This window comes from Nitrosomonas sp. PY1, from assembly GCF_022836435.1.
Lineage (GTDB): Bacteria > Pseudomonadota > Gammaproteobacteria > Burkholderiales > Nitrosomonadaceae > Nitrosomonas.
Window position 1 is genome coordinate 230,687 of sequence record NZ_BQXC01000001.1, and the last position, 57,671, is coordinate 288,357.

A 57,671-nucleotide genomic window follows, 5' to 3' on the forward strand; every position below is an offset into this window, starting at 1 on the left:
TGCTTTCGTTGCAGGTTGCTGGATTGAGTCTGGTGGAAGGTATCGAGACTTTATTAGAGAAAGAGCAGGATTCGAGTAATCGCAAAGTCATTCAAAATATTCTGGCTAAACTCTATGAAGGCGTGACTTTTTCGCAAGCGTTGGGAGAATATCCGCAGTTCTTTCCACCATTGTATATTGCGACAGTTCGCGCCAGCGAAAAAACTGGCGATCTTGCTGAGGCATTAACGCGGTTTATTACCTATCAAACACAGATGGATTTCGTTCGTAAGAAGTTGGTGGGTGCGTCAATTTATCCTATTTTACTGTTATTAGTCGGTTTTCTGGTTTCGATCTTTCTCATGGTATTTGTCGTACCAAAATTCAGTGCGATTTATGATGATATGAACAGTGATTTACCTTGGCTATCATTGTTATTGATCAAATGGGGGCAGTTTGTTCATGAATACGGGTGGGAATTGACCATTGTTTCGGCTGTTGTGATGATTCTGGCAATATATATTGTTAGTAGGCCTGCTTTTAGGGCTAGCGTGTTGCAGTTGCTGTGGCGCATACCCGCAATCGGTGAACATATGCGTGTATATCAATTGGCGCGCTTTTATAAAACTTTGGGAATGCTGTTACGAGGCGGTATTCCAATTACGCAAGCATTGAATATGGTTAGTGGATTGTTACAGACGCATTTTCGTCCCAAGGTGGAGGCAGCCGCAAGGCATATTCGTGAGGGTAAGACGATTTCAACGGCGATGGAAATGGAAGGACTGACGACTGCTGTAGGGAACCGTATGTTGCGAGTCGGTGAGAGGACCGGTTTGATGGGCGATATGATGGAACGTATCGGCAATTTTCATGATGAAGAGATTGCACGTTGGGTGGAATGGACTACTAAACTAATCGAACCACTATTGATGGCATTTATCGGTATTGTTATTGGCGGAATTATCATTTTGATGTACATGCCGATTTTTGAATTGGCGGGTAGTATTAATTGAACGAATCCACAGTTACTTTAGATATCGGTCGATTGGCCGATGCTCGCCAAAGAGCCATGAATCAAGGTGTGTCGGTGATACAGGTGCTGGAGGATGTGGATGGTTACGCACCTGAGGCATTGATTCAGCAGCTCGGTCAATTGTTACATATCGATGTGTTGGATATGAATGCTATCCATATGCTGACGCCTGCATTTGATGTGTTGCCATTTTCAGAAGCGATCATGCATGAGTGTGTGTTGTTTCGTCATGAGCAACGTTATTTGTTCGCGATTAGTAATCCATTTTCAAATAAGATAAGAGCGTGGGCGGAAGAACGTTTTAGTGTGCCAATTGCATGGCGCTTGGTGCATCCTGCTGATTTGGCGGCTTTTTTCGCACAACAAGAAAAAACCATGCGTGCGATGGATCAGGTACTGCCATCAAATGAACTAAATAAAATTCAAAGCGGCATCGAAGATTTATCATTGAAAAGTATTAATGAAGGCACCAGTCAAGTAGTTAGGCTGGTGCATTCGACACTTTATGATGCGCATAAATCCCAGGCTAGCGATATCCACTTGGAAATGACAATAGGGGCACTATCAATTAAATATCGGATTGACGGTGTGTTAACTTCGGTTGGCGTGATACAAGGCGCAGACTTGGCGGAACAAGTGATATCTCGTATCAAGGTGATGTCAGAATTGGATATTGCGGAACGTCGCGTGCCGCAAGATGGTCGTTTTAAAATTTCCATTCAGGGGCGTGAAATTGATTTTCGTGTCTCGATCATGCCGAGTATCTTTGGTGAAGATGCCGTGTTGCGTATTTTGGATCGACAAGCGCTATCCGATCATATTGAAGGTTTGACTTTGAATCAGTTGGGCTTTAGTCAAACGGCGATAACCAGCATTCGACGTTTAAGTTCGGAACCGTACGGTATGTTACTTGTTACCGGTCCGACAGGAAGTGGTAAGACAACTTCTCTTTATGCAGCTATTTCCGAAGTTAACAAAGGCAACGATAAGATCATCACCATTGAAGATCCGATTGAGTATCAACTCGCTGGCGTATTGCAAATCCCAGTAAATGAAAAAAAAGGATTAACGTTTGCGCGCGGCTTACGTTCTATATTGCGTCATGACCCGGATAAAATTATGGTGGGTGAGATTCGGGATGCTGAAACTGCGCAAATCGCCATTCAAGCGGCACTAACAGGGCATTTGGTATTTACTACCGTACATGCAAATAATGTATTTGATGTAATAGGGCGATTCTCGCATATGGGCGTGGATCCTTATAGTTTTGTATCGGCTTTGAACGGTATCGTGGCACAACGATTAGTGCGGTTGTTGTGTTCGCATTGTTCCAGCGATGAATATCCAGACGATGATCTGATTACCGAGTCTGGCATTGCGCTTGCAGAAGCAGATCAGTATCGATTTCGTAACGGTAAAGGATGCGGGCATTGTCGCGGTAGTGGATATCGAGGCAGGAATGCAATTGCAGAAATTTTACTGTTAAACGATGAGATTCGCGAATTGATCGTAGCACAAGAACCGATCCGACGTATTAAGGAAGCTGCGCGCAACAATGGTACACACTTTCTCCGTGAGGCGGCTTTGGATATGGTGAAGCAGGGAATGACCAGTTTAGAGGAGGCCAATCGTGTCACAATTGTGGCGTGATCAAATTTATGTTTTTTTGGCACCTGAACGACTTGATTGGGTCCATTATCGGCGTGGCTTCAAGCCGCAGCAGCTCAGTAAAGACACCGTATTTTGTGAACAGATGCAAAATGGTTCTTCATGGCAGAATGCGCTGAAATTAATGGAGAGTCATTTGACAGATGTTACGAGCGCCGAACTTACGGTGATACTATCCAATCATTTCGTACGTTTTGTAACCTTGCAACCGCAAGCAGAAATTACTACGCCCGAAGAAGTCAAGTCGTATGCCGCATTTCGTATGCGCGAAATTTATGCCGAACGTTCTGACTCCTGGGATTTGAGTGTCAGTGATTGGAACCCTACGACAGGTGCTATTTGTGCTGCCATTAATCGTGATTTGATGCATCAGTTGCAAGAAATAACCAAGCGATCTAAAGTCAAACTGAAATCGGTCGAGCCTTATTTGGCGGCGGTATATGATCACTGGCAAAAGCAGTTTGATAATCGGAAGAGTTATTTTGTTGTCGTAGAGTCGGGGCGGTTTTGTAGTGCGATAGTGATCAATGGTGTTTGGCAAAGTATTCGTAATCAGCGCGTATTGTTTCAAGATACTCAAGAGCTTGCGAGAGAACTTGTAACTGCCTTGGATCAAGAAGCAGTATTGCTTGGAAATAAAGAAGTCACGGAAACCGTCTATATATTTGCGCCAGAATATCCACAATTGGCGCTGCCATTCAACTGTGGTTGGTCGATGGTAACGTTATCCAATGCACAAAACCCAGCGCCGAGCCATTTTCCATCATCGCCTGCTGGCATATCGGGAATAAATCAATGTCTCGCCTGAAATTAAAGTTTCCTTATCAGGAGCAAGCAATTCCACAGGTTGATATTGCTATTCTATTGTTTGGGTTAATGTTACTCGTGATCGTCATCTTTCAGTATCGCCAGATCACTGAAGAAATTAATTATTGGAATAACCGGGTGGATCGCTTGGAAAAGCAGCAGCAACAAAAAGCCACGCCACGTACAAGATCTACTTCACGGGTGAGGGAATTCAGTCAAGAAATTCGCAAGGAAATCGGTCAAGCCAATGGTATTTTGGATCAAATCAATCTGCCGTGGGATGTGCTTTTTGATGGTATCGAACATGCTTCGACGAAAGATATAGCGCTATTGTCATTACAACCCAATGTGGCGAACCGTGCGTTGCGCATTAACGGTGAAGCCAAAGATATGGCGAAATTATTAGATTTCGTTGAAGCGCTTGAACAAGAAGAAATTTTCCAGAATGTGCATTTGATTAATTACAAAATCAAGCAAGATAATCCCAATAAGCCAATCATTTTTCTTTTATCTACAGAATGGATCGTAATTTCTTAAATTGGAATATCAGTACGATTCAAGTACATTTGGATCGCATGTTACCGCAACTTCGATGGAAGTTCGGTTGTTTAGGCACCATTGGGAAAATTGGCTTAGGGCTGATTGCGGCCGCAATCATTTATTTGATTTCAGCGGTATTGCCACATGATTCCGAGTTGACGAAGTTAAAAACACGTGCGGATGTTTTGCAAACGCAGCTTGCATCGAATCAATCAGCAGACGCATCTGAGGCTGGTGTTAAAATGACCGGAGGGCAGGCACTGCAAGTATTTTACGATTTTTTTCCAAACATTGATTCTTCCCCATTTTGGATTCGTGAATTGACGCGCATCGCTAAAGAAAAGAATATCGAATTAAGTAGTAGTGAGTATCGCCTAATTAACGAAGCGGACGCACGTTTGGCTCGCTATGAGATGATTTTGCCGGTGCGTGGTAAGTATAAGCAGGTACGCGCGTTTATTGCGGCGGCATTGGAAGCTGTACCAGCAATGGCGGTTTCTGCTATAGCGATCAGGCGTGAAAACGTTACATCCGATATTCTCGAAGTGCGACTCGAAGCCAATCTTTATTTAAATAAATAGCCTATGGATTCTTCTGAAAAAAAACGCAAATTATTGATAGGTGCCGCGCTCGTGGCTACCTTACTTGCCGTAGTCATGGTGGAAGAAGATGAAACGGAAGATGCCGTGAGTACTGTAGAACCAACCCAGATACCAAGAACATCCAATGAGAGGTCCGCTAAAAAACAAGAAAATACTTCGGGAACATTGGATGTGAGTAAATTAGGTCAAAGAAAATTCAACCCCAAAGCGGGTGAATTATTTATTACGACCAATTGGACTCCTAAGCCCCCGCCTATTGACCCGGAAGAACAAGCTGCAAGAGAAGAGGCGAAAAAGGCATTTACCCCACCACCACCGACAGCGCCTCCCGTACCTTTCAAATATGCCGGAAAAGCAATTTCAGACAATCAAACATGGGTTTTCTTGTCGCAAGCGAAAGAAAACCATATTGCTAAAATCGGTGGCAAAGTCACCGAGCAATATCGCCTGGATGCCATCACGGATGACAGTGTCAGTTTGACTTATTTACCGCTTAACATCAAGCAAACGCTTACGATCAATAATAAACTAGCAGGAAAAATGTGATGAAAATTTGGAAATTTATTGTTATCACACTTTTGGTTATGATTGTGGCGGGTTGCGCGATTAATAACAAAACATTTCTGAATAGGAATGAAAATTTTTCCGAAGGTCAAAAATTGATCGAGCAAGGTCAGTATGAAATAGGTTTGGAAAAAATCCATCAAGCGCTGCGCGAACAACCGGACGAAAAAGAAATACGCGCCGTTTTGATAAGATTGTCTGACGAAATTGCAAATAAACTGCTGTTTGTCGCAGAAAATTATCGGTTTTCTGGGGATCTTGTGAATGCTGAAAAAGGATATCAACGTATCCTAAATATGTTTCCTGCAAACGAGCGTGCCAAAGATGGATTGGAAGCGATTAAGACTGAGCGTCGGCATATAGCTCTCGTAGAAACCGCTAAAGAGCACTTAGCCCGAAATGATGTGGCTCAGGCTGAGACGATAGTGCGAGCAGTATTGCAGGAAAATTCACAACAAACGCATGCGCGTCAACTGATCGGGCAAATAAACTCAATGATGGTTCGCCCAGAAGTAACGGATTTAGCATTGGAATCAGCATTTAAGAAAAATATTTCGATGGAATTTAAAGATACCGATATGCGCTCGGTATTTGAAATCATGTCGCGTACTGCAGGAATCAATTTCGTTTTCGATAAAGACATTCGGCAAGAAACCAAAGTTTCTATTTTTGTACGTAAAAATACGGTTGAAGATATTTTAAAGTTATTGTTAATTACTAATCAATTGGCTTATAAGGCTCTAAATAGCAATACGTTATTGATTTACCCTAACACACCGGCAAAACTGAAAGACTATCAGGAGTTAGTAGTAAAAAGTTTCCAGGTGGCTTATACCGATGTAAAACAAATGGTTGCAATGGTTCGAGGGATTGTTAAAGCGAAAGATATTTATGTCAACGAGCAACTGAACTTGTTTATCATGCGCGATACTTTAGAGGCGATTCGTTTGACTGAGCGCCTTGTGAGTTTGAACGATATCGCTGAACCGGAAGTGATATTGGATGTCGCCATACTAGAAATTTCTCGCAACAATAATTTTCTTTTGGGACCTAATTTTCCTCAACAGATCACTGCTGCCGCGGCTGCTACAACCGCTGCAACTGCTGGTACTGGTGCCGGCACTCTTGCGGGCCCAGTGTTATTAAGCCAAATTGGATTTCATGGGCTTAGGTCTTTTGCGATCAATGACAAAGCGACGATTGATTTTAAACAAAGCTTATCGACAGGCGATATATTGGCTAATCCGAGAATCCGTGTTTCCAATCGTGAAAAAGCTAAAATCCATGTTGGTGAGAAACGGCCGTTTTTTACTGCCAATGTACAGCCGGGTATCAACTCGATTGTGACTTCGACACCAACTTTTATCGATTTGGGAGTGAAATTGGATGTCGAGCCACGCATTGGTTTGAATAATGAAGTGACCATGAAAGTGACACTGGAGGTTAGTAATTATATAACTGATATTAAAGGTCCGGGTGAAGCGGTTGCACCATTGGTTGGCACACGCAATGCTGAAACTTTGCTAACGTTAAAGGATGGCGAAACCCAAGTTTTAGCCGGGCTTGTGGAAAATCGGCAAATAAGAGCAATAGATGGCATTGCGGGATTATTTAACATTCCTGGATTAGATCGATTGACTTCTAACCAGAAGGTAGATCGCGTAAAAAATGAAGTCGTTTTGTTGATTACGCCACATATAGTGCGGACACTTCCACGGCCCACCAATATGGAAAACGAATATCACTTTGGTACTGCCAGTGAAGCAGGTAAATTACCGGTAGCGATTAAAAAAACCAATCCTCAGTCTCTGGCAATCGCGCCGGCAGGTGCAGGAGGTGGTAGTATGAGGAGTGCTGCAGTAAATCCATTTGCCGCGGCGGAGCAATCGGCTGATGAAAATCCATTTGCGAGCGCCGCATCATCCATGCCACCAACATTGACGCTGCAAGGGCCTGCAACGGTCGGATTAGATAAAGAATTTTCGGTGAATGTTCGCATGGTTGGTGCAAAAGCAACCGTCAACTCGGATATGCAGCTCAGTTATGATTCGAATACGCTGGAATTATTGGATGGCGGACCTAAATCCGGTTCGCGCGTGCTTAAGCTCGGCCAGGATCAAGTGTTGGGTATGGCGACGCAATTGCGTTTTAAAGTAATTGCATCTAATCCTGGCACGACGGAAGTCAGTGTGCAGAGTGCTACCGGAGAGGATATTCAGACTGGCGACTCGGTTGAAGTGACGCTGCCAACTCCAGTGATGATAACGATCAAATAGTTTAGCGCTTATGATTTTTCCCCACATGTCATTGCTTGGGCGAAGGCAGTATGGTTTTACTTTAATAGAACTGATGATCGTGGTGGCTATCATGGCGATATTGGCGACAGCATCGCTGCCATTTCGAGAACTGGTGATACAACGGGAAAAAGAAATCGAACTGCGCGCTGCATTGCGGCAAATACGTAATGCAATTGACGCTTATAAGCAAGCGAGCGATGATGGACGTGTCACGAAAAAAGCGGATCAATCGGGATATCCGCCACGCTTGGAAGAGTTGGTAATGGGAGTGCCGGATGCCAAAAGCCCAGAGAAAAAAAATATCTATTTTTTGCGGCGTTTGCCTCGTGATCCGATGTTTGTTGAGATGGATATTTCCGGCACCGGTGTGGCAACTCCGGCAGCTGATACTTGGGGAAAGCGTAGCTATGAAAGTCCAGCCGATAGCCCTAAGGAAGGTGACGATGTTTTTGATGTTTATTCGCTTTCAGAAGCTAAAGGGTTGAATGGCATTCCTTATAAAGAATGGTGATCAAAGTGGGAAAGTGCTATCGATACAATGGATTCACTCTGATTGAGTTGTTGGTAGTGATGGCTATTATTGCCACACTATTGAGTTTGGTTGCGCCGCGTTATTTTAATTCATTAGAGAAAGCCAAAGAAGCTGTCTTGCGTCAGGATCTTGTCATGATGCGCAATGCCATTGATCAGTTTTATTCCGATTTCGGTAAATATCCATTGGATTTAGAAGAGATGGTGGACAAAAAGTATTTGCGGAGCATACCGATAGATCCTTTTACCGAAAGCAAAGAAACTTGGATCGTTTTGCCGCCACCTAATCTTATGGACTCGGGGGTGTACAATGTTCACAGCGGTTACCGGGAACGTGCTTTGGACGGTACTTTTTACGAGGAGTGGTGAAGAGATTCTGACTTATGGTTAACTCGATGCAGCGAGGATTCGTTTATCTTTGGGCGCTTTATACCGTTGCACTTGCTGGTCTATCGATGGCTGCAGCAGCACATGTCTGGCAAGCAAAATCGCTGCGGGAGAAAGAAGCGGAGCTGATGTTTATCGGCGAACAATTTCGCCTTGCGATTAAGTCGTATCAAAGTACGGGTACCAAGCAATACCCACAAAAGCTGGAAGATTTAGTGGAAGATAAGCGTAGCGCGAATGTCGTTCGTCATCTGCGTAAAATCTATGTGGATCCGATAACTAACACGAGCGAATGGGGAATTGTTGAGGAAGAGCCACCCAATACTAATCAAAGTGCTACGGCTACCAATAATTCTACTGCTGCCGGAAACAAGACGACGACAGGTACAGCACAAACAGGAAGCTCGAGTGGTTTGGGCGGTGGAGGTTTAGGAAGTTCTTCTTCGCCCACTAATAATCCTGCAAGCGCAAATAATAATACATTGACATTGGGTGGAGCCGCTGCTGCGACCTCGGGGAGTACGACTGCTGTGTCTGGCACGGCTTCCACTAACCCTGCATCGAATACGAATAATGCCGCAACTGGAAAGAATATCGGTTCAAGCCTTGGAAAGAGCTTGGAAAAGAGAGTGACTGGCGTTTATAGTTTATCAGAAAAGAAACCTATCAAAAAAAGTCAGTTTCCAGAGCAATACAAAAAATTCTCCGAAGCGAAAACGTATCAAGATTGGCAGTTTGTTTATAAACCTGGAAGCTCAACGGGGGCGGCTACTAGCCCAGCGAAATCGAATACGGGCACTGGTACATCAGCCTCACCTTTTGCACCGCAAGGAGGAACAGGAACATCTTCTAAATCTTCAGCTTCACCTTTTGGTCAATCATCCGCAAATAAAGAATCAGATTCAGCGAGCGGAGCGGTTTCGCCATTCGGAAAGTAGTTGCGCTTCACTGCTTCTGGTTTCTTGCCAAAACGTTAACTATCTTAACTGTAGGTAGTCTGCATCAGTGATTCTAGACCATTCTTTTGCTTTATCTAAAAAAGCTTTTTGACTGTTGATAATTTTACCTGCTAAGGGTGATTTTATGGCTATTTCATTCAATAATTCGTCATTTGCTTGTTTAAATACTCGCAACACATCATCGGGAAAGGTGCGAATCTTAATATCGTTTTTTTTCTTCATTTCTTGCCATGCTATCGTATTACGGAAGAATGATTCCGATAACATGTCAAAAGATGCTTCTTTTGCAGCTACTGTGATAATGATCTTGATGTCTTCTGGCAAAGTGTCGAAGCTGCTCTTATTAATGAGAATATGTAATTCTGCGCCAGGCTCATGCCAGCCAGTATAGTAAAAGGGGGCTATTTTATGGAAGCCTAGTTTTTCATCATTCGCAGGCCCTGCCCATTCAACCGCATCAATCGTGCCTCTTTCCAATGAGGTATACAATTCGCCAGGGGGAATACTGACAGGCTTCATACCTACCTTGCTAACGACTTCGCCAGCAAGGCCTGGAATGCGCATTTTTAGACCTTTTAAGTCTGAAATCGAATGAATTTCTTTTTTGAACCACCCACCCATTTGCAGATGAGTATTTCCAGCAGGGAATGCTACGATATTGTGACGTGCATAGACTTCGTCCAGTAGTTCCAAACCCCCGCCATAATAATACCAAGCATTCATTTCAGTGGGAGTCATGCCAAATGGTGTGGTGGTAAAGAATGTGGTTGCTGGGTCTTTGCCTTTATAGTAGTACGATGCTGTATGCCCCATTTCGTATGCACCGGAGCGTACCATATCAAAAATTCCTAATGGTGCTTTGTGTTTGCCGGGTGAATCGACAGTGATTCGCATGCGTCCTGCAGACATTTTTTCAACATTGCCGGCAAAGCGGTGCACGTTGTTGTGAAACATCGGTGTTCCGTCCGGCCAAGACATTGCTAAGCGCCAATGGAATGTTTGAGCTGATACAGTTGATGAAATGAGCGTTACACAAAAAAACACTACGGATAAAAGTAAATTTGAGGTAAAACTCATGACATCAGTGACTCTACCGCTGGTTATGGGTTACTAAGCACGGAACAATCGAGCAAATTACTATGATGATTAAATGATCGCGTGTTCTTTCTCAAATATTAGTACTACTTTGTCATTTTCATCAATATCTACATTGACTTTGCCACCATTTGCTAAGCGGCCAAATAAAAGTTCATCGGCCAATGCACTGCGAATAACATCTTGAATGAGCCTTTCCATCGGGCGTGCGCCCATTAATGGATCAAAACCATATTTAGCAAGATATTTACGCAAAGGCTCACTGAAAGTCGCTTCAACTTTCTTTTCATGCAACTGTGTTTCAAGTTGAATCAGAAACTTATCGACCACGCATAAGATAGTTTCTTCGCTGAGAGGTGCAAATGAGACAATTGCATCAATCCGATTACGGAATTCAGGCGTAAAAAGTTTCTTGATGTCTATCAATTCATCGCCAATTGATTTTGATTGGGTAAATCCGATGGTGTTTTTTGTTAAGGCTTCTGCACCGGCATTTGTTGTCATGATAATGATGACATTACGAAAATCCGATTTTCGCCCATTATTGTCCGTTAACGTTCCATAATCCATGACTTGCAATAAAATATTGAAGATATCGGTATGCGCTTTTTCAATTTCGTCTAAAAGCAATACAGAATGAGGGTGCTTGTTTATAGCTTCGGTTAGTAATCCACCTTGGTCGTAGCCTACATAACCAGGTGGAGCGCCAATTAGCCGTGATACGGCGTGTCGCTCCATATACTCTGACATGTCGAAACGATGCAAGTGGATACCTAGAGCATATGATAGTTGCCGAGCTACTTCGGTTTTGCCGACACCTGTTGGGCCTGAAAATAAGAATGAGCCGACTGGTTTTTGTGGATTTCCCAGTCCACTCCTCGACATTTTGATTGCCGAAGCAAGCGAATTGATCGCGCTATCTTGTCCGAATACAATTGCTTTCATATCGCGCTCCAATGTTTTTAATTTATTGCGATCATTGGTAGAGATATTTTGTGGTGGAATGCGTGCGATCTTGGCAACTACATTCTCAATTTCAGTTTTTCCGATAATCCGGCGTTGCCGGGATTTTGGTAATATTCGTTGAACAGCACCGGCTTCATCTAATACGTCAATTGCTTTGTCCGGCAAATGCCGATCATTGATATAGCGAGCCGAGAGTTCAGCTGCTGATACCAATGCACTGTATGTATATTTTATCTTATGATGTTGTTCGTATCGTGACTTGAGTCCACGTAGAATGGCTACTGTTTCGTCAACGCTTGGTTCATGAATTTCAACCTGTTGAAAGCGTCGCGATAGAGCGCGATCTTTCTCGAAAATCCCGCGATACTCATTATAAGTAGTGGCCCCGATACAGCGTAATTGCCCTGAGTTTAGGATGGGTTTTAAGAGATTAGATGCGTCCAATACTCCGCCTGATGCTGCTCCAGCGCCAATTAAAGTATGTATTTCATCAATAAATAAGATAGCAAAAGGATTATCAGTTAGCTGTTTTAACAATGTTTTTAATCGTTGTTCAAAATCACCACGATATTTTGTGCCAGCAAGCAGAGCTCCCATATCCAGCGCATAAATTTGATGCTTTAAGAGCAAGTCCGGAACATTTTCTTCAACAATGCGTTTTGCCAAACCTTCTGCAATGGCAGTTTTTCCGACCCCTGCTTCTCCGACTAATAATGGGTTATTTTTACGACGACGGCATAATGTTTGTATGACGCGCTCAATCTCCTTTTCTCGTCCGACTAGCGGATCTATTTTATTCAATAGTGCTTGATAATTCAGATTGATGGTGTAGTTTTCGAGTAATCCAGAAGAATTGGAATCTTGCTCGCTATCTGCTTCATTTGCAGCTTTTGCATTGTTTTCTTGTGGTACTTTGCGGATATTATGTGAAATGTAATTGACTACATCTAAGCGCGTTATTCCCCTTTGTTCCAGAAAATAAACGGCATGTGAGTCTTTTTCGCCGAAAATAGATACTAAAACATTGGCACCGGTAACCTCTTTTTTGCCGGATGACTGAACATGGAGTATGGCTCTTTGAATGACGCGTTGAAAACCCAGTGTGGGTTGCGTATCTACATCATCATTACCACTAATGATGGGAGTGTGACGCGCAATATGGTCTGTCAATGCAGCACGAAGATCAGCGATATCTACCAAACAAGCATTTAATACCTCGACAGCACTTGTGTTGTCTAACATTGCCAGCAGTAGATGTTCAACAGTGATAAATTCATATCTCTTCTGTCTGGATTCTACAAATGCCATATGCAAACTAACTTCTAAATCAGGGGCGATCATATTAATTTTTCTCCATTACACACTTTAGTGGATGCTGGTTTTTTCTGGCAAAATCAATTACCTGCTTAACCTTGGTGCTTGCAATATCGCTGGTATAAACACCACATACACCTACTCCTTCGGTATGTACTTTTAACATTACACGAATTGCCTGTTCTTGATTCATTGAAAAGAATCGTGTTAACACTTCAATAACAAATTCCATCGGGGTGTAGTCATCATTTAATAATAATATTTTATAGAGTGGAGGAATTTTTTCTTTAGATTTTTCCTGCTGCTGTTTAAGTCTTAGTGTGGCAGTTTCCAGTTTCTGTTCTGTCATAAATATAAAATAAATAATATTTTTTTATTATTTTGCTAAACAAATTAGTATAAAGTACATTGTTATCTTCATATTTGAAGATTACGAGAAAATTTTTAAATAGCTTTTTAGTAAAGATAGACGTAATATTTTTAACAAATACACTGTAATCGCTTGACTTTAACGCTGAATTTGCGTAAAACTGCACGTGGCGTTTGGCTTCGAGTTCTCTGCGGTACTGACATCAACCGTTATAGTCTTGAAATTCAAATAGTATTAGGGTTTCCGGCCCAGTTTTTTATAGGAAGTAGAAATGGCAACAGGTACAGTAAAATGGTTTAATGATTCTAAAGGTTTTGGTTTTATTACTCCTGATGATGGTAGCGAGGATTTATTCGCGCACTTTTCAGCAATCAATATGTCTGGGTTTAAAACTCTCAAGGAAGGCCAGAAAGTTAGTTTTGACGTTACACAAGGGCCAAAAGGAAAACAAGCCTCTAATATCCAATCCGTTTAACTACTTGTTCAAATATGAAAACTGGCGTCGGCTGAATTTAAGTTTTTTATTTTAGGGTTAACGCAGAAGTCATAAAGATTTGTAGGAAATTAACCTCTTGTTCAAAGAACAAGAGGTTTTTTATGCGATTGTGCAATAGCGATAAATAAAGGTATTTCAAAATATGCCTATGTTTTATCTCATTTGATCAATTATTTCGTCACCGAATGCAGAGCTGGAAACTTCTCGAGAATTTTCCATGTGTCTCGCAAAGTCATAAGTTACAACTTTGTTTTGAATAGCCTTCTCCATTGCCTTGGTTAAGGTATCCGCAGCTTCTATCCATCCTATATGTCGCAGCATCATTTCTGCAGATAGAATGATTGAGCCGGGATTGACCTGATTTTTACCTGCATATTTAGGAGCCGTGCCATGAGTTGCCTCAAATATGGCGATTGAATCGCTTAAGTTAGCTCCAGGTGCGATTCCTATTCCTCCGACTTGAGCTGCCAAAGCATCAGAAATGTAATCTCCATTCAAATTGAGCGTGGCGATAACGTCAGATTCCTCTGGTCTTAGCAGAACTTGTTGCAAGAAAGCATCAGCAATTACATCCTTGATGATAATTTCACCGTATTTCTTGGGTAATTTCATCCATGGACCACCATCCAGTAATTCTGCACCAAATTCCTTAGCAGCTAGGTCATACCCCCATTTTTTAAAGCCACCCTCGGTAAACTTCATAATATTTCCCTTGTGAACCAAAGTAACGGACCGTCTTTGATTATCGATAGCATATTGAATAGCCCTTCGAACAAGTCGTTCTGTACCCTCTTTTGAGACAGGCTTGATGCCAATAGCTGAAGTTTCCGGGAATCGTATCTTGGTTACTTTCATTTCATTAATCAAAAAATCGATAATTTTATGAGAGGATGATGTTTCAGCTTCCCATTCAATGCCAGCATAGATGTCTTCAGAATTTTCCCGGAAAATTACCATATTAGTTTTTTCGGGGTGTTTGAGTGGGCTGGGAACGCCATTGAAATAACGCACTGGCCGTAAGCAAACATATAGATCTAATTGTTGTCGCAGCGCGACATTAATCGAGCGGATACCTCCGCCAATCGGAGTTGTTAATGGGCCTTTTATAGATACTACAAATTCTTTTGCTGCAGTTAGAGTTTCTTCAGGTAACCACGCATCAGATCCATAGATTTTTGTGGCTTTCTCTCCGGCGTAGATTTCCATCCATGCGATTTTACGCTGCCCAGAATAGGCCTGATCTACGGCTGCATCAACCACCTTTCGCATGACAGGTGTAATATCTACACCAATACCGTCGCCCTCGATAAATGAAATAATAGGATTGTTGGGTACATTGAGTGTACCGTCAGTATTGACTTGGATTTTTTTACCATTAGCGGGTATTTTTATATGTTGGTACATTTTTGAAATCCTATGGAAATTATGGTGATACTTAAACTAATATGCTGATAACTAGACACCTAGTAGGATAAATTGCTTTATTTATACATTATTATATTTTGTATGAACAGAGAATTGTTTCATTATCTATCTCAATCAGTTCAAATTTATTCGTTTACTTCTTCGTAAGAATGACGTAAATATTCTTGATGTGCAACTCAATTGCTGTTTTTTATAATTCGATGAACTTACAGATTCTTATACCGAATCTTTTTTGGCCGGATAGCTCTCAACCTGAGATTTATGGTGATTTATCACTTTCTGGGTTGGAGAAAATACTATCAAAAAGTGAGAAAAGTATTTATCCATCAGAGACCTTAGAAGCGTGGCTTTGTAAATCATTTCATGTCGATAAGCAGAAATGTGATTGGCCTATTGCGCCTATTATGGTGCAAAACGATAGCATGAATTCTATTTTGCCAAATTCGGATTTCTGGATGCGTGCAGATCCTGTTCATTTACGCATTGAACAGAATCATATTATGTTGGCCGATAGTCAGATTTTTAAAATCTCAAAAGAGGAATCGCAGCAATTTGTGCAAACTATTAACCGCTGCCTCAATAATGAGAGAGTTCTTATACTACCATTGCAATCTGATCGTTGGTATCTGCGTTGTTCCGAAGCGCCAGAGCTTGAAACGTTTCTCTTAAGTGACGTAACTTGTAGAAATATCAATGACCACTTGCCAATTGGCAATCAGAGCGTTGTTTGGCATAAGATTTTTAATGAGATTCAAATGATATTGCATGATCACCCAATGAATCAGGCACGAGAATCTAGGGGGGAATTGGCGATCAATAGCGTTTGGTTTTGGGGGGGAGGGGTTATGCCTGAAGCCAGAATTGAATCTATCTTCAGTCATGCTTGGGGTAATCATGAATTTCTTAGAGCGCTAGCATTCTACAGTAACGCAGCGTGGAAAGAAGTGCCTATGAATGGCGAAGATTTTTTACAAAATATTACAGCAGGTGACCACTTAATTATATTGGATGCTTTGTATGGTAAAGCTCAGTATAGAGATGCTTATGGATGGCGCGAAAGTTTGAAAAAAATGGAAATAGACTGGTTCACGCCACTGTATAGTGCACTGGAAGCAAAGAAGATTAATCAGCTTATTTTGACAACTTTGGATTCTACTGTAACTAGAAGTTTCTTTATTACAACAAGTGATTTGTGGAAATTTTGGCGCAAGATAAAACCAATGGCTTCTTTATCAGCATCGGCGTAGCACCTAAAATAAGTGAAATAACAGCAGAAAGGCGCTTTAAATGAGCTCCTGATATTTAAAAGAGGAACTCATAATACCAGTATTCGGAATGTAAAAATAATGAGGGGTATCCATGCAAAAGTTTTCTTTAATCCAAAATATTAAGTCTTATCTATTCGCAAGTACGGTTTTTTTACTTGCGTGCGGATTAATGGTTATTACTCATTTTTTCAATGGAATTGAGCAACATTGGTCGATGATTCTGTTGGGGTGCTTAATTTTGTTACAGGCGATTGTAATTTATCAAATCGCCGAAAGGGAAAAAAGCATTAGTAGTTTTTCTGAGCAATTATTAGTTACCAAGGAAAGATTAACTAACGAAATGAAGCATCGCTTGTGGGCCGAAAAAACAGTATCGGAAGGTAAAATAAAATCTCTTTACATTGATGAAAATTTTCCTGTTATGTTGGCTTACTTCAATGCCGAATTGAGATGTCGTTATCACAACAGAATTTTTCGTCGCTGGTTTGGATTGAGATCGGATCAGATTGACGGTAAGCTTCTGACCGAATTTTCAAATGAGGGCTTTTTTCTCGATATTCGTAATTGCGCTAAAGAGATTTTTACAGGAAAGACTATTCATTATGAACGTACTCTTAAATCAACTAAGGGATTTCCTTATATCTTTACTGAGCAATTTGTCCCTCATCTCGATAGCAAAGGAAAAGTAGTCGGGTTTTATACGATACATACGCCTTTTGCACAGGAAAAAAGTCGTATTTCATTGAAGAAGGGTGAGCAAACCGCTCATAAAACAGAGCCTGACCGTGTTTCTCAGGTAACGGTTAATGATACGCAAAAAAAGCAATCACCGGTGCTGCGGCCTGCTTCGGATACAACAATCGCTACTCGCGTTGCTCAAGCTATTAAAGAAGGAGAGTTTAATCTTTTCTTTCAGGATATTAAATCGATCAAAGCGAGCGATGTATTGCCAATGCACCATGAAATTTTGATTCGTATGGGTGAGGAAGAAAACAGTCAAATGCCGCCAGGTTCGTTTCTTCCTTTTGTTGAACAATTTAAGCTCATGCCACAGCTCGACCGATGGGTGGTTAATCATATTATTAAATGGTTATCTAATAGCGCCGCTGCAAATCATGTTTTTTGTTTAAATATTGCAAAGGATACTTTTAACGACGGAAGTTTTCCGGGGTTTGTGCAGATTCAACTGCAAAAAATGAATGTGCCGGCATCAAGCCTTTGTTTTGAAATAGAAGCCATCGATGTGCAAGACCAAAAACCACAAGTTATCGCTTTCACAAAGAAAGTAAGTCAAATAGGATGCCTCATAACGTTATGTAGTTTCACCCAAGATTCAGATTTAGTTAAATTACTAGGTGACATGAAAGTGAATTATATTAAAATTGATGGCAGCTTAGTATGCAACATATTGCGCGATGAGGAGGATTTCAAGGAGGTGCTTGCTATTAATAAATTAGCGCACGAGCGTGGAATTAAAACAATTGCTGAGCTGGTTGAAACAGATGATATCGTAGCTAAATTAAATGAGATTGGAGTGGATTATATGCAAGGATTTGGTGTGGCTAAGGTACAACCTTTCGAAGAGCTTAACCCTTTATAGTTTTTTGATTTGGCGCGCATTTTTGTGAAGATTGAAATAGACTGGCTTTTTAATCGTGCTCACAGCACGATTAAATAAAATCTAAATAGAGTCAATGCTATTTCTTAGCTAAAATGACTGAGTAACAAATGTGCTACAGAATTGAATTTAACTCAGGTATTTTGAATAAAAACATAAAGGCTACGCTCTGGCTACTCGGCAAGAACTTTCGGATTTTCTAGTTGAAATAGAACGGCGAGCATATAAACAAGCTTTATTTGCGGTTCAGGATGAACATGCGGCATTAGATATTGTGCAAGATTCAATGACTAAGCTTGTAATAAAATATTCTGATAAGCCTTCAGCAGAATTTCCATTCCTATTTCATAAAATACTGCAGAATACTATTCGAGATTACTATCGGAGACAAAAAACCAGATCCTTATGGACAACGCTGTTTTCATCATTCATTCCAGAAGATACGGATGCAAATCAGGATGATTTTGATATTCTAGACAGTTTATTACCAGATATAAAAGATGATTGGAGGGAGCCTGAAACACGCTTGGAGAAGCTGCAGCTAATTGAAATTATCGAAGATGCGATAAAAACTCTTCCGGCACGTCAACGCGAAGCATTTATATTGCGTTATTGGGAAGAGATGAATCTGGTTGAAACTGCAGAGATAATGAATTGTTCGCAGGGTAGTGTTAAAACACATTGTTCACGCGCTATTCATGCGTTAGCTAAGAAACTCAAAGAAAAGGGAGTGAAATTATGAGCCAGGAAGAGCAGGATCTACTAGGCAATAGAATTGCTAATGTACTTGATATGGCCGCTATAGAGCATATCGAGCATAATACTCTGATTTTGTTGCAAACTAAACGTATGGAAGCTTTGGAGAGCTATCAACTAGCTTCAGGAATAGTTAACTCTGGAAATAGCGCTTCCGCTTATGGTGGACATGGAAATCATTTTGGCGTAGGTAAATTTCTGTTATTACTGGCTTTGTTGTTGACGTTTACGAGTATGGCTTATACTCAGTTTGCAGATCATAGTTTTAAATTTAGTTCATTGAATAAATTGATACTTACTAATGATTTACCGATAGATGCCTATATTGATAGTGAATTTGATGAGTGGCTGGATGGAGAATGATTTATCGCTAAGATTTATTATTTTACGGTAGGTAAATCTACAGCAGCTGATACGCTTCAGTAAAAGCTATTACTCTGTGATGCAAGCTTCCTTTATTAGTAGATCGAGTTTTCTAATTGTAATTATTCTACGAATTCTTTTAAAACTTAATGATATGAGTGTGATTTTTTTATAAAGACAGTTTTCTCTGCTCTGATTGCACTCAATGTATTCCGTGTGACCCTTGAATTATTTACCTGCTTATTGGGATGACGATTTATCGTCACAGTTGGTCAATGGCGAAGTTGTACTTGTGTCGATCAAAATTGAGCTTGATACACGATTACAATTCGTAGAAGGTGTTGTTGCGGTGACTAGTCAGCGCTTGATAGCAAAAATGCATGGCGATGAAGTATGGCAAAGCTGGTATTTTCAAGATGACCTAAGATTAGTACAGCGCGATTATGCCGGTATCGGTTTTTTAGAGCTGCTTGATACGTATAAACGGATTGCATATTGGCGATATCGTGTCGGAGAGGGTGCTATCAACGAGTTGATCGAATGTTTCGCACAGCAACAAAAACTTAATGCACAAAATAACGCTGATTCGTTTTTATATTCGATTACGCAGGAGCCAGCACCTTATCGAGATTCAATGCAAGAATCGGGGGGGGCAATTGCTAAGGAACCAATTGAAAAAAAACCATCAACGTGGGTTTTGTTGAGGCTTTGGCGTTTTGCTAAGCCTTATAAAGGACGCTTATTGATTGGGTTTTTGCTGACATTATGTAGCACTGCAGCTACCTTAGTTCCGCCGTACCTCACGATGCCTTTGATGGACAATGTATTGATACCCTATCAGAACGGCGAACCGATTAATACCGAGTTGGCAACTTTTTATTTATCCGGGTTACTTGTGGCAGCAATCGTCGCCTGGATTCTAGGTTGGGCAAGGACCTATATGTTAGCGAGAGTTTCTGAACGTATCGGTGCCGATTTGCGCACTACTACCTATGAACACTTGCTAAGCCTCTCGCATAATTATTTTGGTGGTAAGCGCACTGGAGATTTAATGGCAAGGATTGGTGCCGAGACTGATCGAATCAATCTTTTTCTTTCGCTTCATTTGTTGGATTTCGCTACTGACGTCATCATGATTGCCATGACTGCAATCATTTTATTTTCGATCAGTCCTTGGTTGGCGTTGGTGACTTTGACTCCATTGCCAATCATTGCGTGGCTCATTCATTTAGTTCGAGACAGATTGCGGATTGGCTTCGAAAAAGTGGATCGTATTTGGGCAGAAGTGAATAATGTGCTTGCTGATACTATTCCAGGCATTCGTGTGGTTAAAGCGTTTGCGCAAGAGAAGAGAGAATCAGAAAGATTTCGTGCTGCTAATCTAAGAAATTTGCAAATTAATGACCGGGTTAACAAGGTTTGGTCGCTTTTTACCCCTACAGTGACATTATTAACCGAAATCGGTCTGTTGATTGTTTGGGTTTTTGGTATTTGGCAGATATCGCACGATGAAATTACTGTGGGCGTGCTCACCGCATTTCTGGCATATATCGGACGTTTTTATCTTCGACTCGACTCTATGAGTCGGATTGTATCCATTACACAAAAAGCCGCAGCTGGTACTAAGCGTATTTTTGATATCTTAGATCATCAATCTAGTATTCCGGAATCGAAGAATCCTGTTCCCTTTAAGACAACGCAAGGCCGAATTGAGCTGCGAAATGTTGGTTTCCGCTATGGCACACGTAGTGTTATCGATAATGTCAGCTTGACGATTGAATCTGGAGAAATGGTTGGTTTGGTAGGGCATAGTGGCTCAGGAAAAAGTACTTTGGTTAATCTGATTTGTCGATTTCATGATGTTACAGAAGGCGCTATCTTGATTGATGGTCATGATTTGCGTTCATTGTCAATTGCGGATTACCGTGGACATATCGGCTTGGTGCTGCAAGAGCCGTTTTTGTTTTATGGAACTATTGCAGATAACATTGCCTATGGAAAACCCACGGCTACATGGTCAGAGATTGTTGCGGCGGCGCGTGCGGCGTATGCACATGAATTCATTTTAAAATTGCCGCATGGTTATGATTCCATCGTCGGAGAGCGTGGACAAGCATTATCAGGTGGGGAGCGCCAGCGCATATCGATTGCTCGTGCGCTATTGATCAATCCTCGCATATTAATTCTTGATGAAGCAACTTCTTCGGTTGATACCACTACAGAGAAAGAAATTCAAAAAGCGCTTGAGAATCTAGTGCAAGGTCGCACTACAATTGCCATTGCGCATCGACTGTCAACGCTAAGCAAAGCTAATCGGTTGGTTGTGCTTGACGGCGGAAAAACTGTCGAAATTGGTAGTCATGCTGAATTAATGGCGCGCGAGGGATTTTATTATCGCTTGTATCAAGCGCAGGCGCGTAATGTTGATACTGAGGATACAGCGACTATCATTTCCACCAGTACGGAGCATAGCTTACCGGGGGAGTACAGATGATTCAGGTGCTTGATTATCATTTAAGTCGTAATCCCTATGGGAAAATAGTTTTAACGACTGTATCGAACTCAATTGAAAAAGAAGTTGTTCCGGTTCGTGCGTTTCCTATTTCTAGTCCGTTACAAGGTATTGCATTGGTAGATATACAAGGTTATGAGTTAGCATGGATAGAAAATTTGGCAGAATTACCACAAAATTTTCGTGAATTAATTGAAAATGAGCTCGCGAGCCGAGAATTCATTCCTGAAATTAAGCGCATCGTAAAACTTTCCAGTTTTATTACACCAACTACTTGGTCTGTTGAAACTGATCGCGGTAACACTGATTTCGTTCTCAAAGGCGAGGAAGATATTCGTCGTTTAAGCGCATCATCTTTAATGATTGCCGATCAATATGGGATTCATTTTTTGATTAGAGATCGAACAACGCTTGATCGCCATAGCCGGAAATTATTAGATCATTTTTTATAAATTATTTGCGGACATTATTTTTGGGGCGGGTATTAAAATTGCGTGATTGTATTAAAGTTTGCGCGATATCAAAGATTTTTCACCAGATGGGTGGTTGCTATGAAATTCAATCACTCTTTAAGTTTAATATTGATTTTTCCATCTGATACTTGAATATTCTCAACCCCATCCGAAAATGACTTCCAGAATCCCGGATCAACACCAAATTCATCCACTAAATTAACATTCTTTAATCCTCCTAGCCATGCATTGGGTATGGGAACACCCATGATACTGACCCCTTTGAGGATAATGATTGGTTTTTCTTGCTCATAAGCCATACCGATACCAGCATTCAAGCGAAGTGTTTTGCCACCCAGCACTGGAAAATCTTCTTCTAGTGGAATTAGTAGTTTTGCGCTAACTAGGTTGTTTGCCAGATCGATGGCTAGTTTTTGTGCAAGATCTGTATTTTTTGCCAGTAACCCATTAAGCTCGCGTTCTGTGAAGGTAATTTCACGCACTGCATTTTTTTCCGTGTAAGCCTCAGGTTTTAGAAAGCCGTCTTCAATATTTGCATCATAACCAATCGCCTGTAACTTAACTTGAAGATTTTTTTCTTCCTTAGCATTGAGTTCAACAGGTGTAAACGATGTGGTAAACACATATGTTTTAAGTACCCAATAAGTACCTGCAATCGTAATAAAGATTGTTGAAATAACGATGAGAAGCACTTGTGACCATTCCATTTTTGATGATTTTTTCTCAGTATATTCAGATGATTGCATGCTTGTAGTTTATTGCTCAAATAAGGCATTGTCCGGTTATGGACAATTAGTTAAAAAAATAGTTTTTGTAATTCTTTTCCGGGATCTTCTGCACGCATAAATGCTTCACCTACCAAAAATACATTGACGTGATGATCGCGCATTAAAGCAACATCGGCCACCGTATGTATACCACTTTCCGTTACTACGATTCGATTGGAAGGTATCCGATCCAATAGCTGTAACGTAGAATCTAGTGTCGTAGCAAAAGTTCGTAAATTGCGATTATTAATTCCGATCAAAGGCGTTGTTAGTTGCAAGGCCATTTCTAGTTCCATTGCATCGTGTACCTCGACTAACACCGCCATGTTCAGCGAATGGGCCAGTTTTTCTAATTGCAGCATACGCTGCACAGCCTTATTGCTCGGATGACTTGAGGTTTCACCGGATTCCATCATGAAAGCACTGACGATCAATAAAATGCAATCGGCTTGCATCGCACGTGCCTCCAGCACTTGATATTCATCCAGCAGGAAATCTTTGCGTAATACAGGAAGCTCACAAGCAGCACGTGCTTGTAGCAAATAATCTGGGCTACCCAAGAAGAATTGCTGATCAGTCAATACTGATAAACAAGCTGCGCCGTGTTGCGCATAACTGGCAGCAATTTCAGCGGGGATAAAGTCGTTGGTTTCGTTCGGTGAACCAAGGCCGCGTAATATGCCTTTGCTAGGACTGGCTTTTTTAATTTCAGCAATCACAGCAGATTGACCAGCAGTAATTTTATTGCGAATAGCCGCGGTGAAGTTTCGAGGGGAGGGAGCTGATTGCGCTTCTTGCAGCAATAAATTTTCTGGCTTGATTATTTTTGAAGCACTTATTTCTTGTTTTTTAACAGTCAGGATTTTTTTTAAAATATCGGACATGGTTTTATTGCGTCGTATTTTTCTGGCTTAATGCCACAAGTTCATGCAGTTTTTTTAGTGCTGCACCACTTTCAATGGTCTTTTGTGCTGTTGTGATACCGGCGGCTAGATTGTCAACGATACCCGCCACATAAATGGCAGCCCCGGCATTTAAAATAACAACATCACGCGCGGCACCGCTCTTATTTTTCAGAACTGATAGCAACATCGCCTTCGCATGCTCGGCATCGTTAACTTGAATGTCCTGAATGGGAGTTGACTGAAAACCAAAATCTTCCGGCTGAATCGTATAGCTTTGAATGGTATCGTTTTTCAGTTCCCCTATATGGGTTTTGCCAGTGATCGTAATTTCGTCCAATCCATCGCTGCCATGTACGATCAATACGTGCTGGCTATTCAGTCGTTGCAAAACATGCGCCAGTGTTTCGACCAAATCAGCGCTAAATACTCCCAATACCTGCTTCTTAGCATCCGCTGGATTGGCTAGTGGCCCTAGAATATTAAATAGTGTTTTTACACCGAGTTCTCGACGTACCGGTGCAGCGTGTTTCATTGCGCTATGATAGTTCGGTGCAAACATAAACCCGACGCCGATTTCTTGAATGCTCGATGCAATTTGTTGCGGTGTTTGATTCAAATTAACACCGAGCGCTTCTAATACATCCGCACTTCCAGATTTACTTGAAACCGAGCGTCCACCGTGTTTGGCCACACTCGCTCCTGCCGCTGCCGCGACCAATGCCGCAGCAGTTGAAATATTAAAGGTATGCGCAGAATCGCCTCCTGTTCCACAAGTATCAACCAGGTAATTTTTATTACGCACTTCGACATGAGTGGCGTATTCACGCATTACTTGAGTGGCAGCCGTAATCTCTTCAATTGTTTCTTTTTTTGTGCGTAATCCTGACAAAATGGCTGCCATTAGTACAGGAGAAATCTCTCCACGCATAATCTGTCGCATCAGTGCGACCATATCGTCGTAGGGTATTTCTTGATGCGTAATAATGCGTTGTAAAGCAACTTGAGGGGACATTGTGTGATTTTTAGTGCAAATAAGGCTTATTGATTCAGAAAATTTTGCAACATTTGATGTCCATACTCACTGAGAATAGACTCAGGATGAAATTGAATACCTTCTATGGCCAATGTTTTATGACGAACGCCCATAATTTCACCGTCCTCAGTCCATGCCGTTACTTCGAGACAATCTGGCAATGAAGTACGTTCAATAACAAGGGAATGATAGCGTGTGGCAATAAATGGACAAGGTAGATTACGGAAAACACCGGTGCCATGATGATAAATGGGGGAAGTTTTGCCGTGCATAAGTTGCTTGGCATGAACAATACGACCGCCAAATGCTTGACCGATACTTTGATGGCCCAAGCAAACGCCTAAAATAGGAATCTCTCGACTAAATTGATCAATGGTCGCAAGCGATATGCCAGCTTCTTTCGGCGTACATGGCCCTGGTGAAATAACGATTCGATCCGGACTGAGCTCGGTAATTGCATTCAAAGAAATTTGATCGTTTCTGAACACGACGATCTTTTCACCCAATTCAGCAAAATACTGCACCAAATTGTATGTGAAAGAATCATAGTTATCAATGACCAACAGCATTTTTATCCTTTATGTACCTATTATTACTTGCCAGGCATTTATCTTTATCGTATGCATTACAAAAGAACCTTAAACAAGCAAAATTCTACCAGTTCATAAGCAAACATGTTGTTATTATTACACTGAGATTTTTAGATTACTGTTGTTCTTGCTGAATAATTAATTATCATCAGGGTTAGGGTTGTTACGAGAATAGATTTGATATTGCGCTATGTATTCAGTAAAATGCATAGCTTTTCGCAATTTTGAACCTTGCCTCACTATTACAATACAAGTGAAATGTCAATACTGTAGTTGGAGGCGCTACTATAAGGAATCTATGAGACACTACGAAATCGTTTTTATTGTTCATCCCGATCAAAGTGAACAAGTCCCTGCAATGATCGAGCGTTATCGCGGTATTATTACTGCAAAAGACGGCAAAATTCATCGCGTTGAAGATTGGGGGCGGCGGCAATTGGCTTATCTGATCCAAAAAGTCCACAAAGCGCATTATGTTTTGATGAATATTGAGTGCAACCAAGAAGCACTCAGTGATCTGGAGAATGCTTTTAAGTTCAGCGATGCTGTGTTGCGCCATCTTACCATTCGTGTTAATGGACCCATTACCGAGCCATCCGTGATGGTGCTACGTCAAGGCGATAAATCGATTGCTTCTGATACAAATACGACGGAACTTGAAGGTGGTACTAACTTAGTGGATGAAGAGGGTGACGCTAACGTTGCAGCATAACTTCAGATTATTATTTTACACAATTGGATTGCAATCAAACCGTTATTAGTGGGAAAATTGTGAAATCTGGCGTTTTACGCTATACACCCGCTGGCACTGCTGTGATCGAATTTACGATTTGTCATTCTTCCAAACAAATGGAAGCCGAAATACCTAGGAAAGTATTTTTGGAGTTACTTGTCGTTGTTCTTGGGCAGCTTGCCTTGACTGTATCTGAATTTAATGTGGGTGCTTCAGTCAAACTGAAAGGTTTTCTCAACAAAAAAAACCATGCTAATCCACAACTGGTTTTACATGCAAAGAGTGTAATTCTCATTTAAATACGCATAGTTTAATAGGATTTTAATATGACACGTTTCACGAGACGTAAAGACAGCAAAGACAAAGAAAGAGAAAAAAAAGCCAATCGCCCTTTATTTAAACGCAAGAAATTCTGCCGCTTTACAGCAGAAGGAATCAAGAAAGTTGATTATAAAGATATTGAGATTCTTAAAGACTTTATCAGTGAAAATGGAAAAATCATTCCAGCACGGATTACCGGTACACGGGCTTTTTATCAGCGACAACTCAGTACCGCGATAGAATATGCACGCTTTTTAGCTTTATTGCCTTACACTGATCAGCACTGAGGAAAACAATCGCTATGCAAATCATATTAATGGAAAAAGTAGTTAATCTGGGTCAGCTGGGTGACATTGTCAATGTTAAAAATGGCTATGCACGCAATTATCTTATTCCTCAAGGGAAAGCTAAGCGTGCAACTGAACAAGCCAAGGCTGAATTCGAGGCCAGGCGTGCTGAACTGGAAAAAATACAGGCGAAATCGCTTGCATCCGCACAGACACTAGCTGAAAAATTAGACGGGCTATTAGTGCAAATCTCGCAGAAAGCCGGCCACGATGGAAAGTTATTCGGCTCGGTTACCAATATTAACATCACCGAAGCGCTTGTTGCACAAGGCTTCGATATTCAAAAATCCATGTTGCGTATGCCGAATGGTCCTTTGAAAACAGTGGGAGATCATACGTTGTCAATTGCGTTACATACCGATGTCACTGCGCATATCACCGTTTCCGTATTGGGTGATACTGCAACTTAAAAAATAGAATCTTTCAAAAGACCTAAAAAGGACTATGTACGATGTAGTCCTTTTTTATTTGTCTTGCAGCAATGATAGAATGACTGACCGTATCTTCAAATACCATTATGGCACACGCACCTGTTAGTTTAAGTCAAGACCTGCTGCTAGAAACGTATAAGACGCCGCCACATTCATTAGAGAGCGAGCAGTCTGTATTGGGTGGACTGTTACTGGATAATCATGCATGGGAGAAGGTTGCGGATATCATTACCGATAATGATTTTTATCGACAAGACCATCGGCTTATCTATCACCATATTTGCAAATTGATAGAGCAGAACAAACCTGCTGATGTTATTACCGTAGCCGAATCACTCGAAACTTCTGCTGAATTGCAAACGATTGGTGGACTCGCTTATATCGGATCCATTGTACAAAATACTCCTTCGGCTGCAAATATCAAACGTTACGCAGAAATTGTTCGTGAACGCTCAATTATGCGCAGTCTAGCCAAGGTTTGTGTGGAAATAGCCGATTCTACCTATAACCCTGCAGGTCGTTCCGCTGCTAATTTATTGGATGAAGCTGAAGCAAGGGTATTTGAAATTGCAGAAGAAGGCGCACGCGGCAAGGAAGGTTTTGTCGATATTCAACCATTACTTAAGGAGGTTGTTGAGAGAATCGAGTTACTGTACAGCCAGGACAATCCGAGTAATATCACCGGTATTGCCTCTGGATTCTATGATCTGGACCAAAAAACATCAGGATTCCAACCGGGGGATTTGATCATTGTTGCAGGACGTCCTTCAATGGGAAAAACGGCTTTTTCCTTAAATATCGCGGAAAATGTTGCGCTCGAACTTAAAAAACCGGTAGCAGTATTCAGTATGGAAATGGGTGGTACGCAACTTGCCATGCGTTTATTGGGGTCAGTCGGCAAACTCGATCAACATAAAGTGCGTACGGGGCGTTTGGATGATCAAGATTGGCCTCGCTTAACGCATGCATTAGGCAAGCTAAACGATGCGCCTATTTTTATCGACGAAAGTGCAGCGCTCAATGCACTCGAATTACGGGCAAGAGCCCGTAGACTTTACCGTCAGCACGGCGAACTGGGATTGATTGTGGTGGATTACTTACAATTGATGTCATCAACCGGTCCAGGAGAAAATCGTGCCACCGAGATTTCTGAAATATCACGGGCATTAAAAGCTCTGGCAAAAGAATTAAAAGTCCCTTTGATCGCGCTATCGCAGCTGAATCGAAGTCTCGAGCAGCGTCCCAATAAGCGTCCGGTGATGTCGGACTTAAGAGAGTCTGGGGCCATTGAACAAGATGCCGATGTGATTCTCTTCATTTATCGTGACGAAGTTTATAACCCGGATTCGCCTGATAAAGGGATTGCTGAAATCATTATTGGAAAACAAAGAAACGGTCCGATCGGAAAGGTAGATTTGACATTCTTAGGTGAATACACGCGCTTTGAAAATTTTGCCCGGCCTGAATATTATTAACCTAGATAATAACTCACAGCAAAAAGAAAGTCGCCAAACTCAGAAAAATAAAAAAGCCACCGCTATCTGTGACTGCAGTGATCATGACGCTCGATCCTAATGCAGGATCGCGACCAAATTTACGCAGAGTAAGCGGAATCAATACCCCCAGCAGCGCTGCCAATACTAAATTGAGTAGCATCGCCAGCATCATCACCAACCCCAACTCAGGATCTTGATAAATTGCGAAGGTAAATATGCCGACAACAGTTCCCCATAAGATTCCGTTAATGACACTTACTCCGACTTCCTTGGCAAGTAATTTCCAAGCACTGCGCATATGGATCTGGTCGAGCGCCATTGCGCGTACGATCATAGTAATAGTTTGATTGCCTGAATTACCGCCAATGCCAGCAATGATCGGCATCAATGCGGCTAATGCAACCAGTTTTTCGATAGATCCTTCAAAAATACCGATGACTCTCGAAGCGATAAAGGCGGTTACCAAATTAATTGCGAGCCATACCCAGCGATTTTTAACACTTTGGAGCACCGGTGCAAATAGATCCTCTTCTTCGCTTAACCCAGCCAGATTCAATGCTTCGCTTTCGGCTTTATCGCGAATGAAGTCGATAACCGTATCCACAGTTACACGACCCAATAATTTACCGGTTTCATCGACTACCGATGCAGAAACCAAATCATAGCGATCAAACGAATTTGCTGCTTGTTGTGCCACATCATCTGGACATAGCTTGATGATCTCATTTGTCATGACTTCTGCGACCAGTGTTTCAGGATCGCTCACTAGTAATCGACTAATTAACAGCACACCTTGCAGCCGTTCCTCTCGATCCACCACAAACAATTGGTCTGTATGGTCTGGCAGCTCTTCAAAACGACGCAGATAGCGCGATACAACTTCCAGACGAACATCTTCGCGGATGGTAATGACATCAAAATCCATCAGGGCGCCGACAGAATCTTCAGGATACGACATAGCCGAACGCAACTGCTCACGTTCTTCCATCGGTAACGAACGAAAAACATCATCAATGACCTCTTGCGGCAAATCGGGTGCAAGATCGGCAATTTCATCGGTATTCAGAAACTCAGTCGCAGCAACCAACTCATGGCTGTGCATATCGGTAATCAATGTTTCACGAACTGCATCCGAAGCTTCGAGTAGCACTTCACCATCATTTTCTGTTTTTACCATGCTCCAAACCAGCAATCTATCAGCCAACGGTAAAGCCTCTAAGATGTGTGCAATATCAGCAGGATGTAATTGATTCAGATAGTCTTGAAGCTCTGCGAGGTTCTGCTGCTGCACGAATGAATTAGCCAGAGTTTCATCGGAAGAATCCTTTTGCAAATGCACCAAACCTTCAACCAATCGGTATCTTCGTAATAAGTTAGAAACGTGACTCTGCGGTGTTAGAGAGTCTTCGTCACTATCGGTTTGATTGGTCTCTGTCATGGTATGAACACGTATCGTAAAAATCCCCGGAATTTATGATAATAAAACTACCGATTAGGCTCTTATCGTTCGATTAAGCAGACTGTCTCAGCTACTATGCCTTCTTTACGGCCAATAGCTCCCAAATATTCGGCGGTTTTAGCTTTGATGTTGATTTCACTAACTTGCATCTCCAGGTCCTGTGCAATATTTTCAATCATCGCTGGTATATATGGAGCCATTTTAGGTACTTGAGCAATAATGGTTGCATCGATATTGACTAATTTGTAGCCTTTGTCAGCTAATAAACGATATACATTGCGTAACAGAATACGGCTATCGATATTTTTATAACGTGGATCAGAATCGGAGAAATGCTTACCGATATCTCCCAATCCCGCCGCACCAATTAACGCATCGCAAATGGCATGCAGTAAAACATCCGCATCGGAATGACCTAACAATCCTTTATCATATGGAATCGTAACACCGCCGATGATAAGCGGGCGGCCTTCAGTTAACTGATGTACATCAAAACCCTGTCCAATTCGCATTGCATTCACGCATAACTCCTTTTATGAATAATTAATTCTGCCAAAGCCAGATCATGGGAATAAGTCACTTTAAAATTATAGCTGTCCCCGATGACAAGCTTCGGACATAGTCCTATTGCTTCGATTGCGCTGGCTTCGTCGGTGACAAATTCTCCGGCGGTTTGTTGTAATGCTTGAGCTAATAATCCATGTCGAAACATTTGTGGTGTTTGTGCTTGCCAGATATTGTCGCGAGATTCAGTACGAATGACTCGATTTTCAGCATCGCCACGCTTTAGCGTATCGGCAACAGGCACAGCGAGCAATCCCCCCACTGGATCTTCGCGTACCTGTTCAATGAGATTATCTAGTTGTACTGTTGTCAAACAGGGACGAGCGGCATCATGTACTAAAATCCAGTCATGCGGTTCCACCGCATTTTTTTGTTTCATTGCCAACAGGCCATTGCGTACACTTTCAGAACGTGTGGCACCACCGCAATTTAGTACCGTTAATTTGGTTGAAAATTCACTCCAATCGTAGTTGTACCAATCATGATCGGTGGGTGACAACACGACAAATACTTTTGATAGGGTTTGATTGCTGCATAAGGTTTTGATTGCATGATATATCATGGGGTGATTGTTGAGTTGCAGGTATTGTTTGGGTAATGTATTACCCATTCGAGAACCTGATCCTGCTGCGGGAATGAGTGCATTAAACTGAGTCATGGATCGATTGAATAAACGGTTTTTTGGAAAAATAGCATGTGCGAGTTTTTGAATGCTATGAAAAATTATAGTTTCTTTACTGCCTTGTAGTAGAACTATATTCCGGAAGTGTGCGCACTATGCTCCATTTTTAATAAAAATGAGACTTTCGGTTGATATAATTACAACAATATTAATTTTAGGTGGATAACATGGAAGCAGAACACATTAACGCCATTGCCAATCATCTTCAAGATTTAGCAAGCCGATCTAACGAATTACGGAGGTTTCTTTGACTTTGATACGAAGCAAACACAATTAAGCGAACTCTCCCGATTACTCGAGGACCCGGCCGTATGGAATGATACGCAGCGCATCCAGGAAATTAATCGTGAAAAGAAACTGCTGGAAGATATTGTGTTAACACTGGAGTCGGTTCAGCGGCAATTAGGCGATACAGGTGAACTATTCGATATGGCTCGAGAAGAGTCCGATCATATTGCACTGGAAAGTATTGCGCAGGATATGGCGAACCTCGAAAAATCGGTTGCAAATCTCGAATTTCGTCGTATGTTTTCCGATCCGATGGATGCAAAAAACTGTTTTGTCGATATTCAATCGGGTTCTGGTGGAACCGAGGCCCAAGATTGGGCAGCCATGCTCGAACGTATGTATGCGCGGTATTGTGAAAGACAACAATTTAGTGTGGAAATTTTGGAAGAATCTCCTGGCGACGTTGCCGGAATTAAAAGTGCCAGCTTAAAAGTCATCGGTGAATACGCCTATGGTTATTTACGAACCGAAACAGGCGTACATCGGCTTGTCAGAAAGTCTCCTTTCGATTCTAACAACCGAAGACATACTTCTTTTGCCAGCGTGTTTGTTTATCCGGAAGTCGATGACACCATCGAAATTGAAATCAATCCAGCAGATCTGCGGATCGATACATTCAGAGCATCCGGTGCTGGGGGGCAGCACATTAATAAAACCGACTCAGCCATACGGATTACTCACAATCCCACTGGTATCGTCGTGCAATGTCAAAGTGGACGCTCGCAGCACCGGAACAAAGCGGATGCGCTTTCAATGCTCAAATCAAAGCTTTATGAAGCCGAGCTGCGTAAACGCCATGAAGAAAAGCAAGCGATTGAAGACACTAAAACCGATATCGGCTGGGGACATCAGATTCGCTCTTATGTATTGGATCAATCCAGGATTAAAGATCTTCGCACCAATATCGAGATTGGAAATACACAAAGTGTGCTGGACGGCAATTTAAATGATTTTATTGAAGCAAGTCTAAAACAAGGTGTTAAATAAGAAGCTATAAAAAAACCTACCGTCTTCTTGTAAGGAAACAGTAGGCTTCTTTTTAAAACAAGCTACTTAATTAACCAATCACATAGTCAATTGGATTGACGCCGTCTTCAAGACCAACCAATTTTACTGACCAATCTTGGTCAGTGCCATACACGTCGGCAGTTAGAACGTTATTGGCATCGTTAAAAGACAACTGATAGTATGGATCAAAATCTTGGTTGCCATAATAATAAGCATCGGCATCAATTCCCCTAATATCGATACGATCGCCTTCACTAGGTGTAAAATTGAAGATGGTATCTCTTTGATAGGTATCTGGACTTCCGACTGAAAACAACCATTTGAAAGTGTCAGCACCTGCTCCGCCAACCAGTGAATCTTTGCCCAAACCACCGCTCAGAACATCATTGCCAGCGCCACCGTCGAGAAAATCGTTGCCTGTACTGCCATCTAAATTATCGTTGCCGTTGCCGCCATAAAGGAAATCGTTGCCACCCCAACCATTTATACTATCATTGCCGTCTTTTCCCCAAATTTTATCAGATGCATTGCTTGGTTTTGGGCCAACAACACCTGCCGATTTATATGTTGGATAAATAGTGTCATTGTGGCGTGTTCCATAGATATTTGCCATTTTCATTTCTCCTTAAATTGCATATTGATTTAATAAAGCTAAAGCAAATTATTCACGATAAGACTTGCGTAATAATTCAAATCTACCGGCGAAATCTAAAGAGCGAGTTGATTGTATCGAAGACTATTGAACTGAAATTAGAATTCACGAGTAATCGTATTGACCAATTCTTTTTGTTCTAGAGGTTTAAAAATGTATAACCAGAGTATTAATACTCAACGTCTCAATTTAGAAGTGCCTGGCCAGGATAGCTCTTAGTTAATTTAAGATCGGTGATAAAAATCACACTGCAGCCCCAAATCCTGAAGGTATATGAGATGATACGGTTGTCGGTAGAAAGATTTGACTTGATATACTAAGTATCTGACAATGAATTGCTTGGAGAATCAATCGACTATGTCAGGCCAGACGAGTGAGATATCTAAGATCTTAGTATTACTCTTCATTCATGCGCGCATCGCATCTAATAGTTTTCCTTAGATTAAAACCAAGGTTTCCCCAATTTATCTCTGGCATTGGAGTGATTACTATAGAACCATGTTAAGAATTTTAATTTGGAGGCAACAATCATGAAAACGCAAAAACCTGTTACCGTCATCGCATTAATAGCTGCTTTATTTTTTGTTGCTTTGCCTTTCGGTTCTGCAAGCGCGGAGCAATCAGTTACCACAAGCAATCATACGCAACTTGCTAAACATCATGAAGCTTTGTTGAAAGAAGCCGAAGCGAAGCTTGAAGAGCACAGAGTGGCTTTAGAAGACTATCAATCGAATTTCCAATATTATGGTAGAAGAGGCCAAGAATTCCAATCTCACGAAACTGCTAATATTCGTGAATACGAAAAAGAAGTAGCTGAGCACAGGGCTCAAGCAGAATTGCATTACAAATTAGCTGCTGAAGAAAATAAATCAACGACATTTGCCAGTAATGGTAACGCATCACAAGCTAATTAATAGAGAACCACCGCTTTAAATAAAAAAGCCGCTTGTAAGCGGCTTTTTTAATGCGCTTTTTCTTATTTTCTTATTGAATGCTTTGCATTAGTAGAGTATGCCTATACTTACCATGCTATTCATTGCTACCACAGAAAGCTCGTTACTTTCTTCCTCATGATTTTCTGATTGAATACAATTTTTGCAAACGACGTATCTGCACAGGCAACACCATAGCATACGTGTAAAGGTAATAAATGTTCTTCTCTGGGATGGCAGTAACGCGCAGCTGGTGCTTTTTGCCAGTCAATCAGCCTTAGCTTCTGTTCTTCCTGTGATAAACCTTCGTCGGAACAAGTTTCTTGCAACCAATAGTCAAACGCCTCGTTTTCGGAATCGCTATCACTGCCTTTTAAAAAGAACTGCTGCAAATTGTGAAAGGACATTCCCGAGCCAATAATAAGGACGTTTTCCTTTCTCAAAGAGCTCAAGGATTTTCCCACGTTAATGTGCTGTTCCGGGTTTAAATTTCTCAGTAGAGATAACTGAACACAAGGGATATTCGCCTCTGGATACATCAGCATAAGTGGAATAAACATGCCATGGTCAAACCCCCGCTGCGCGTCCAATTTCGCTGGAATGCCTTGCGATATAAGCAATTCAGAGATTTTCTTGGCAAGCTGTGACTGACCTGGAGCTGAATATTGAATCCGATAAGCTTCATCAGGAAAACCGTAATAATCATAAATTAATTCAGGATGGTTGCCGCTTGTAATCGTTGCTTGGTCTTCCTCCCAGTGCGCGCTGATGATGAGTATCGCTGAGGGCTTATTCAGATCGCGAGCTATCTCTCTAAGAAAAACAACCAATTTCTCCTGAGCTTTATCTCCTAGAATCGGCAGTGGGCCTCCACCATGAGGTATATATATAACCGATGAAAGTTTTTCTGATGAATGCTTATTCATTTTTCATATGCTTATCCGCATCTGTGCAGCTACTTAGGTTAATTTTTGAGCAATTTTTGCAACATGAGATCCTTGGAAGCGAGCAATTTTTAATTCGTTTTCTGATGGTTGTCTACTGCCGTCTCCACCAGCAAGCGTTCCAGCTCCATACGGAGAGCCGCCTGTAATTTCACTCATATTCATGATTTCTTGACATGAATAAGGGGTGCCCACAATGATCATGCCATGATGGAGTAAAGTAGTATGAAACGAAGTTATCGTAGTTTCTTGTCCACCATGTTGAGTGCCGGTAGAGGTAAATACACTGCCAACTTTACCGATCAGACTCCCATTAAGCCATAACTTACCTGTCTGATCGAGAAAATTCCTCATTTGCGCGCACATATTGCCAAAGCGTGTGGGGGTACCAAAAATTATAGCGTCATAGCTTGCTAACTCATCAACAGTTGCAATAGGCGCTTCTTGATTGAGTTTCGCTCCCACTTTGCGCGCTACTTCATCAGGCATGAGTTCTGGAACACGTTTAACAACAACCTCGGTACTTTCAACGCTTTTAGCACCTTCAGCTACAGCGTGAGCCATAATTTCGATGTGACCATATGTGCTGTAGTAAAGAACGAGAATTTTTGTCATGTTGTACCTCCTTATTTATTAATAATTGTTTAAGGGTTTTGTCGGTTTTACTCCTCAGTCAAATATAAAGCAATAGACCGAAGCGTTTCTGTAGAATTTTATGGGAAAAGGCTTTGCTCAAAGCAGCATTTTCATATCTCACTAACAGTAGCTTGCCGATGAATTGCATAGGATTTGTTTGATTTTATCAAAGGTTAAAATTTTATTCGTAGTCGCAGATTATGTCTTCATTTTGAAACTTCGGACTCCATGAAAATCAGCATACTGGAGTTGTCCCAATTTGACGGGTGTTTTTTTCATGAAGTCAATATGCTGATTATTTCAAGTAAACTGAAATAGCCTTAGCTGCAATACCGCGTAGTCGTTCAACACACCGTTTTTCCAGTCATGTTACGCACGGTTATCTTTATAATGCACAGGGAATGAGGAGAATCGCCAGTTCGTTTGCAGACATGCTGCTGAGATTCAGGTGCGGATAATAGATATGCTTTGAAAGCCAGCATCCACTAGTACAGGTGCTTAAACGATGTCTTGAAAATAAGTTAGAATAGCAATTTAGAATTTTTAAATGGGAGTTCCTGAATGTCAATGGCAGACCGCGATGGTGTAATTTGGTATGACGGTAAAATGGTTCCTTGGCGGGATGCAAACACACATGTGCTGACTCACACGCTGCACTATGGTTTGGGTGTCTTCGAAGGTGTGCGTGCGTATGAAACGGAGCGTGGCACCGCGATATTTCGCTTACCGGAACACACGAACCGATTATTTAATTCCGCGCATATTTTGATGATGAAAATACCGTATGACAAGACTACATTGATGCAAGCGCAATGCGATGTTGTCAGGCAGAATAAATTGTCGTCATGCTATATACGCCCACTTGTGTTTTATGGTTCAGAAGCTATGGGGCTTTCCGCCAAAACACTTTCGGTCCACGTTATTATTGCTGCGTGGCCTTGGGGTACTTATTTGGGCCCTGAGAGTCTAGAAAAAGGGATTCGGGTTAAAACTTCCTCATTCACGCGGCATCATGTCAATACCAATATGTGCCGCGCTAAATCGGTTTCGACCTACACGAACTCTATTTTGGCTAACCAGGAAGTGTCAGCGAATGGGTATGATGAAGCTTTGTTGCTCGATACGGATGGTTATGTTGCAGAAGGCTCGGGAGAAAATATTTTTATCATAAAGCAAGGTAAGGTTTTCACGCCAGATTTAACTGCTTGTCTTGAAGGTATTTCTAGAGCTTCTGTCATCGAGTTGGCAGGAGAAATTGGTGTGCCTGTTATCGAGAAGCGTATTACTCGCGATGAAGTCTATTGTGCAGATGAAGCTTTTTTCACGGGCACAGCCGCTGAGGTTACACCAATTCGTGAGTTGGACAATCGTATGATTGGCGATGGCAAACGAGGTCCTATCACTACTCAAATACAATCGATGTTTTTCGAGTGCGTCAAAGGCAAAGCTCAAAAACATATGGATTGGCTTACCCTGGTTTAACAAAGTCAGTTATTTTGGAGTTACTATGAGTCAACAGAATACTAATAACAAATCACGAGAAGTTGAAATTACTGCGGATGATCTACCATTACACTGCCCTATGCCTTCAATGATACTGTGGAACTCGCATCCGCGTGTATTTTTACCGATTGAGGCAACGGGCGAAGCGTTGTGTCCTTATTGCGGCACGTACTATGTGCTCAAAGGTGGTGCGAGAGGAGGGCACCATTAACCGTACGTGATCATTAGTAAAAACAGCTAGTTTGTTTTTCAACATTACTTTAAAGCAAAGGACACTATGAATCAGATTCCGCAAGAAATATTTAAAGCCTATGATATCCGGGGTATTGTTGGAAAAACAATCACTGTAGAAAATGTTGAGAAGATCGGTCAGGCCATTGGTTCTGAGGCACGTGCTAGAAAACTGTCGACTGTTGCCATAGGTCGCGATGGAAGATTATCCGGTCAAGAACTATCGCAAGCACTGGCCCGAGGTATCCAGAAAAGTGGCGTTGATGTTATCGATGTCGGTATGGTAGCAACGCCGATGCTATATTACGCTGCGCATGAGTTATGCCAGTACTCGGGGGTTATGGTGACTGGCAGTCACAATCCACCCGAATATAATGGTTTTAAAATTGTTCTTGGCGGTACCACTTTATCGGCCGATACAATTCAGGCGTTGCGCATTCGTATTGAAAACAACGACCTTACACAAGGTAGCGGACAATATTCTGAGCATAGCATTGCCAAAGTTTATGCTGAGCGAATCAGGAGCACTATCAAATTAGCTCGCCCAATGAAAGTTGTGGTTGATTGCGGTAATGGCGTAACAGGTGCATTTGCTCCTGAGCTCTATCGTGCATTGGGTTGCGAGGTCATAGAATTATTTTGTGAAGTCGATGGTACTTTCCCCAATCATCATCCCGATCCATCGGTGCCTAAAAATTTACAAGATGTTATTCAAAAATTAAAGTCATCGGATGCTGAAATTGGTCTTGCTTTTGACGGTGATGGCGATCGTTTGGGTGTGGTAACTAAGCAAGGACGCATTATTAATCCAGATCGCCAGTTGATGCTTTTCGCCGCGGATGTTTTATCTAGAAATCCGGGTGGGGAAATTATTTTCGATGTCAAATGTACACGTAATTTGGCGCCATGGATTAGAAAACATGGCGGCATTCCTACAATGTGGAAAACCGGACATTCCTTTATCAAAGCAAAATTAAATGAATCGGAAGCACTTCTGGCCGGTGAGATGAGTGGTCATTTGTTTTTTAAAGAGCGTTGGTATGGTTTTGATGATGGATTATATGCAGGTGCACGATTGCTGGAGCTTTTAAGCCGGGAATCGGATATGAATACTGTTCTGAACAATCTACCTGATAGCATTAACACACCGGAGTTACAAGTGCATACTGCTGAAGGTGAAAATTATTCATTGATTGCTGAATTACAAAAGAAAGCAGTGTTTAATAGTCCGCAACAAGTTGTGACTATTGATGGACTGCGAGTTGAATATAGCGATGGTTTCGGTCTTGCTCGAGCATCGAATACAACACCGGTTATGGTTTTGCGGTTCGAAGCTGATAGTGAGGCGGCTTTAAAAAGAATTCAAGAAGACTTCCGTAACAACATCAAGAAAGTAAAACCAGACGTGCAGTTGCCATTTTAATTGATTGTTTTTATTGTGTAGTTTAAACGCGATGCATATTGCGATAGCGCAAATCAATCCGATTGTTGGTGATATTTCCGGCAACGCAGAGAAAATTTTACGAGCCGTGCGACAAGCGAAGCTTAAAGGTGCGAAGCTTGTTATAACGCCCGAACTTGCATTGTGTGGGTATCCGCCTAAAGATCTATTGTTGCGCGACGATTTTTATCAATCGTGTTACCAAACCCTACAAATGATCACGCAGGAGATTGATGACATAACGCTCGTGATAGGTCATCCACACCATGACGGCTGTAAGCTATATAACTCGGCTTCAGTCATTTGTTCAGGCAAGATTACGCATACATACCACAAAAGATTTCTGAGTAAACCACCGTTCTTTAATGAGTTTTATTATTTTGATGAAGGTTTGGAGCCTTGCTTTTTAAACTTCAATGGACTCAAGTGCTGTATTGAAATTGGCGCGGATGCGTTACTACATTCCGATCCGAGAAAATATACACACGCTGACGTCGATATCTTGTTGTTTCTGAATGCTTCCCCGTATTTCATCGACAAGCAAGTAACACGATATCAGGATACGCAACACTATATCAAGTATACGGGTGTTAGTGTCATTCATGTTAATCTGGTTGGCGGACAAGACGGTTTGGTGTTTGACGGAGCTTCCTTTGTTATGAATGCTGCGGGTGAGTTAGTTCATCAATGTAAGGAACTGATAGATACGATTGATTATATTGAGATTCAAAATCGCCAGCCGGTAAAAAATCATACGCTCGCAATTTCATTGCCTCCGATAGCCAGTGTTTATCAGGCATTATGTCTAGGTGTCAGGGATTATGTTCATAAGAATAATTTTTCGGGTGTTTTGATAGGATTGTCGGGAGGCGTAGATTCTGCGCTGGTACTAGCAATCGCTGTAGATGCATTGGGTGCGGAGCGAGTAAAAACCGTGATGATGCCCACGCAATATACGGCTGACATGAGCTTAGCAGATGCGCGAGAGATGGCCGATCGATTGGGGGTTTTGCATTCGGAATGTAATATTCAACCGCTGTTTGATTTGTATTTGTCGAAGATGGTCAGTGACTTTGCAATTTCATCCGAATTATTGAATACTTCGACGATGCCGGAGAATTTACAAGCACGCATTCGTGGCACCGTATTAATGGCACTTTCTAATCATAGTGGTTCGGTTGTATTAACAACCAGCAATAAATCTGAGTTTGCTGTGGGTTATTGCACTTTGTACGGCGATATGGCAGGTGGTTTGGCAGTACTTAAAGATGTTACCAAAACATTGGTTTATCAGCTTTGTCATTATCGTAATAAAATCAATCCGATTATTCCAGAGCGAATCCTACAGCGGGCACCTTCTGCTGAGTTACGGCTTAATCAAACCGATCAAGATACCTTGCCACCGTATGAAATTCTCGATACTGTTATTGAAGCGTATGTTGAGAAGAATTACTCACGTAATGAAATTATAGCGCTGCAATTTGATCCGGAAATCGTAGATAAGATAATTCACTTGATTCATCTTAACGAATACAAACGACATCAAGCTCCAATAGGGATACGTGTTACATGCTGCGATTTTGATCACGCATGGCACTATCCCATTACCTCTCATTACAAGTCTTAACATATCCTTTGCGTTTTCGCTTGTTCAGGTCATATGACGTGGTCAAGTAAAAACCGGACATTCTAGTTAAGCTATTTTTCCTTAACTGAAATGTCCGGTTTCATTAAATCATGTCAATATTCAATCTTTATCCTTCTCAGGGGTAACTGTAGCTTTATGAGTTTCCTCTATAGCTTCCGGCTTTTGAGGTAAGTGTTGATCGGTGCTATTGGTAGCGTCCTTGCGTTTCGATGTCAGTTTACCAATGATAACGAAAAATAGCGGCACAAAGAAGATTGCTAAGAAAGTGGCAGTCAACATGCCTCCAAAAACACCTGTACCAATCGAATTGCGGCTTGCCGCACCAGCACCGGTTGCTACGACAAGTGGTACTACTCCTAAAATAAAAGCCATGGAAGTCATGATGATCGGACGGAAGCGCAATCGTGCCGCATCCATAGCCGCATCTATTAACGATGCTCCTGCGGCTCGTTGCTGATTGGCAAATTCAACGATCAGGATAGCATTCTTTGCAGCCAGCCCAATCAGTGTTACCAAGCCAATTTGAAAGTAAACGTCATTGCTCATGTCTAGCACCCAAATGGCCAGGAGCGCTCCCAAGATCCCAAAAGGAATTGCAAGAATAACGGCAAATGGCACAGACCAGCTTTCATAAAGTGCGGCCAATAGCAGGAATACCATCAACATAGCAAAAATGAATATAAAAGTACCTTCTCCGCTTGCTTTGCGTTCTTGTAGCGATATGCCGCTCCAATCAATACTATAGCCTTTCGGTACCAGAATTTCATTGGCTATTTCTTCCAGTGCCGCAAGTGCTTGCCCCGAGCTGTAACCATGTGCCGCACTGCCTAGCACAAGCGCCGAGTTGAAGCCATTGAAATGCGTTACCGGATCTGGACCACTGGTAAATTCGGTTGTTACCACGGTATTCAAAGGAATCATGGTTTGTGTCGAACCTGCACGAGCGCGTACATAGACTTTGCTGATATCGTCGGGATTGGAACGGTATTCCGGTAGGGCTTCAGTTTGTACCCGGTAAACACGGCCAAACTTTAAAAAATCGTTGACATAAAAATTACCGAAGTAGGCCTGCATGGTATCGAATACTTCTGAAATAGGTACTCCCAGAGCTTTGGCTCGTTCCCGATCCACTTTTGCGAATAATCTGGGAGAACTGATACGAAAATTAGTGTTGGCAGCTGCAATTGCCGGGTGTTCCATTGCCTTGGCGACAAACTCTTGAGCAACGTTGGCGAATTCGTTGAAATCGCCACCGCTTGGATCCTGTAATTGTGCGGTGAAGCCGCCGGTGGTGCCCAGGCCGGGGATCGATGGCGCATTGAAAGCAAGAATCAAGGCTTCAGGAATTTTAGCAAATTCCTGGAAAGCAGATGCGATAAGCCCGGGTACTTTCTCATCTTCATGTTTTCGGTCATCCCAATGATGCAGTGGAACGAACATTGTCGCTTGATTTGAACCCCGCGTGGTAAAAACAAAGTTTTGTCCTGCCAAAGTATCGGTTGAATGAACCGCTGGCTTGGATTGAAAAAAGCTTTCAATCTTTTCCAATACGCTGATAGTGCGAGACATCGAAGCGCCGTCTGGCAACTGCACAATAGTAATAAAATAACCCTGATCTTCCTCTGGTAGAAAACTACTAGGGATCGTTCTGAACAGTCCAACGAGAAGCGCTATCAATAGCACGAAAATGATCAAAAAGATCGCTGATCGTTTTATGACAATTCCAACTGCACCGGTATAACGCGTTTGCATCCAATCGAAAGAGCGATTAAATATTTGCCAGAACCGGTTTTGCGGACCATGGCTTGGTTTAAGAACGATAGCACATAATGCCGGACTGAGCGTCAGTGCAACGAATCCGGAAATGGCCACAGATAATGCAATGGTAATAGCGAATTGCTTATATAGCTGGCCGGTGATTCCACCCAGAAAGGCAACCGGTACGAACACGGCAGCAAGTACCAAAACAATAGCGATGACCGGTCCACTGACCTCGGTCATCGCTATCTTCGCCGCTTCCTTCGGTGAAAGACCACCTTCGCTCATATGTCGCTCGACGTTCTCCACTACCACAATCGCGTCGTCGACTACGATACCGATAGCCAGAACCATGCCAAAAAGCGTTAAAGTATTGATCGAAAATCCCAATGCCTCCATACCGGCAAGTGTTCCGATCAATGAAATAGGAACTGCAACAGCGGGAATCAAGGTTGCGCGCCAGCTTTGCAAAAACAGGAAGACTACCAGAATAACCAGAAACATTGCCTCAGCGAGCGTGTGGAGTACCTCGCGTATCGATACTTCAATAAATGTGGTCGTATCGTAGGGAATATCATAAGAAACGCCTGGTGGAAAACTAGTGGACATTCTGTCCATTTCTTCTCGTACCCGTCGGACAGTATCGAGTGCGTTGGCACCGGGTGATAGAAAAGTCAACAGAAATGTATTGGGTTTTCCATTCCATCGTCCTTCCAAATCATAGGATTGTGCACCCAACTCAATCTTTGCTACATCCTGCATGCGAACCATTGAGCCATCCGGGTAGGCACGAATGATCATGCTTTCAAATTCCTTGACATCCTGCATGCGGCCTTGCGTGATTACCGGAATGGTCAATTCGGTACCGTTTGGGGTTGGTTCCCGGCCAATCCTGCCAGCCGGGAAATCACGGTTTTGCTCGCGTACGACTTCCGCGATCTCAGTCGGAGTAATATTCAATTGCGCCATGCGGATGGGATCGAGAATGATGCGCATGGAATAATTCTGCGCGCCGAATATCATCGCATCGCCAACGCCAGGAAGCCGTTTGACGTTGTCAAGAATGCGCAATATTGCATAATTCGACAAGTAAATGGTGTCGTGCTTGGGATCGGTAGAACTTAATGCAACTACTGCTAGTAGATCCGGTGAGGTTTTCTTTACAGTGACACCCTGGCGTATGACCTCATCGGGTAATTGCGGCTCGGCAAGGCGCTGTCGATTCTGAGTTTGGACTTGTGCGATATCTATATCAGTGCCAATTTCGAACGTAAGCTTCATGGTCATATGGCCATCGTTCGTGCTGGTTGATTCGTAATATAGCAAATTATCGATACCCGGCAATTGCACTTCAATGGGGCGTGCCACCGTATCCGCCACTACTTCCGCGCTAGCGCCCGGATAGTCGGCTTCGATTTGCACCATGGGTGGCACAATCTGTGGGAACTGCGAAATTGGCAGGTTTGTCAAGGAGACCAGACCGACAATAACAATAATAATGGATAAAACCGAGGAAAAAATCGGACGATCTATAAAAAAATTGGAGTTCATGTTGCGCTTTCCGCGGTATTTTCATCGGTCGAGGGTGATGGGGAAGTCTTTTCATCTTGATGAGGAACGGCCTTTACTTCAACGCCTGGTAGAATGCGGAAGAAGCCGTCCACCACTACGCGCTCCCCAGCTTTTAAGCCTTCCTCGATCAGCCATTCTTTATCGTGCCACGTACTGGCTCGAATCGGTCGTAATTGCACTTTATTGTGCTCATCGACAACATACACGAACGATCTGCCAGATCCCTGTTGAACGGCACGTTGCGGGATCAAGATGGCAGCAGTTCGAATAAATCCCTTGACGCGAATTTTGACGAATTGGCCGGGGAAGAAGGACGATTCGCCGGGAGATTTTGTTCCTCCCGGATTAGGAAATGTAAAACGCCCTTGCAGTGTGCCTGTTTCAGGCCTTATCCCGACATCTGCAAAATCAAGCAATCCATCATGGGGATAGACGCTGCCATCCGCAAAGGTCAAGGTGCCGCGCAGTTTGAAAATATCAGGGCGCTGGACTTTTTGCTCAGCTAATTCACGCCGACGTCGCAAAAGATAGTTTTCAGGTACACTGACATTGACATACATGGGATCCAGTTGATCGATAGTGGTCAACAATGTCGTTTGTGCCGAAACTAGTCGCCCTTCATAAAAATTGCTGCGGCTAATGCGGCCATTTACTGGTGCGGTAATCACCGTATTATCCAGATCGAATTTTGCTTTAACGAGCTCATGCTGTGCAGCGTCAAGCGCAGCTTTGGCCGCTAACACTTCGGCTTGAGCATCATCTACATTTTTTTTACTGACAGCTTGCTGCTTAAGCAATGGACCAACGCGTGCCAGATCCTGCTTGGCTTGGGTTAAACGTGCTTTCGCCTGCTCCACTCTTGCTTTGCTGCTAAGATACACGGCACGGAAAGGAATGGGATCAATTAGATATAACTGATCGTCTTTTTTTACATTACGGCCTTCCGTGAAAGATATTTTTTTGATAATACCACTGACCTGCGGACGGATCTCGACCGGTCGAAACGCTTCTGCTTGGCCTATGAAATCTGTTTCATCGGGAATCATTTGCTGCGTTACGGTAATAACCCCAACCTCAGGAGTGGGAGGAATTGGTGGCTCAGGAGGTTTAGAGCAACTTACTAACAGTACTCCGAGGCAAGCATAGCAGGCTAATTTGAACAAGTCAGCATAAGTGGTGTCGGTGGCTTTTTTTATCATGAGATACAAATCGTAAGAAATTAAATTGGAGTCGGTTGATTTAAATAAATATATCGATGAACAGAATTAGAGATCGATAAATCAAAACTAACTTTTTTAATGCAACAGAAAGCTAATTGCAATGCTTTTTTGTCCAGGAAGTACAATGAATAATCCAATATTACAATAGCGCTTTGCTGTTTTTCTCGAGATTTCCATTGTTATCAAACATCCCATCCCTTAGTTGTAGAAATATTTTCTAGTGATCCATGGCGGGGCATATCTAAATAGATCAAAATATCGCGTGGAAGTTGTTGTGCCGTTGTTGTATCGCTGCTGCCTATGCGATAGAGATTTGATAGTGTATCTCTAGTCTCCTTATCGTGATGCCACACTAGAGTCTGTTATCTGCTCAAAGGCGCTTTTTTCATCAGTATTATTAACACTTACAGGCACCGAATCAGGTGCGCTTTCTGGTAACCACCCGCCGCCTAACGCCCTATAAAGCTGCACAATTGAAACCAAGTGGAAACGTTGTGTGGCGCTAAGAGAAAATTCCGCATCAAATAAATTCCGTTTGGCAAGCAAAACATCCACGTAGCTCGTAATACCACCTTTATAGCGCAGATCGGCTATATGTAATGCTGAATGTAAGGATTCGACTTGATCTTTTTTTGCCACAAGTTGATTTTTTACCGTTTGAATTGCCACTAAAGCGTCTTCAACTTCTTTGAACGCAACTAAAATGGTTTGTTCATACTGCGCCAAAGCTTGCCGTGTTCTAGCTTCTGCGGCGCGTTGCTCAAAGCCCAGGCCTTGTGCGTTGATCAATGGAACAGCCAAACCTAAACCGCCTACACCAAACTGACCGTCGGACATTAATAAATTAGAAATTGCCGGGCTAGCGACGCCTAACGCTCCAGTAACCGAAAATTTAGGGAAGCGTGCGGCTTTAGCCACGCCAATTCTTGCCGTAGCAGCCGCCAGCATTTGCTCGGCTTGCAGGATATCTGGGCGGCGTTGCAGTAATTCGGAAGGAATGCCCGCGGGTACTTCAATTAAGATGGTTTGTTCCACCAAGGAATATCGTCCTTGTGGAATAGTACGCGGATTTTCTCCCACTAGTACACTCAATTCGTTTTCTTTTTGTGCCAGCTGCCGTTTGATTTCTGCTACTCGAGATGCTGCATTCGCATACTCCGCTTCAAACTGATCGAGATCCAATCGAGAGATGATGCCCCATTCCAATTGCGCGCGAGAAATGTCAACAGAATCTTTCCAAGAAGCTAATGCGCGGTATGCTATCTTAAGCTGTGTTTGAAATTGCAACAAATCAAAATATGACTGCGCGACGTTACTGATTAATAACAAAACAAGTCCGCGGCGATTCTCTTCGCGCGCCATTAGATCTGCCCGAGCGGCTTCATTTGAACGGCGAATCCGACCCCAAAGATCAATTTCCCAATTCATGGTGTTCATTCCATAATAGCTGTAGGGAGTAGGAAAACCGGCGCGTGAAAATCCACCCATGTCACCCATAAAAGGCCCATACACACTTGCATCTATGTTGGGTACAAAATCCATGAATGCACTTTTTAAACGAGCTTGCATTTCCTCGATACTGGCCTCGGCCTGTTTAAGTTCTTTATTGCCTAATAAAGCTTGATTAATGAGTCGTTGTAGATTTTCATCATGAAATACGTCCCACCATGGAAGATTGGCAATAGACTCTCCCTCTGCATGTGAGATGCGAAACTTTTCATTAACTTCAATTTGAGGACGATTGTAGTCTGGACCCATGGCACAGCCTGATAGGAATAAATAGCAACAAAGCCAGAAAAAACGGATAGAAAGCCAATTGCTGAATTTACATTTATCGCGGAAGTGTTTTACCATGAATTGCATAAAGTCGGTGATTTACGGACCAATATCAGAATCAAAATATATACATCTTAACTCTTACCCAAGCCTTTCGATTTCTTGATGAGATGCCAGGCAAGATGAATGACAGTATACCAAAATAGATAATGCCTGGATTTTAATTGAATCGCAACCCTGTAAATTTCCCCGATGATAGCTTTGAAATTGATATCTGACGAAGGTATAGTGATCGTGTTGTGTTATTTTTTGTTTTATTAGTGATAATACCTGTGCGCAATAAAAGCTGAGACCCCCGATTGATTGTATATATATGAATGTTATGCGAATTAAAGACTATATTATAGAGATTAATGAGAATGCATTCTGATTTTAATGTTCGAGATTTAAATAAATTACTTTTGGGGATGGTTTTTATTGAATTGCTGTTTGTTGTTGTATACGTTCTAAATGTATTGTGGGGTAGTCCTAGTTGGGTCATTACGAAATTAGTCGACTTAGACGATGAGGGAAGTATCGCTACTTGGTTTTCCTCAATGCAGCTTTTTGTCGTGGGCTTGTTGTTTTTTTTAAAAAGCCGTCATGCCAATGCAATTGAACTGCCCTCGGCGACATTTTTTTGTATCCTGGGGCTGGGATTTATTTTTTTGTCGATTGATGAAGCAGCGGCAATCCATGAAAAAATCAATGCTGTACTGAAACAGACTGCGTTCATGCCGCGATTTAAAGGGGATCATGGCATCTGGATTTATGTGTATGTATTGTTCGCGGGAGTTCTCCTTAGTCTCGTGCTACGCAATTTTTTTGCGCTTTGGAAGCGCTCCCGTCAAATTGCTTTTATTATGGCCACGGGGTTACTAACGTTTGTAACCGGTGCAGTTTTACTTGAAATTATCAGTTATCAGTTTCTTCGTAACGATATAACCTCTTGGTACTATGTTATGGAAGTTGCTTTGGAAGAGTTTCTTGAAATGTTAGGAATCAGCATAGTGCTTTATGGTGCATTATTATTGCTTATGGAAGCTAATGCTATTGAAGGTAATGAGTAATTGGCTGCATATTGCAGGTGTTTTTTGATGTTTTTCTTCATTCTTGTTTAAATTCATGACAAGCAATAGAATGAAAGTGTCGTTGTTTTGTCAGTTCTGGTAATAACATCGATATTTCGAATATTTATAAGGATCGTAATAGAATGAGAAAAAAAATTGCTTCGATGGTAGCGGTCGGAATTGCGGTATGTATGCTTTTATTATCGAGCGTTGTATCAGCAGAAACTGGTTATGCAGTTCACTATAGCGATAAATTTCAAGGAAGAAAAACTGCCAGCAATGAAATTTTTGATCAAAATGAACTAACAGCCGCGCATAAAAAATTGCCTTTTGGCACACAAGTTAAAGTGACCAATTTGGCAAATGATCGTAGTGTCGTTGTAAAAGTCAATGATCGTATGGCGCGTCGTAACAAAAACATAATTGATCTGACAAAACGTGCCGCAGAGGAGCTTGGTTTTGTAAAAAGCGGTCGTGCTAAAGTTAAATTAGAGGTTGTGAATTAATACGCGGCGCACTCCGTTTTCAAATTATTCAAACTGAAAATCTATACGAATCTTGAATAGAAAGGTAGATATGCCGAAAAGACATATTTCTGATTTGTAAGTAAAGTTTTTATACTGGCTCCAAGAGATAATCAAATTTATGCAGAATCCAGAACCTCCTGTAATCAAGCCGTTCGTTTTTGTTTTCAGTTGGCGAAGATTTTTCTTGCATTTTCTAATTATGGGCGTGTGTGCTGTGCTGGGCGTGATGACCTGGTATTTCTCCAAACCACATAGCACTCGATTCTATGAGGCGAGCTTCGAGTCACCGATGATTGTTGCGCTGACACCTGAAATTGATATAGCGCTTGATAAACGAAGTATTCTTGCAGTAAAAGAGGGCGATCCGCTACGAGCGGAATTGTTTGTGGGGAATGTTTATTTTGATGTTAAAAATAAAGCTTCGCATGAATTGGAGTTGAAAGTAGGTCAAGTCGTTATTAAAGATATCGGTACTCGATTTAGTGTCCGGATGCGAAAAGATGGTGATCACCAAATTGCTGTTGCGAATGGTCAAGTTGAAATTTATCTCGCATCCGGTGTTTTTTATGTAAATGCTTTCGAGCAAGCTAATTTTAATGAGCATCGCTTGGATAAGCGCATGCTAATTCATGAGAACGATATTGCTCCTTGGCGGCTTCTCTCTCACTAAAAATATAGGTCAGACCGAAGGCTCAATTAAATATGAAATGGTGAGTTTTTGCAAAAAGGGTTTTCTCGTAGATTCATCCGATTATTTGGGCTAATGTGTTCGATATCCATTGAGTTTTATGATCTTCCAGTCAAAGGCATGAATGTGTAGAAGATCATTCGGCAGTGGCATTGATAATGCTCCTTTAGTGGCGGGAGGGATGTCAGTGTCAATCGTATATGTTCTGGCTTGATACAGTGTGTCTTGATGTTCTTGTTCTGTATGGTGATGCCCATGTCCATGAATCGGAGTCATACTGATTGTTACTTGAGTGATGTGATAGTCTTTATTGCCATTATAGATGCTGCCACTGAAGATACCCCACCCAAATCCAGCATCGATCTGTAATTCTTGAATTGCTGTTTCTGGTAACTCAATAGACTGTTTTGCATTTGCTTGCTGACAGCAATTGGCAGCGTAAACAGTTACATTCGTAAAGAGTGGTTGCGATATCAATAATGCGGATAACAATGCGTTAATAGTTCTTGATTTGATCAACATAAAACTTCTCTTTTCTTTCAAATAATTATTTATTCGAATAATTGCTTAGGATGGCATCGGATGCTTAGGCAAACTACAACTCGCAATAAGCTTTTTAGACTAATTTGCGACACAGAAGCGAATCCGCAAAATTGAAATTTGTGTAACAATTTTCCCACGTGATAAGATTCATTCCAGAAACGAAACCCATATTATACCTGCTGTATCGAATTTATTACGTTACGATCCTATGAGTAGTATTTTTCCAGTTGATTCTACAATTTCTCCTGCTCTCGTTACTGCGATACGTCGAGTACTCCGCCCTCTGGTTAGGCTAATGTTGGCAAAAGGAATTACTTTTCCTTATCTATTCGAGACACTTAAAGATATATTTGTCGATGTGGCGGAAAAAGAATTCAAAATCAATGGTAAGCCCTCTACTGACAGTCATTTAAGTTTGTTAACTGGGATTCATCGTAAAGATATTAGGCGATTGAGACAAAGTGTTCGTTCTAACATTGAAGTTGTTCCACATGCTGTTTCACTAGGAGCGCGCCTTGTTAGTGTCTGGACTAGTGATCCTCGTTATTTGGATGAGAATAGCCTACCTAAGCCTTTGCCACGTTTTGCTAAACAAGGTGGAAAAATATCTTTCGAAGGATTGGTTGCTGGTGTAAGCTCAGATATTCGTTCGCGTGTGGTGCTTGATGAATGGACAAGGTTAGGGGTGGTACATTTCGATCCCGAGAAACGTGTTTGTTTGAATACTGCGGCATTTGTTCCGGCGCACGGCTTTGATGAAAAAATTTTTTATTTCGGCCACAATTTACATGACCATGCTGCAGCAGCAACCAGTAATTTGTTAGGTGAAAATCAACCCTTTCTGGAACGTAGTGTATACTACGATGGTTTAAGTGCAGGATCGATTAGATATCTTGTTGAAAAGTCTGAATTTCATGGCATGGAGTCGTTACTTTCAATTAACAAAGAAGCCTTGGAATTAGAAAAAAGAGATGCTTTGGACGGTAATGCTCAACATTATCGTATGACATTTGGAATCTATTTTTATAGTGAACCGACTGAATTTAAGGTGGCTAGTAATAATAAAGATAATCTATAAATTAATTGAGTGCTGTACTGAAGTAAAAGCCGAGTGGATATCATATAACTAAGCGAGAGGTATATTTTATGATAGCGTTACGTAACATAAGCAAAACTGCAGTGCATTTCAGCGTATATTTGCTGAGCACCATTACTTTATTATTTGCCTGCGTTGTTAACGCAGCAGCCAAAAATATTCACGAAATTCAGCCTCAATTGGAACCGAATACAGTTCTATATCAAAATCATCAAGCGGTTGAGTTCGATATCAGCAGTAGCAAGGGTTTGATTGCTTGTGAGGAAATCCAACAGAGTGGAATCGGAGGAACAGGTATCGATTCGGAAGAAGAAAGTACGATTGGTAAATACACTATCGAGTTAACTGATCGATGTGGTGGTGCCTGAAACGTACCTGAAACATAAACAATCGACTAAATTTATAGATTAGTCGATTGTTTACGGATGTGTGTTATTGATCGTCGCTGTTAGTCAAAAACGATGCGCGGATTTTTTCTTCGAGAGGAGGACGCATACCTGCTTTTCGACCTGCTTCAATGGCTTTCTCTGGATCTGTTCCTTTCCTAATTAGATAGGCGGTCCACATTGCGCCGGCACGATTGCCAGAACCGCAATGAATAAGAATGGGTGTTTCTGCAGATTCAAAAGCTTTTGTGAATGCAGATAGTTGTTCTTCGCTGATACCAGAGACAGTCATCGGAATATTAATATAATTCATGCCGGTAGCGTCGACTAATGCTTTTTCGTCTGCGGTGCCTTCCGTTGATGTGCGCATGTCAATAATGGTTTTAAAGCCATGTGATGCTAAGGCTTTTACACCGCCGTCTCCAATCAAACCGGATATTGCGACTTTATCAGTTGCACGAGTGTAGTTTTGTATTTGGAATACTTGATGGCCAAATGGCACAAGTCCAGACGAATTCGCCGTTGCTACCATGATAGAGAAACTTGTTAGCAATAAAAGTAAAGAAAAAAAATATTTCACATATACCTCCAACGTATTATAGGAAAACACAATGGTTGATTCTATTGTATCCCAGTACGTAATAGTTAAGCCTAAATTTATTCGCTTCAACGTCGTCCGTCATACCAAATTGGCAGTTTTTTCTTGTCAATTAGTGTTCGACGAGGGTGTAATAGAACACTCATCAATTGAGCGATAATTTCACGTCCGGAATAGAGATGCACTTTGCGAGGAGAAGTGACTAATGGATGATGAGTAAGAATGGTAAATTTTAAGCCCCGTTGATTACCCCATTGTTTGAGTAATTGGCTTAGATGGATTTCATCAGCAGCAAACAGTTCCTGATTAAAGCCGCCAACTTCCCGAAAAGCATCAGCCCGACTAACCACTAATGCACCCGACGCCCAACGAAACGTGACTGATAAAAATGTCCAAAGCTTTATGGCGGCATTACCCCACCATGGCAAGTTCGGCATATGCATTACACTGCCACAACCAACATAGCGGTTACTGTGTATCATTTTCATGATATCGGTAACCATTCCACGATTAAGCAAGCTATCGGCGTCGACAAACAATAACCAATCGCCCGTTGCAGCGGCTGCACCGGTATTGCGGGCTCGTCCGATTTGATTAATAGGTTCAAAAACGACTTGTGCGCCTGCCTGCTGCGCTATTTTCGCGGTATTGTCGGTTGAATTGTTATCTACTACGATCACTTCATAAGAAAATTCGGGAGATGTCTGAGCACTAACTGCATCGAATACTGAGTTCAAACAGTGAGTAATTAAGCTTTCTTCATTAAATGCGGGGATTATAATCGAAAGTTTCATAGCGAAATAATTCCATAATTAAGCGAATAAGTGTTCTTATAAGTGTTGTTAATTGATTCTTAAGGTGTCAAGTGCATTAGTTTCTCCGTCACTCCGGGTAAGAAAGAGGTTGCTTTTCCCGCTACCCAGTCGGTATGCCCGCTACCATAATATGGAGAAAGCGGGTGTCCACTTTGCCCGCCAGGCATGCTGAAGTAGCCTTGTTCTTCTTTCCCCGGAGCAACTACTGAGCGCTGTGAAGCACCAAAGGTTGGTGTTTGGACGCGCGGCATATTGTGATCGCCTGGAAGTTGATCGGGTGGCATATCCAGCCAATTTGAAATCCATGCGGGCAATCTTTTGCTGAGTGGGTGGCGAATGCGGGCCGTATTAATCATTCCCCAAGTGCGTTCTGAAATATTGCCTTGTTTTTGAAGTTTTTCTGCAGTTCGTTGTGCACTTTTGAGTAATAAATCTTCCCAGCTTAGATATTCAGCCGGAAGTAAGTGCATGGGTTGATGTTCAATCAATTGCCAAACAACAGTTTCTGCCTGGCTTAACCGGGGCATTCTGAAATTATTGTCCAATATTTTAATGGGTGCGGCAAAGCCATTCAAAATCGCTTTCATGACTTGATGGCGATAGGTATAAACAATGCGGTAGGCAGTCGAGTCAACGGAAGCTTTTCCATCCCAGTCAGCCAATGCTTTTTGCGTAGATTCAATCCACGGTTCTTTGTCATCCGCTGTTTGCAAGGTTTTAGTTAGTAATTCATGCCAGTTTGATAATAGTAGTGCGCGATAATCCAGTTGAATCGCTTGCATATCCGCTACGGTTACTTGATCAAGCTCCATTAAGCGATCGCGAATCTGTTGTGCTCTTGCGCCTAAATCATAGCCACCATCGCCGAGGAGTAGATCTAATTGTTCTCCAGAAACTAAACGTGAATTGGCGGACCATAGACGCTGCGATACGGGGTTGCTGATAAGAGGATATTGTGCTGGATTTAACCACCCTATCCAACCTGTGTTCGGTTCGCTCCAGTTTGCGGGTAATTGTGAATCGTAGTTTTTAGTCCGGGCGGGAATACGGCCTGCAAGTGTCCATAAAATATTGCCATCGCGATCACCGACAATAAAGTTTTGCACGGGAATACCGGAAAGTTGCGCAATTTTTGCAGCTTCTTGTGTATTTTTTGCGTGCTCTAGCTCGATTAGTTTAAGGTTGATTGCCTCAGGCCTTAATGCCGACCATGCTAAAGCCAGAGGTACTGCATCATGGTCTTCAGCAATGATTGGCCCCCATTCTGTTTCATAAACGGCGAATACTTCGTCTGCAGCATTATGGACACGGATTCTTTCTTCATTGACTTCAAGGGATTTCCAACCTGTTGAGCTGAGATAACGAGTATTATCGTTTTGATCGATCGTGATTCGCACCCAATCGGCGAAGTCGCCTTGACTATTGGTGAAGCTCCAAGCGACAAAACGGTTTGAGCCGATGATGAGTGAAGGTGTTCCCGGTAGGCTGATACCTGTTATATCGTGATAGGTATTCGTTATTGAAGACGAGGGGTAAATTAGTCGCGATCTAAACCATACATTCGGAACGCGTAATTTCAAATGCATGTCGTTGGCTACTAAGGCCGATCCGTCGGTTAATGCGCCAGAAACCGCAAAGCTATTACTGCCAGGGATCGATTCATTATAAAAATGATCATCCGAAGAAGTGTTTTTGTTGAAAGACAGCAGATTAATATCTTCAGATGGAGGGATGCCTGGAAGAATAGCATCTTCTTCAATTAAAGGTGTATTCCAGGGACCATTTTTTGTGGTTAGAAAACGATACACTGATTCCGGAAGTGCAGCATGCATCGTTGATAATTTTAATTCACGAAAGATATTTGATTCATTTAATGTCAGAAACATTGCCAGTATTACTAAAATACTATCCTCATTTTTCCATGGTGTCGGTTGTTTTTGTACCAGTAAATAGGGAAAAGGGCGAGTGATCAAAGACTCAATTCCATGATTGACACCGATTCGGTATGCATCCAGTAATTGACGCTGTGTTTCCGGAAGTTGCTCGAGTACCAAACTAGAGCGAGCGCGTAGACGGAATTTTCTTGCTTTAATATCGCGCATCAGCATGCTGGCACCAAATAATTCTGCTAACTCTCCGGCTGCTTGTCGACGCAGTAAGTCCATTTCAAAAAAGCGTTCCTGTGCGTGCACAAATCCCATCGCTTGCGCTAGATCTAAACGGTTCTGTCCTTTAAAAGTAACTGCTCCTAGCGAATCTCTTTCGATTGAAACCGGCGCGGATAATCCAGGTGAAGCTTTTTCTCCATCGTAGTGAGGCAAACTGCCCAGCAATAGGAATCCCACTATGCTGATTAATAAAACGATGATTATTGCGCTTGTTATCAAGCAGTAGCGAATGAACTGTAAAGTAGTATGCATATCCTTTGTGTGTCGAGCTACCGGAATATTGGTTTATGTACAAAATTAGGGTATTGCAACGGTATCATTGGTTCAATGATGCAAGTATCGCACAAATAAAAGGGATGATTCTTTGTTTGTTCTTAGTATCAAAATTGGCCTGTCACTATGATAATTCATTTGTGAGAATTTGGAGTTGTCATGGCTGAAGAAAATGATTTAGAACGCACAGAACCGGCGACGCCGCAGCGCTTACAGAAAGCTAGCGAAGAAGGTCAAGTCGCGCGCTCGCAAGAACTTACTACCTTTACCTTGCTAATGGTAGCGGCAGGGAGTTTGATTTTACTTGGTTCTGATGTGATGAAGAAGCTCTTGTTGATCATGAAGGCTGGTATGCAAATGGAACGTGAATTAGCATTTCAGCCGAGCTTGATGATGACACGCTTTACTGAATTAGCCCTTGAAAGCTTGCTGGCTATTGCTCCATTGCTATTAATTTTGATCGTTACGGCTTTTTTTGCGCCGATGTTCCTCAGTGGTTGGATGATTAGCGCTAAGGCGCTCATGCCTAATTTTGACCGGATCAATCCGATTAAAGGGATCGCTCGCATTTTTTCTGCGCGTAGCTTGGTTGAGTTGGTTAAGGCCATTCTCAAAACGATTGTAATCGGTGGTGTTGCAGCGCTGGTCATTTGGAACAACAGGCATGAAATTATGGCATTGCTAGTGATGCCGATTGATGCTGGTATCACTGAAACCGCAGAATACTTAGCAATCAGTTTCATTTTGACGGTGGGTGCAATGGCTCTAGTAGTAGTCATTGATGTGCCATTCCAGATGTGGGAGCACGCTAAACAATTGCGTATGACCAAAGATGAGATTCGCCGAGAGCATAAAGAGAGCGAAGGAGATCCTTTTGTTAAAGCACGGATTCGTGGATTGCAGCGTGAAGCGGCACGTCGTCGCATGATGTCGGAGATTCCCAAAGCTGATGTGATTGTAACCAACCCAACGCACTATGCTGTGGCATTACGCTACAAAAATGATTCGATGCGAGCACCAAAGGTGGTTGCTAAAGGTGTGCATTTACTTGCTGATCGTATTCGTGAAATAGCAAAAGAACATCGTATAACGATTCTCGAAGCACCGCCGCTTGCGCGTGCATTGTATTACCACGCAGAACTGGAAAGTGAAATCCCGGAAAAACTGTATACCGCAGTGGCTGAAGTTTTGGCTTATGTGTTTCAGCTCAAGCGCTATCAAGAGTATGGCGGTGACGCGCCTCAGCCATTCTCTGATGTAGCTATCCCGGAAGGAATGGATCAACCTACACAGTTTAGTAATGAATATAACTAATCGAGGTTAATGTGCTTTTAAATAGCATCGCTTGCAATGAGTATGAATAATACGGTCACATTATCCGGTTTGATTGACGCCAATAATCTTAAAACATTGGCTGGACCGGTATTGATCATCATGATTCTGGCAATGATGGTATTGCCTTTGCCACCTTTCGTGTTGGATGTGTTATTTACTTTTAATATTGCGGTGTCCATTATCGTTTTAATGGTCAGCTTGTATACACGCAATCCACTGGATTTCGCGGTTTTTCCAACCATTCTTCTCATTACCACATTACTAAGGCTGTCATTAAATATTGCTTCTACCCGCGTGGTGTTGTTGGAAGGACATACCGGTCCAGATGCAGCAGGAAAAGTCATCGAAGCATTTGGGCATTTTCTGGTCGGCGGTAATTATGCGGTGGGGTTGGTAGTATTTATTATCTTAGTAGTAATTAATTTTGTTGTGATTACCAAAGGTGCCGGAAGGATTGCGGAAGTAAGTGCCCGGTTTACATTGGATGCGATGCCTGGTAAGCAAATGGCGATTGATGCTGACTTAAACGCGGGTTTGATAGGCGAAGATGAAGCGCGAAAACGCCGCACAGCCATTTCCCAGGAGGCCGATTTTTATGGTTCGATGGATGGCGCTAGCAAATTTGTACGTGGTGATGCCATCGCCGGTATTTTAATCATGCTGATTACGATCGTTGGTGGACTAATCGTAGGTGTATTGCAACATGATTTGGAATTAGGATTGGCGGCAAAAAACTATACTATGTTGACGATTGGTGACGGTTTGGTTGGACAAATCCCGGCATTGATTATTTCAACTGCAGCAGGTTTGGTGGTAAGCCGTGTTACGACGGATGAGGATTTAGGCGAGCAGGTATTGAGCCAGTTATTTAATCAACCGCAAATCCTGGTTATAACCGCATGCATCATGGGTATTATGGGTTTGATCCCAGGTATGCCAAATTTTGTTTTTTTACTGATTGCTTCAATTCTTGGTGGAGTTGCATACTTCAAAAAGAGGTCGATGGCAATTCAGGAAATTAAACCAGTGGTTGCGGAGACTCCAATAGTAGAAAAAACGGATGCCAGTTGGGATGATGTGGCGCCAGTAGATACTTTAGGATTGGAGGTCGGTTATCGGTTAATTCCGATGGTTGATAAGGCCCAACAGGGAGATTTACTAAAAAGAATTAAC

56 protein-coding genes (2 of these 56 running past the window's edge) are annotated in these 57,671 nt (G+C 42.1%); 35 read left to right on the top strand and 21 right to left on the bottom strand.

Annotated features, from left to right (window positions below; all coding sequences use genetic code 11):
- The 10 genes in view from W03_RS01040 to W03_RS01085 are tightly spaced (at most 56 nt apart) and all read left to right on the top strand, a layout consistent with a single transcriptional unit that may run on beyond the window.
- On the top strand, positions 1 to 992 hold the 3' portion of the coding sequence (locus W03_RS01040) for a type II secretion system F family protein (RefSeq protein WP_244070566.1). The gene continues 193 nt to the left of window position 1, outside the view; only the last 992 of its 1,185 coding nucleotides appear in the window; its start codon lies off the left edge, out of view; it ends in the stop codon at positions 990 to 992.
- Positions 993 to 1,048: 56 nt separating this feature from the next.
- Positions 1,049 to 2,662, top strand: coding sequence for a GspE/PulE family protein (locus W03_RS01045; protein WP_244073668.1), 1,614 nt, complete (start codon positions 1,049 to 1,051; stop codon positions 2,660 to 2,662).
- Positions 2,643 to 3,488: a hypothetical protein gene (locus W03_RS01050; RefSeq protein WP_244070569.1), complete on the top strand. Its 846-nt coding sequence runs from the start codon at positions 2,643 to 2,645 to the stop codon at positions 3,486 to 3,488. Before W03_RS01045 ends, W03_RS01050 begins: the two co-directional genes overlap by 20 nt.
- Entirely contained in the window at positions 3,476 to 4,024 is a 549-nt protein-coding gene (locus W03_RS01055) for a PilN domain-containing protein (protein WP_244070571.1), read from the top strand. The genes W03_RS01050 and W03_RS01055 overlap by 13 nt, the downstream gene beginning before the upstream one ends.
- A complete protein-coding gene (locus tag W03_RS01060; RefSeq protein ID WP_244070573.1) occupies positions 4,006 to 4,608 on the top strand; it encodes a hypothetical protein in 603 nt (200 codons plus the stop codon). Before W03_RS01055 ends, W03_RS01060 begins: the two co-directional genes overlap by 19 nt.
- Before the next feature lie 3 nt (positions 4,609 to 4,611).
- Positions 4,612 to 5,175 (top strand): hypothetical protein, encoded by a 564-nt coding sequence (locus W03_RS01065; protein WP_244070575.1) that lies wholly within the window; start codon positions 4,612 to 4,614, stop codon positions 5,173 to 5,175.
- Complete coding sequence (locus W03_RS01070; RefSeq protein WP_244070578.1) at positions 5,175 to 7,469, top strand: secretin and TonB N-terminal domain-containing protein; 2,295 nt, start codon at positions 5,175 to 5,177, stop codon at positions 7,467 to 7,469. The genes W03_RS01065 and W03_RS01070 overlap by 1 nt, the downstream gene beginning before the upstream one ends.
- Positions 7,470 to 7,479: 10 nt before the next feature.
- Positions 7,480 to 8,001: a type II secretion system protein gene (locus W03_RS01075; RefSeq protein WP_279599977.1), complete on the top strand. Its 522-nt coding sequence runs from the start codon at positions 7,480 to 7,482 to the stop codon at positions 7,999 to 8,001.
- Positions 7,995 to 8,390: a type II secretion system protein gene (locus W03_RS01080; protein WP_244070580.1), complete on the top strand. Its 396-nt coding sequence runs from the start codon at positions 7,995 to 7,997 to the stop codon at positions 8,388 to 8,390. Before W03_RS01075 ends, W03_RS01080 begins: the two co-directional genes overlap by 7 nt.
- A 14-nt stretch (positions 8,391 to 8,404) precedes the next feature.
- Positions 8,405 to 9,346, top strand: a complete 942-nt coding sequence (locus tag W03_RS01085; protein WP_244070582.1) for a hypothetical protein — start codon at positions 8,405 to 8,407, stop codon at positions 9,344 to 9,346.
- A 39-nt stretch (positions 9,347 to 9,385) separates the two neighbouring features.
- Here the strand turns inward: W03_RS01085 and W03_RS01090 are convergent, their stop codons facing one another.
- The 3 genes from W03_RS01090 to clpS all read right to left on the bottom strand — a co-directional run bounded on the left by W03_RS01090 (position 9,386) and on the right by clpS (position 13,091).
- On the bottom strand, positions 9,386 to 10,345 hold the full coding sequence (locus W03_RS01090) for a TRAP transporter substrate-binding protein (protein WP_244070584.1): 960 nt from the start codon (positions 10,343 to 10,345) through the stop codon (positions 9,386 to 9,388).
- Positions 10,346 to 10,513: 168 nt separating this feature from the next.
- Positions 10,514 to 12,769: an ATP-dependent Clp protease ATP-binding subunit ClpA gene (gene clpA, locus W03_RS01095; RefSeq protein WP_244070586.1), complete on the bottom strand. Its 2,256-nt coding sequence runs from the start codon at positions 12,767 to 12,769 to the stop codon at positions 10,514 to 10,516.
- A 1-nt stretch (position 12,770) separates the two neighbouring features.
- Positions 12,771 to 13,091, bottom strand: a complete 321-nt coding sequence (gene clpS, locus W03_RS01100) for an ATP-dependent Clp protease adapter ClpS (protein ID WP_244070588.1) — start codon at positions 13,089 to 13,091, stop codon at positions 12,771 to 12,773.
- 292 nt (positions 13,092 to 13,383) lie between these two features.
- Here clpS and W03_RS01105 point away from each other — a divergent pair, with 292 nt between their 5' ends.
- A complete protein-coding gene (locus tag W03_RS01105; protein WP_244070590.1) occupies positions 13,384 to 13,587 on the top strand; it encodes a cold-shock protein in 204 nt (67 codons plus the stop codon).
- A gap of 174 nt (positions 13,588 to 13,761) precedes the next feature.
- Here W03_RS01105 and icd read toward each other — a convergent pair whose 3' ends face one another.
- Complete coding sequence (icd, locus tag W03_RS01110) at positions 13,762 to 15,012, bottom strand: NADP-dependent isocitrate dehydrogenase (protein ID WP_244070591.1); 1,251 nt, start codon at positions 15,010 to 15,012, stop codon at positions 13,762 to 13,764.
- Positions 15,013 to 15,233: 221 nt separating this feature from the next.
- Here icd and W03_RS01115 point away from each other — a divergent pair, with 221 nt between their 5' ends.
- The 6 genes from W03_RS01115 to W03_RS01140 all read left to right on the top strand — a co-directional run bounded on the left by W03_RS01115 (position 15,234) and on the right by W03_RS01140 (position 22,002).
- Positions 15,234 to 16,280 carry a phosphoglycerate mutase gene (locus W03_RS01115; RefSeq protein WP_244070593.1) on the top strand — a complete coding sequence of 349 codons (1,047 nt, stop codon included), beginning with the start codon at positions 15,234 to 15,236 and terminating at the stop codon, positions 16,278 to 16,280.
- Between the two features lie 112 nt (positions 16,281 to 16,392).
- On the top strand, positions 16,393 to 17,901 hold the full coding sequence (locus tag W03_RS01120) for an EAL domain-containing protein (RefSeq protein ID WP_244070595.1): 1,509 nt from the start codon (positions 16,393 to 16,395) through the stop codon (positions 17,899 to 17,901).
- Between the two features lie 187 nt (positions 17,902 to 18,088).
- A complete protein-coding gene (locus W03_RS01125) occupies positions 18,089 to 18,661 on the top strand; it encodes an RNA polymerase sigma factor (RefSeq protein WP_244073670.1) in 573 nt (190 codons plus the stop codon).
- Entirely contained in the window at positions 18,658 to 19,038 is a 381-nt protein-coding gene (locus W03_RS01130) for a DUF3619 family protein (protein WP_244070597.1), read from the top strand. Before W03_RS01125 ends, W03_RS01130 begins: the two co-directional genes overlap by 4 nt.
- A gap of 223 nt (positions 19,039 to 19,261) precedes the next feature.
- Positions 19,262 to 21,532: an ABC transporter ATP-binding protein gene (locus W03_RS01135; RefSeq protein ID WP_244070599.1), complete on the top strand. Its 2,271-nt coding sequence runs from the start codon at positions 19,262 to 19,264 to the stop codon at positions 21,530 to 21,532.
- Positions 21,529 to 22,002, top strand: a complete 474-nt coding sequence (locus tag W03_RS01140; protein WP_244070601.1) for a DUF1854 domain-containing protein — start codon at positions 21,529 to 21,531, stop codon at positions 22,000 to 22,002. The genes W03_RS01135 and W03_RS01140 overlap by 4 nt, the downstream gene beginning before the upstream one ends.
- Before the next feature lie 110 nt (positions 22,003 to 22,112).
- On the opposite strand, the gene W03_RS01145 is transcribed toward W03_RS01140, so the two are convergent.
- From W03_RS01145 to W03_RS01160, 4 genes are all read right to left on the bottom strand, one after another.
- On the bottom strand, positions 22,113 to 22,730 hold the full coding sequence (locus tag W03_RS01145; RefSeq protein WP_244070603.1) for an arginine N-succinyltransferase: 618 nt from the start codon (positions 22,728 to 22,730) through the stop codon (positions 22,113 to 22,115).
- Between the two features lie 89 nt (positions 22,731 to 22,819).
- Positions 22,820 to 23,674: an indole-3-glycerol phosphate synthase TrpC gene (gene trpC / locus W03_RS01150; RefSeq protein ID WP_244070605.1), complete on the bottom strand. Its 855-nt coding sequence runs from the start codon at positions 23,672 to 23,674 to the stop codon at positions 22,820 to 22,822.
- Between the two features lie 4 nt (positions 23,675 to 23,678).
- Entirely contained in the window at positions 23,679 to 24,707 is a 1,029-nt protein-coding gene (trpD, locus tag W03_RS01155; RefSeq protein ID WP_244070607.1) for an anthranilate phosphoribosyltransferase, read from the bottom strand.
- 26 nt (positions 24,708 to 24,733) lie between these two features.
- Positions 24,734 to 25,297, bottom strand: a complete 564-nt coding sequence (locus W03_RS01160; protein WP_244070609.1) for an aminodeoxychorismate/anthranilate synthase component II — start codon at positions 25,295 to 25,297, stop codon at positions 24,734 to 24,736.
- A gap of 319 nt (positions 25,298 to 25,616) precedes the next feature.
- On the opposite strand from W03_RS01160, the gene rpsF reads away from it, so the two are divergent.
- The 5 genes from rpsF (at position 25,617) to dnaB (ending at position 28,625) form a co-directional block, all read left to right on the top strand.
- Positions 25,617 to 26,030: a 30S ribosomal protein S6 gene (gene rpsF, locus W03_RS01165; RefSeq protein ID WP_244070611.1), complete on the top strand. Its 414-nt coding sequence runs from the start codon at positions 25,617 to 25,619 to the stop codon at positions 26,028 to 26,030.
- Positions 26,031 to 26,053: 23 nt separating this feature from the next.
- Positions 26,054 to 26,350, top strand: a complete 297-nt coding sequence (gene priB, locus W03_RS01170; protein ID WP_279599978.1) for a primosomal replication protein N — start codon at positions 26,054 to 26,056, stop codon at positions 26,348 to 26,350.
- Positions 26,351 to 26,377: 27 nt separating this feature from the next.
- The gene (rpsR, locus tag W03_RS01175; protein ID WP_244070615.1) at positions 26,378 to 26,659 is read left to right on the top strand and encodes a 30S ribosomal protein S18; all 282 of its coding nucleotides are present in this window, start codon (positions 26,378 to 26,380) and stop codon (positions 26,657 to 26,659) included.
- A 14-nt stretch (positions 26,660 to 26,673) separates the two neighbouring features.
- Positions 26,674 to 27,129 carry a 50S ribosomal protein L9 gene (gene rplI, locus W03_RS01180; protein ID WP_244070618.1) on the top strand — a complete coding sequence of 152 codons (456 nt, stop codon included), beginning with the start codon at positions 26,674 to 26,676 and terminating at the stop codon, positions 27,127 to 27,129.
- 107 nt (positions 27,130 to 27,236) lie between these two features.
- Positions 27,237 to 28,625 carry a replicative DNA helicase gene (gene dnaB, locus W03_RS01185; RefSeq protein ID WP_244070620.1) on the top strand — a complete coding sequence of 463 codons (1,389 nt, stop codon included), beginning with the start codon at positions 27,237 to 27,239 and terminating at the stop codon, positions 28,623 to 28,625.
- A 13-nt stretch (positions 28,626 to 28,638) separates the two neighbouring features.
- Here the strand turns inward: dnaB and mgtE are convergent, their stop codons facing one another.
- The 3 genes from mgtE to ispD all read right to left on the bottom strand — a co-directional run bounded on the left by mgtE (position 28,639) and on the right by ispD (position 31,327).
- Positions 28,639 to 30,084 carry a magnesium transporter gene (gene mgtE, locus W03_RS01190; RefSeq protein ID WP_244070622.1) on the bottom strand — a complete coding sequence of 482 codons (1,446 nt, stop codon included), beginning with the start codon at positions 30,082 to 30,084 and terminating at the stop codon, positions 28,639 to 28,641.
- 62 nt (positions 30,085 to 30,146) lie between these two features.
- On the bottom strand, positions 30,147 to 30,617 hold the full coding sequence (gene ispF, locus W03_RS01195; protein WP_244073671.1) for a 2-C-methyl-D-erythritol 2,4-cyclodiphosphate synthase: 471 nt from the start codon (positions 30,615 to 30,617) through the stop codon (positions 30,147 to 30,149).
- 5 nt (positions 30,618 to 30,622) lie between these two features.
- A complete protein-coding gene (gene ispD, locus W03_RS01200) occupies positions 30,623 to 31,327 on the bottom strand; it encodes a 2-C-methyl-D-erythritol 4-phosphate cytidylyltransferase (protein WP_244070624.1) in 705 nt (234 codons plus the stop codon).
- A 191-nt stretch (positions 31,328 to 31,518) separates the two neighbouring features.
- Here ispD and prfB point away from each other — a divergent pair.
- A protein-coding gene (gene prfB, locus W03_RS01205) for a peptide chain release factor 2 (protein ID WP_244070626.1) occupies positions 31,519 to 32,626 on the top strand; the annotation gives its coding sequence in 2 pieces (ribosomal slippage) (positions 31,519 to 31,599 and positions 31,601 to 32,626; 1,107 coding nt in all).
- Positions 32,627 to 32,696: 70 nt separating this feature from the next.
- On the opposite strand, the gene W03_RS01210 is transcribed toward prfB, so the two are convergent.
- Complete coding sequence (locus tag W03_RS01210) at positions 32,697 to 33,260, bottom strand: calcium-binding protein (protein ID WP_244070628.1); 564 nt, start codon at positions 33,258 to 33,260, stop codon at positions 32,697 to 32,699.
- Positions 33,261 to 33,829: 569 nt separating this feature from the next.
- Here W03_RS01210 and W03_RS01215 point away from each other — a divergent pair.
- Complete coding sequence (locus tag W03_RS01215; RefSeq protein ID WP_244070630.1) at positions 33,830 to 34,213, top strand: hypothetical protein; 384 nt, start codon at positions 33,830 to 33,832, stop codon at positions 34,211 to 34,213.
- Positions 34,214 to 34,338: 125 nt separating this feature from the next.
- On the opposite strand, the gene W03_RS01220 is transcribed toward W03_RS01215, so the two are convergent.
- Positions 34,339 to 35,157 carry a class III extradiol ring-cleavage dioxygenase gene (locus W03_RS01220; protein ID WP_244070632.1) on the bottom strand — a complete coding sequence of 273 codons (819 nt, stop codon included), beginning with the start codon at positions 35,155 to 35,157 and terminating at the stop codon, positions 34,339 to 34,341.
- Positions 35,158 to 35,190: 33 nt separating this feature from the next.
- Positions 35,191 to 35,790, bottom strand: coding sequence for an NAD(P)H:quinone oxidoreductase (wrbA, locus tag W03_RS01225; protein WP_244070634.1), 600 nt, complete (start codon positions 35,788 to 35,790; stop codon positions 35,191 to 35,193).
- Positions 35,791 to 36,372: 582 nt separating this feature from the next.
- Here wrbA and W03_RS01230 point away from each other — a divergent pair.
- The 4 genes from W03_RS01230 (at position 36,373) to W03_RS01245 (ending at position 40,613) form a co-directional block, all read left to right on the top strand.
- Positions 36,373 to 37,293 (top strand): branched-chain amino acid transaminase, encoded by a 921-nt coding sequence (locus W03_RS01230; RefSeq protein ID WP_244070636.1) that lies wholly within the window; start codon positions 36,373 to 36,375, stop codon positions 37,291 to 37,293.
- A 25-nt stretch (positions 37,294 to 37,318) separates the two neighbouring features.
- Positions 37,319 to 37,525, top strand: coding sequence for a zinc-finger domain-containing protein (locus W03_RS01235; RefSeq protein WP_244070638.1), 207 nt, complete (start codon positions 37,319 to 37,321; stop codon positions 37,523 to 37,525).
- Positions 37,526 to 37,591: 66 nt separating this feature from the next.
- The gene (locus tag W03_RS01240; RefSeq protein ID WP_244070640.1) at positions 37,592 to 38,968 is read left to right on the top strand and encodes a phosphomannomutase/phosphoglucomutase; all 1,377 of its coding nucleotides are present in this window, start codon (positions 37,592 to 37,594) and stop codon (positions 38,966 to 38,968) included.
- Between the two features lie 31 nt (positions 38,969 to 38,999).
- Positions 39,000 to 40,613 (top strand): NAD+ synthase, encoded by a 1,614-nt coding sequence (locus W03_RS01245; RefSeq protein ID WP_244070642.1) that lies wholly within the window; start codon positions 39,000 to 39,002, stop codon positions 40,611 to 40,613.
- 120 nt (positions 40,614 to 40,733) lie between these two features.
- Here W03_RS01245 and W03_RS01250 read toward each other — a convergent pair whose 3' ends face one another.
- The 3 genes from W03_RS01250 to W03_RS01260 form a co-directional block, all read right to left on the bottom strand.
- Positions 40,734 to 43,943, bottom strand: a complete 3,210-nt coding sequence (locus W03_RS01250) for a multidrug efflux RND transporter permease subunit (RefSeq protein ID WP_244070644.1) — start codon at positions 43,941 to 43,943, stop codon at positions 40,734 to 40,736.
- A complete protein-coding gene (locus tag W03_RS01255; protein ID WP_244070646.1) occupies positions 43,940 to 45,163 on the bottom strand; it encodes an efflux RND transporter periplasmic adaptor subunit in 1,224 nt (407 codons plus the stop codon). Before W03_RS01255 ends, W03_RS01250 begins: the two co-directional genes overlap by 4 nt.
- Positions 45,164 to 45,520: 357 nt before the next feature.
- Positions 45,521 to 47,047: an efflux transporter outer membrane subunit gene (locus tag W03_RS01260; RefSeq protein WP_375792702.1), complete on the bottom strand. Its 1,527-nt coding sequence runs from the start codon at positions 47,045 to 47,047 to the stop codon at positions 45,521 to 45,523.
- A gap of 326 nt (positions 47,048 to 47,373) precedes the next feature.
- Here W03_RS01260 and W03_RS01265 point away from each other — a divergent pair, with 326 nt between their 5' ends.
- The 3 genes from W03_RS01265 (at position 47,374) to W03_RS01275 (ending at position 49,266) form a co-directional block, all read left to right on the top strand.
- Positions 47,374 to 48,069 carry a hypothetical protein gene (locus tag W03_RS01265; protein WP_244070649.1) on the top strand — a complete coding sequence of 232 codons (696 nt, stop codon included), beginning with the start codon at positions 47,374 to 47,376 and terminating at the stop codon, positions 48,067 to 48,069.
- Between the two features lie 143 nt (positions 48,070 to 48,212).
- Positions 48,213 to 48,575 (top strand): septal ring lytic transglycosylase RlpA family protein, encoded by a 363-nt coding sequence (locus W03_RS01270; protein ID WP_244070651.1) that lies wholly within the window; start codon positions 48,213 to 48,215, stop codon positions 48,573 to 48,575.
- 139 nt (positions 48,576 to 48,714) lie between these two features.
- A complete protein-coding gene (locus W03_RS01275) occupies positions 48,715 to 49,266 on the top strand; it encodes a FecR domain-containing protein (RefSeq protein ID WP_244070653.1) in 552 nt (183 codons plus the stop codon).
- Positions 49,267 to 49,356: 90 nt separating this feature from the next.
- Here the strand turns inward: W03_RS01275 and W03_RS01280 are convergent, their stop codons facing one another.
- The gene (locus W03_RS01280; protein WP_244070655.1) at positions 49,357 to 49,806 is read right to left on the bottom strand and encodes a hypothetical protein; all 450 of its coding nucleotides are present in this window, start codon (positions 49,804 to 49,806) and stop codon (positions 49,357 to 49,359) included.
- 229 nt (positions 49,807 to 50,035) lie between these two features.
- Here W03_RS01280 and W03_RS01285 point away from each other — a divergent pair, with 229 nt between their 5' ends.
- Together W03_RS01285 and W03_RS01290 are read left to right on the top strand one after the other, a co-directional pair.
- Positions 50,036 to 50,905, top strand: coding sequence for a DUF6502 family protein (locus W03_RS01285; protein ID WP_244070656.1), 870 nt, complete (start codon positions 50,036 to 50,038; stop codon positions 50,903 to 50,905).
- Positions 50,906 to 50,973: 68 nt separating this feature from the next.
- Complete coding sequence (locus W03_RS01290; RefSeq protein WP_244070657.1) at positions 50,974 to 51,291, top strand: hypothetical protein; 318 nt, start codon at positions 50,974 to 50,976, stop codon at positions 51,289 to 51,291.
- 64 nt (positions 51,292 to 51,355) lie between these two features.
- Here the strand turns inward: W03_RS01290 and W03_RS01295 are convergent, their stop codons facing one another.
- The 3 genes from W03_RS01295 to W03_RS01305 all read right to left on the bottom strand — a co-directional run bounded on the left by W03_RS01295 (position 51,356) and on the right by W03_RS01305 (position 55,142).
- Positions 51,356 to 51,889, bottom strand: a complete 534-nt coding sequence (locus tag W03_RS01295) for a beta-lactamase hydrolase domain-containing protein (protein WP_244070658.1) — start codon at positions 51,887 to 51,889, stop codon at positions 51,356 to 51,358.
- A gap of 86 nt (positions 51,890 to 51,975) precedes the next feature.
- Positions 51,976 to 52,701 carry a glycosyltransferase gene (locus tag W03_RS01300; RefSeq protein WP_244070660.1) on the bottom strand — a complete coding sequence of 242 codons (726 nt, stop codon included), beginning with the start codon at positions 52,699 to 52,701 and terminating at the stop codon, positions 51,976 to 51,978.
- A gap of 59 nt (positions 52,702 to 52,760) precedes the next feature.
- Positions 52,761 to 55,142, bottom strand: coding sequence for a penicillin acylase family protein (locus tag W03_RS01305; RefSeq protein WP_244070662.1), 2,382 nt, complete (start codon positions 55,140 to 55,142; stop codon positions 52,761 to 52,763).
- Positions 55,143 to 55,322: 180 nt separating this feature from the next.
- On the opposite strand from W03_RS01305, the gene flhB reads away from it, so the two are divergent.
- Both flhB and flhA read left to right on the top strand, forming a co-directional pair.
- The gene (gene flhB, locus W03_RS01310) at positions 55,323 to 56,477 is read left to right on the top strand and encodes a flagellar biosynthesis protein FlhB (protein ID WP_244070664.1); all 1,155 of its coding nucleotides are present in this window, start codon (positions 55,323 to 55,325) and stop codon (positions 56,475 to 56,477) included.
- A gap of 42 nt (positions 56,478 to 56,519) precedes the next feature.
- On the top strand, positions 56,520 to 57,671 hold the 5' portion of the coding sequence (gene flhA / locus W03_RS01315; RefSeq protein WP_244073672.1) for a flagellar biosynthesis protein FlhA. The gene runs 933 nt beyond the window's last position; the window shows 1,152 of its 2,085 coding nt (coding positions 1–1,152); its start codon is at positions 56,520 to 56,522; its stop codon lies off the right edge, out of view.

What these genes read in the sequence shown, in the direction of transcription:
- W03_RS01045 (WP_244073668.1), top strand. Translation starts at nt 1,049, where the DNA reads ATGAATCAAGGTGTGTCGGTGATACAGGTGCTGGAGGATGTGGATGGT.
- W03_RS01055 (WP_244070571.1), top strand. Translation starts at nt 3,476, where the DNA reads ATGTCTCGCCTGAAATTAAAGTTTCCTTATCAGGAGCAAGCAATTCCA.
- W03_RS01060 (WP_244070573.1), top strand. Translation starts at nt 4,006, where the DNA reads ATGGATCGTAATTTCTTAAATTGGAATATCAGTACGATTCAAGTACAT.
- W03_RS01065 (WP_244070575.1), top strand. Translation starts at nt 4,612, where the DNA reads ATGGATTCTTCTGAAAAAAAACGCAAATTATTGATAGGTGCCGCGCTC.
- W03_RS01070 (WP_244070578.1), top strand. Translation starts at nt 5,175, where the DNA reads ATGAAAATTTGGAAATTTATTGTTATCACACTTTTGGTTATGATTGTG.
- W03_RS01075 (WP_279599977.1), top strand. Translation starts at nt 7,480, where the DNA reads ATGATTTTTCCCCACATGTCATTGCTTGGGCGAAGGCAGTATGGTTTT.
- W03_RS01080 (WP_244070580.1), top strand. Translation starts at nt 7,995, where the DNA reads ATGGTGATCAAAGTGGGAAAGTGCTATCGATACAATGGATTCACTCTG.
- W03_RS01085 (WP_244070582.1), top strand. Translation starts at nt 8,405, where the DNA reads ATGGTTAACTCGATGCAGCGAGGATTCGTTTATCTTTGGGCGCTTTAT.
- W03_RS01090 (WP_244070584.1), bottom strand. Translation starts at nt 10,345, where the DNA reads ATGTCTTGGCCGGACGGAACACCGATGTTTCACAACAACGTGCACCGC.
- clpA (WP_244070586.1), bottom strand. Translation starts at nt 12,769, where the DNA reads ATGATCGCCCCTGATTTAGAAGTTAGTTTGCATATGGCATTTGTAGAA.
- clpS (WP_244070588.1), bottom strand. Translation starts at nt 13,091, where the DNA reads ATGACAGAACAGAAACTGGAAACTGCCACACTAAGACTTAAACAGCAG.
- W03_RS01105 (WP_244070590.1), top strand. Translation starts at nt 13,384, where the DNA reads ATGGCAACAGGTACAGTAAAATGGTTTAATGATTCTAAAGGTTTTGGT.
- icd (WP_244070591.1), bottom strand. Translation starts at nt 15,012, where the DNA reads ATGTACCAACATATAAAAATACCCGCTAATGGTAAAAAAATCCAAGTC.
- W03_RS01115 (WP_244070593.1), top strand. Translation starts at nt 15,234, where the DNA reads ATGAACTTACAGATTCTTATACCGAATCTTTTTTGGCCGGATAGCTCT.
- W03_RS01120 (WP_244070595.1), top strand. Translation starts at nt 16,393, where the DNA reads ATGCAAAAGTTTTCTTTAATCCAAAATATTAAGTCTTATCTATTCGCA.
- W03_RS01130 (WP_244070597.1), top strand. Translation starts at nt 18,658, where the DNA reads ATGAGCCAGGAAGAGCAGGATCTACTAGGCAATAGAATTGCTAATGTA.
- W03_RS01140 (WP_244070601.1), top strand. Translation starts at nt 21,529, where the DNA reads ATGATTCAGGTGCTTGATTATCATTTAAGTCGTAATCCCTATGGGAAA.
- W03_RS01145 (WP_244070603.1), bottom strand. Translation starts at nt 22,730, where the DNA reads ATGGAATGGTCACAAGTGCTTCTCATCGTTATTTCAACAATCTTTATT.
- trpC (WP_244070605.1), bottom strand. Translation starts at nt 23,674, where the DNA reads ATGTCCGATATTTTAAAAAAAATCCTGACTGTTAAAAAACAAGAAATA.
- trpD (WP_244070607.1), bottom strand. Translation starts at nt 24,707, where the DNA reads ATGTCCCCTCAAGTTGCTTTACAACGCATTATTACGCATCAAGAAATA.
- W03_RS01160 (WP_244070609.1), bottom strand. Translation starts at nt 25,297, where the DNA reads ATGCTGTTGGTCATTGATAACTATGATTCTTTCACATACAATTTGGTG.
- rpsF (WP_244070611.1), top strand. Translation starts at nt 25,617, where the DNA reads ATGAGACACTACGAAATCGTTTTTATTGTTCATCCCGATCAAAGTGAA.
- rpsR (WP_244070615.1), top strand. Translation starts at nt 26,378, where the DNA reads ATGACACGTTTCACGAGACGTAAAGACAGCAAAGACAAAGAAAGAGAA.
- rplI (WP_244070618.1), top strand. Translation starts at nt 26,674, where the DNA reads ATGCAAATCATATTAATGGAAAAAGTAGTTAATCTGGGTCAGCTGGGT.
- dnaB (WP_244070620.1), top strand. Translation starts at nt 27,237, where the DNA reads ATGGCACACGCACCTGTTAGTTTAAGTCAAGACCTGCTGCTAGAAACG.
- mgtE (WP_244070622.1), bottom strand. Translation starts at nt 30,084, where the DNA reads ATGACAGAGACCAATCAAACCGATAGTGACGAAGACTCTCTAACACCG.
- ispF (WP_244073671.1), bottom strand. Translation starts at nt 30,617, where the DNA reads ATGCGAATTGGACAGGGTTTTGATGTACATCAGTTAACTGAAGGCCGC.
- ispD (WP_244070624.1), bottom strand. Translation starts at nt 31,327, where the DNA reads ATGACTCAGTTTAATGCACTCATTCCCGCAGCAGGATCAGGTTCTCGA.
- W03_RS01210 (WP_244070628.1), bottom strand. Translation starts at nt 33,260, where the DNA reads ATGGCAAATATCTATGGAACACGCCACAATGACACTATTTATCCAACA.
- W03_RS01215 (WP_244070630.1), top strand. Translation starts at nt 33,830, where the DNA reads ATGAAAACGCAAAAACCTGTTACCGTCATCGCATTAATAGCTGCTTTA.
- W03_RS01220 (WP_244070632.1), bottom strand. Translation starts at nt 35,157, where the DNA reads ATGAATAAGCATTCATCAGAAAAACTTTCATCGGTTATATATATACCT.
- wrbA (WP_244070634.1), bottom strand. Translation starts at nt 35,790, where the DNA reads ATGACAAAAATTCTCGTTCTTTACTACAGCACATATGGTCACATCGAA.
- W03_RS01230 (WP_244070636.1), top strand. Translation starts at nt 36,373, where the DNA reads ATGTCAATGGCAGACCGCGATGGTGTAATTTGGTATGACGGTAAAATG.
- W03_RS01235 (WP_244070638.1), top strand. Translation starts at nt 37,319, where the DNA reads ATGAGTCAACAGAATACTAATAACAAATCACGAGAAGTTGAAATTACT.
- W03_RS01240 (WP_244070640.1), top strand. Translation starts at nt 37,592, where the DNA reads ATGAATCAGATTCCGCAAGAAATATTTAAAGCCTATGATATCCGGGGT.
- W03_RS01245 (WP_244070642.1), top strand. Translation starts at nt 39,000, where the DNA reads ATGCATATTGCGATAGCGCAAATCAATCCGATTGTTGGTGATATTTCC.
- W03_RS01250 (WP_244070644.1), bottom strand. Translation starts at nt 43,943, where the DNA reads ATGAACTCCAATTTTTTTATAGATCGTCCGATTTTTTCCTCGGTTTTA.
- W03_RS01255 (WP_244070646.1), bottom strand. Translation starts at nt 45,163, where the DNA reads ATGATAAAAAAAGCCACCGACACCACTTATGCTGACTTGTTCAAATTA.
- W03_RS01260 (WP_375792702.1), bottom strand. Translation starts at nt 47,047, where the DNA reads ATGCAATTCATGGTAAAACACTTCCGCGATAAATGTAAATTCAGCAAT.
- W03_RS01265 (WP_244070649.1), top strand. Translation starts at nt 47,374, where the DNA reads ATGAGAATGCATTCTGATTTTAATGTTCGAGATTTAAATAAATTACTT.
- W03_RS01270 (WP_244070651.1), top strand. Translation starts at nt 48,213, where the DNA reads ATGAGAAAAAAAATTGCTTCGATGGTAGCGGTCGGAATTGCGGTATGT.
- W03_RS01275 (WP_244070653.1), top strand. Translation starts at nt 48,715, where the DNA reads ATGCAGAATCCAGAACCTCCTGTAATCAAGCCGTTCGTTTTTGTTTTC.
- W03_RS01280 (WP_244070655.1), bottom strand. Translation starts at nt 49,806, where the DNA reads ATGTTGATCAAATCAAGAACTATTAACGCATTGTTATCCGCATTATTG.
- W03_RS01285 (WP_244070656.1), top strand. Translation starts at nt 50,036, where the DNA reads ATGAGTAGTATTTTTCCAGTTGATTCTACAATTTCTCCTGCTCTCGTT.
- W03_RS01290 (WP_244070657.1), top strand. Translation starts at nt 50,974, where the DNA reads ATGATAGCGTTACGTAACATAAGCAAAACTGCAGTGCATTTCAGCGTA.
- W03_RS01300 (WP_244070660.1), bottom strand. Translation starts at nt 52,701, where the DNA reads ATGAAACTTTCGATTATAATCCCCGCATTTAATGAAGAAAGCTTAATT.
- W03_RS01305 (WP_244070662.1), bottom strand. Translation starts at nt 55,142, where the DNA reads ATGCATACTACTTTACAGTTCATTCGCTACTGCTTGATAACAAGCGCA.
- flhB (WP_244070664.1), top strand. Translation starts at nt 55,323, where the DNA reads ATGGCTGAAGAAAATGATTTAGAACGCACAGAACCGGCGACGCCGCAG.